Here is a 57,671-nt window from a genome sequence, read left to right on the forward strand (position 1 = left end):
AGATGAAAGCAAGCCAACCACTCATCAAAAAACAGTATTGCAGAAAAGGGGGTAACCATAGATGTAAGAGCGGAACCATAAGAAGCCGTTACCGCAGCAACGGATATGTACACAATTAGCCCAGATATACCGAGATAGACGCATCCCCTCAAAAAACGATATTTCCGATCCCCCTCAAACCCCCGCTAACCTAAAGCAACAACCACCTAAAAACCCACGGGCCAGACATGCAAAGATCCACCCTAAAACCACTCCTGATCACCCTGGCCCTGACCGCCATAACCCCAATCGCCAACGCCGCAACAACCCTCGTCTACTGCTCCGAAGCCAGCCCCGCCGGCTTCGACCCCAGCCAGTACACCAGCGGCACCGACTTCGACGCCTCCGCAGAAACCGTCTTCAACCGCCTCACCCAATTCAAACGCGGCGGCACCGAAGTCGAACCCGGCCTGGCGACCAACTGGGACGTAAGCCCGGACGGCCTCCAGTACACCTTCCACCTGCGCCAAAACGTAAAATTCCATACCACCGACTACTTCACCCCGACCCGCACCTTCAACGCCGACGACGTCCTGTTCACCTTCCAGCGCCTGCTCGACCCGGAGAACACCTTTCGCAAGGCCTACCCCGCCGAGTCCCCGTACTTCACCGACATGGACCTGAACACCACGATCAAATCCGTGGAAAAACTCGACGAAAACACCGTGCGCTTCAACCTGAACAACGTCGACGCCGCCTTCGTGCAAAACCTCGCCATGAGCTTCGCCTCGGTGCAATCAGCCGAATACGCGGCCCAACTGTTGAAGGAAGGCCACGCCGCCGACCTCAACCAGAAACCGGTCGGCACCGGCCCGTTCGTGTTCAAGCGCTACCAGAAGGACTCGCAGATCCGCTACGCGGCGAACAAGGACTACTGGAAACCCGAAGACGTGAAAATCGATAACCTGATTTTCTCGATCACCCCGGACGCCGCCGTGCGCCTGCAAAAGCTCAAGACCGGCGAATGCCAGGTCAGCGGCTACCCGCGCCCGGCCGACATCGACGTGATGGAAAAAGACCCGAACCTGCGCGTACTGAAGCAGGCCGGTTTCAACCTCGGCTTCCTCGCCTACAACACCACTCACCCACCGCTGGACCAATTAAAGGTGCGTCAGGCCCTGGACATGGCCATCGACAAACCGGCGATCATCAAGGCGGTTTACCAGAGTGCCGGGCAACTCGCGCAGAACGCCTTGCCGCCCGCGCAATGGTCCTATGACCCGAATATCAAGGACGCGCCGTACGATCCCGTGAAGGCCAAGGCGCTACTCAAGGAAGCCGGGGTTGCACCGGGTACAACCATCAACCTCTGGGCGATGACCGTGCAGCGCGCGTCCAACCCGAATGCGCGGATGTCGGCACAGATGATCCAGCAGGATTGGGAGAAGATCGGCATCAAGGCCAACATCGTCAGCTATGAATGGGGCGAGTACATCAAGCGCGCCAAGAATGGCGAACACGACGCGATGATCTATGGCTGGACAGGTGACAACGGCGACCCGGACAACTGGCTGGGTGTGCTTTACAGCTGCGCGGCAGTGAAAGGCAGCAACTACGCCAAGTGGTGCGATCCGGCCTACGACAAACTGGTGCAGCAGGCCAAGGTGTCCACCGATAAATCGCAACGGGTAAAACTGTATCAACAGGCGCAACTGATCCTTAAACAGCAGGTGCCGATCACGCCGATCGCCAACTCCACGGTGTTCCAGCCACTGCGCAAGGAAGTCACCGACTTCAAGATCAGCCCGTTCGGTCTAACCCCCTTCTATGGCGTGGGTATAAATAAGTAACACCGAGCCCCAAGGCGGCGCGCAAATCGTGACCAATGCACCGTTTTGGGGCTTCGTTTGCACCGTAAAAACCGACCGCAAACGGTCAAATGCGTCAGAAGTTATACAGATGCGACATTAAGGTACGTTCGTGCCACCGTTTGATGCCGCCGGGCGCTCTGGATCTTGCATTGGGTATGGGCCCTGCATAAGTATCCGCAGGCACGACTCACGAGGTCGTACCTCAATATTAAAAAATGACAACAAATCATGAGGCCAACATGCTTAAACACGCGGTCATTCCGTTTTTAGTCGGCGCAGGCTTGTTAGCCTCCGCACCTTTCGCTTCCGCTGCGACTAACCTGGTGTTCTGCTCCGAAGGCAGCCCGGCCGGTTTCGACCCAGGCCAATACACCACCGGAACCGACTTCGACGCCTCAGCCGAAACCATGTTCAACCGTCTGACCCAGTTCGAGCGTGGCGGCACCGCCGTGATTCCTGGGCTGGCGACCAACTGGGACATTTCGACCGATGGCCTGACTTACACCTTCCACCTGCGCGAAGGCGTCAAGTTCCACACCACCTCGTATTTCAAGCCGACTCGTGAGTTCAACGCCGACGACGTACTGTTCACCTTCAATCGCATGATTAACAAGGATGACCCGTTCCGTAAGGCGTACCCGACCGAATTCCCGTACTTCACCGACATGGGGATGGATACCAACATCACCAAGATCGATAAAGTCGACGACCACACCGTCAAGTTCACTCTGAAAGAAGTCGACGCCGCGTTCATCCAGAACATGGCCATGAGCTTCGCGTCGGTTCAGTCCGCCGAGTACGCAGCCCAACTGCTGAAAGAAGGCAAGGCTGCCGACATCAACCAGAAGCCGATCGGCACTGGTCCGTTCGTGTTCAAGAGCTACCAGAAAGACTCCAACATCCGTTACACCGGCAACAAGGACTACTGGAAGCCTGATGACGTGAAGATCGACAACCTGATCTTCGCCATCACCACCGACCCGTCGGTGCGTATCCAGAAGCTGAAGAAGAACGAGTGCCAGGTCACTCTGTTCCCGCGTCCAGCCGACCTGAAAGCGTTGAATGAAGACAAAACGCTGAAGATGCCAAACCAGGCGGGCTTCAACCTGGGCTACATCGCCTACAACGTGATGGACAAGGTCAAAGGCAGCGACGAGAAAAACCCGCTGGCTGACCTGCGTGTTCGCCAGGCGCTGGACATGGCCGTCAACAAGCCACAGATCATCGACTCGGTTTACCAGGGTGCGGGCCAACTGGCCGTCAACGCCATGCCACCGACCCAGTGGTCCTACGACACCACCATCAAGGATGCCAAGTACGATCCTGAGAAAGCCAAGCAACTGCTCAAGGAAGCCGGCGTCAAGGAAGGTACCGAGATCGTCCTGTGGGCGATGCCGGTTCAGCGTCCGTACAACCCGAACGCCAAACTGATGGCCGAAATGCTCCAGTCCGACTGGAAGAAGATCGGTCTGAACGTGAAGATCACCAGCTACGAGTGGGGCGAGTACATCAAGCGCTCCAAAGGTGGCGAGAACCAGGCCATGATCATTGGCTGGAGCGGTGACAATGGTGATCCGGACAACTGGCTCAACGTGTTGTTTGGTTGCGATTCCCTGAGTGGCAACAACTTCTCCAAATGGTGCGACAAGAAATTCGACGGCCTCGTGAAAGAAGCCAAGCGCACCACTGACCAGGCCAAGCGCACCGAACTCTACAAAGAGGCGCAACACGTCCTCAAAGATGCAGTCCCTATGACACCTATCGCTCACTCGACGGTGTATCAACCCATGCGCGCCAACGTGCAGGACTTCAAGATCAGCCCATTCGGCTTGAATTCCTTCTACGGCGTCAGCGTCAAGTAAAAAACCGGCGGCGACGTTTTCAGCGTCGCCGCTGTTTTTTTCTGCCGAATAGTTAGGAATCTGCCTACATCCATTTCCACCTGGTCTTACCAGGCTGGTCTAGGACGTGTCGCCTTTTCCTACGAGTCTTTAGGACTCAGCGCATTTACTGCCAGACCTGCGGCCCCTACCGTCAGGTTCTGACCAGTGACTGCGTGGGCTATCGGTTTGCTGTGGGTTTGAGCTCAATGCAGCCACAACTTCCCTGGAAGGGATCGCGGCGCATTGAAAAACACTGAGAAAAGAGGGAGCGTCATGCGCCACACCTTGGTTTTTTCCGCATTGCTGGGCGCCGGCCTGTTGGCCGCCACGTCCGCGAGTTTTGCCGCCAGCGACAGTCTGGTGTTCTGCTCCGAAGGCAGCCCGGCCGGTTTCGATACCGCGCAGTACACGACCGCGACCGATAACGACGCCGCCGAACCGCTGTACAACCGCCTGGCCGAGTTCGAAAAAGGCGCGACCAATGTCGTACCGGGCCTGGCAACGAGCTGGGATATTTCCGAGGATGGCCTCAAGTACACCTTTCACCTGCGTGAAGGGGTGAAATTTCATACAACGGCGTACTTCAAACCTACCCGCGATTTCAACGCCGACGACGTGCTGTTCACGTTTAACCGCATGCTCGATCCGCAACAGCCATTCCGTAAGGCTTATCCGACCGAGTTCCCGTATTTCAACGGGATGAGCCTGAACAAGAACATCGCCAAGGTCGAGAAGACCGGGCCGCTGACCGTGCAGTTCACGCTCAACAGCGTCGACGCCGCGTTCATCCAGAACATCGCCATGAGCTTCGCCGCCATTCTGTCTGCCGAATACGCCGACAAGCTGCTAGCCGAGGGCAAGCCGAGCGACATCAACCAGAAGCCGATCGGCACTGGTCCGTTCGTGTTCAAGAGCTATCAGAAAGACTCGAACATCCGCTACACCGGCAACCCGCATTACTGGGATCAGAGCCGGGTGAAGCTGAAGAACCTGATTTTCGCGATCAACACCGACGCTTCGGTCCGCGTGCAGAAGCTCAAGGCTGGCGAGTGCCAGGTCACTCTGCACCCGCGCCCGGCCGATGTGCCGGCGCTGAAGAACGACCCGAAACTGCAACTGATCGAAAAGCCGGGCTTCAACCTTGGCTACATCGCCTACAACGTGCGTCACAAACCGTTCGACCAGCTCGAAGTGCGTCAGGCGCTGGACATGGCGGTGAATAAACAAGGGATTCTCAACGCTGTTTACCAGGGTGCCGGTCAACTGGCGGTCAACGCCATGCCGCCGACCCAATGGTCCTACGACACCACGATCAAGGACGCCGCCTATAACCCGGAAAAAGCCAAGGAGTTGCTCAAGGCTGCCGGCGTCAAGGAAGGCACCGAGATCACCCTGTGGGCCATGCCGGTGCAGCGCCCCTACAACCCGAACGCCAAACTGATGGCCGAAATGCTCCAGGCTGACTGGGCCAAGATCGGTCTGAAAGTGAAGATCGTCAGCTACGAATGGGGCGAGTACATCAAGCGCACCAAGAATGGCGAACACGATATCAGCCTGATCGGCTGGACCGGTGACAACGGGGATCCGGACAACTGGCTCGGCACGCTGTACAGCTGCGACGCCATTGGCGGCAACAACTACTCCATGTGGTGCGACCCGGCTTACGACAAGCTGATCAAGGAGGCCAAGGTCGTCACCGACCGCGACCAGCGCACCGTGCTTTACAAACAGGCACAGCAGTTGCTCAAGCAGCAAGTGCCGATCACGCCTGTGGCTCACTCGACGGTCAACCAGCCGTTAAGCGCCAGGATCGAAGGATTCAAGGTCAGCCCCTTCGGTCGTAACGTGTTTTCGGGTGTCAGCATCGATTAAACAAAAAACCGACTAGCCGCAACGCTGAGGAGGCCGTCTACCTCCTCACGCAAGCGCTTTGCCGAAATTCGCCAATCAGGCCTTTTGCAAACGTTTGCGATGTGTGAATGAGTTCTAAAACCAAAAACCGGCCAACCCAAAAAAGCCGGCATAAAAAGAAAGTAAAGGAGCTTCACCCATGAAACTGAGCAGCACCGCGATACTGGCCCTGGCCATCAGCAGCATCACCGCCACGGCTTATGCCGAGGAACAGAGCCAGGCGTTCACCCCGGTTACCGTCAACGAGCAGAGCGCCCAGGCTGAAGCCACCGGCTTCCTCGAAGGCTCCAAGATCAGCGGCACGACCCGTAACTGGTACGCCAACGAGCAACTGAAACGTGGCGGCAAGTTCACCTACCGCAAAGACGGCGTCGCGACCCCGACCGATCGTCGTATCAACTGGGTGCAGGGCACCATCGTCAACTACACCTCCGGCTTCACTCAGGGCACCGTCGGTGTCAGCACTGAAGTGGCCGCGTACAACGCCGTTGCCCTGGAGCGCGATCGCAAGGATCTGGCCTCCAACAATGGTGGCGCACCAGGTTCGCGTCCAGGCGCAGGCAACAACCGTACGCTGACCAAAGAAGGCGGCGACGCTGAAGGCCAGTGGAGCAAACTGGGCCTGGCCAACGTCAAGTTCCGCGTTTCCAACACCACGCTGACCGCCGGTCGCCAGAACTTCAGCACGCCAATCGTCGACACCATCGGCAACCGTGCGCTGCCTTCGAGCTTTGAAGGTGTCAGCCTGCACAGCGAAGAGCTGAACAACCTGTCGTTCGACGCCGGCAGCTTCGACCGCGTATCGCCGCGTACCGAAGAGAGCCTGTCGAAATTCCGCTCCGAGTACACCAATAACAGCGCCGAGACCGATCGCGTGAGCATCGTCGGCCTGAACTACCAGCCGCTGAAAAGCCTGAAGACCAGCCTGTACGCTTCCAAGGTTGAAGACTTCTGGAACCAGTACTACTTCGGCGCCACCCACGAACTGGGTGACAGCAACGTCGTAAGCCTGACCACCGGCCTGAACTACTACAAGACCGTCGATACCGGCAAAAAAGAGATGGGCAACATCGACAACGACACCTACTCCCTGTCGTTCGGTCTGACCCACCAGGCCCACAGCCTGACCTTCTCGTACCAGGAAATTAACGGTAACGAGTACTTCGACTACCTGCACGAAACCAACGGCATCTACCTGGCCAACTCCCTGCTGTCCGACTTCAACGGCCCGAACGAGAAATCCTTCCAGGTCGCCTACGGTCTGAACATGGCCGAATACGGCGTGCCAGGCCTGAAGTTCAACATCTACCAGGCTCGCGGCTGGGGCATCGACGGTACTCACTACACCGGCACTGCGTATGACGTGAAAAACATGGACGGCGAGCACCACTACGAATACGGCATCGGTGCAACCTATGCCGTACAGAGCGGCCCACTCAAGGCCACCACCATCCGTGGTACCTACACCGCTCACCGCGCCAGCGAAAACCAGGCTGACGGCAGCATCAACGAGTTCCGTCTCGTGACCACCGTACCATTCAACATCCTGTAAAAACGCACGCCGACGGCTGACTCAGTGACGAGTCGGCCGTTCGGCTTTTTGTCTTCAACCGATTGCAGAGGGTTCTTGATGAAAATGCTTCCCCTACGTGCGGCCATCGCTGCCGCGTTGCTGAGTGTCGCTGTCGGCGTCTCGGCCAAACCCTTGGTGGTCTGCACCGAAGCCAGCCCGGAAGGCTTCGATATGGTCCAGTACACGACTGCAGTCACTGCCGACGCGGTGGCCGAAACCATCTTCAACCGTCTGGCCGACTTCAAGCCAGGCACCACTGAAGTGATCCCGGCGCTTGCCGAGTCCTGGGACATCAGCGACGACGGCCTGACCTACACGTTCCACCTGCGCAAAGGCGTCAAGTTCCACACCACCGAATACTTCAAGCCGACTCGCGACATGAACGCCGACGACGTGGTCTGGAGCTTCCAGCGTCAGCTGGACCCGAATCACCCGTGGCACAAGCTGTCGAGCGTGGGCTTCCCGTACTTTGAAAGCATGGGCTTCAAGGAACTGCTGAAGAGCGTCGAGAAAGTCGACGACAACACGGTCAAGTTCACCCTGACCCGCCGCGAAGCGCCGTTCCTGGCCGACATCGCCATGGCGTTCTCCTCGATCTACCCGGCCGAATACGCCGACCAGTTGCTCAAGGCCAACAAGACCGGCGACCTGAACAACAAGCCGGTCGGCACTGGCCCGTTCGTCTTCCAGCGCTACAACAAGGACGCCCAGGTTCGCTTCAAGGCCAACCCGGACTATTTCCGTGGCAAGCCGCCGGCTGATGCCCTGATTCTGGCCATCGCCACCGACAACAACGTGCGCCTGCAGAAACTCAAGGCCAACGAGTGCCAGGTCGCGCTGTATCCGAAGCCGGACGACATCCCGAGCATCAAGAAAGACAGCAACCTGAAAGTCGATGAAATGGACGCGATGACCGTCTCCTACATCGCCATGAACACCCAGCACAAATACATCAGCGACGTGCGGGTGCGTAAAGCGATCGACATCGCCTTCGACAAGGAAGCCTATGTCAACGCACTGTTCGGCAAGGGCAACGCCTCGGTCGCGGTCAACCCGTACCCGCCGACCCTGCTGGGCTACAACCACGAGCTGAAGAACCCGCCACATGACCTCGATGCAGCGCGCAAACTGCTCAAGGAAGCCGGCGTGCCGGAAGGCACCGTGTTCACCCTGTTCACCCGCAACGGCGGCGGCCCGACCAACCCTAACCCGATGCTCGGCGCGCAAATGATGCAGGCTGACCTGGCGAAAGTCGGGATCAAGATCGACATCCGCGTGATGGAATGGGGCGAAATGCTCAAACGCGCCAAGGCCGGCGAACACGACATGGTTTCGGCCGGATGGGCGGGCGACAACGGCGACCCGGATAACTTCCTGACGCCTATGCTCAGTTGCGAAGCCGCCAAGAACGGCGAAAACTACGCTCGCTGGTGCAACGAGAAATTCCAGACCCTGCTTGACGAAGCACGGGCTAAAGTAGATCCGGCCGAACGCGCCAAACTGTACGAAGAAGCCCAGGCCATCTTCAATCAGGACCAGCCGTGGATCAGCATGGCCCACACCCGGATGTTCACCGCAATGCGCAACAACGTAGAGGGTTATCACATCAGCCCTCTGACAACCAATAACTTCGCCACCACCCAGGTGAAGTAGATAAGAAACTCCCGGCCTCCCTGACCCCAGGGTCGCCGGGCACGCCTAACCGGCCGATGAGGTACCACACAAGATGTTAAGTTTTATTGCCCGCCGACTGGGGTTGTTGATCCCCACGTTTTTCGGCATCACCTTGCTGACTTTCGCGTTGATTCGCATGATCCCCGGCGATCCCGTGGAAGTGATGATGGGCGAACGTCGGGTCGATCCCGAAATGCACGCTCAGGCAATGGAACGCCTCGGTCTGAACAAGCCCCTGTATGCCCAGTACCTGGATTACATCGGCAAGCTGGCCCACGGCGACCTCGGCGAATCCCTGCGTACCCGTGAAAGCGTCTGGACCGAGTTCACGCAACTGTTCCCGGCCACCTTTGAATTGTCGATGGCTGCCCTGCTGTTCGCCGGCGTCTTCGGGCTGCTGGCCGGCGTCATTGCCGCCCTCAAGCGAGGGTCCCTGTTCGATCATGGAGTAATGGGCATATCCCTCACGGGATACTCGATGCCCATCTTCTGGTGGGGCCTGATTCTCATCATGTTTTTCTCGGTCAGCCTGGGCTGGACGCCAGTTTCCGGGCAAAACGACCTGTTGATCGACGTTGAACGCAAAACGCACTTCATGCTGATCGATACCTGGCTCAGCGATGAACCGGGCGCCCTGCTCGACTACCTGCATCACCTGATCCTGCCCGCCATTGTGCTGGGCACCATTCCGCTGGCGGTAATCGCCCGGATGACCCGTTCCTCCATGCTCGAAGTGTTGCGCGAAGACTACATCCGTACAGCCCGTGCCAAAGGCCTGTCGCCAGCACGCGTGGTGTTCGTCCACGGCCTGCGCAACGCGTTGATTCCGGTGCTGACCGTGGTCGGCCTGCAAGTCGGCACCCTGCTGGCCGGCGCCGTCCTGACCGAAACCATCTTCTCCTGGCCCGGCATCGGCAAATGGCTGATCGAAGCCATTGGCGCCCGGGACTATCCGGTCGTGCAAAACGGCATCTTGCTGATTGCCTGCATTGTGATTCTGGTCAACTTCGTGGTGGACATCCTCTACGGCTTTGCCAACCCACGCATTCGTCACCAGCGCTGAGGTCAATACCCATGAGCACTCCAACATCCTCAGTAGCCACCGCCACCTCGAACGTGGATCAAAGCCTGCTGTATCCGTCGCCGTACAAGGAGTTCTGGCAAGCATTCGCCAAGAACAAGGGCGCCGTCGCCGGTCTGGCGTTCTTCACCCTGATCGTGTTCTGCGCGATCTTTGCCCCCTGGGTCGCGCCGCACCATCCGAGCGAGCAATACCGTGACTTCCTGCTCACCCCGCCGGTGTGGCTGGAAGGCGGGCAATGGCAGTTCATCCTCGGCACCGACGAACTGGGACGCGACTTGCTGTCCCGCCTGATCCAGGGTTCGCGCCTGTCGCTGCTGATCGGTCTGTCCTCGGTGGTGATGTCGCTGATCCCGGGTATCTTCATGGGCCTGCTGGCCGGTTTCTTCCCGAAGATCCTCGGTCCGACCATCATGCGTCTGATGGACATCATGCTGGCCCTGCCGTCGCTGCTGCTGGCCGTGGCGATCGTCGCCATCCTCGGCCCTGGCCTGATCAACACCGTGATCGCCATTGCCGTGGTCTCGCTGCCGTCCTACGTACGTCTGACCCGAGCTGCGGTGATGGGCGAACTGAACCGCGACTACGTGACCGCCGCGCGCCTGGCCGGTGCCGGCCTGCCACGCCTGATGTTCATCACCGTGCTGCCGAACTGCATGGCGCCGCTGATCGTTCAGGCAACCCTGAGCTTCTCCTCGGCGATCCTCGACGCCGCCGCCCTGGGCTTCCTCGGCCTCGGCGTACAGCCGCCAACCCCTGAGTGGGGCACCATGCTGGCTTCGGCCCGCGACTACATCGAACGCGCCTGGTGGGTAGTGAGTCTGCCTGGTTTGACCATTTTGCTCAGCGTGCTGGCAATCAACTTGATGGGCGACGGTCTGCGCGATGCGCTGGACCCGAAACTCAAGAACGCCGCCTGAGGAGATTCCCATGTCACTGTTAGAAATCAAGAATCTCAACGTACGCTTCGGCGACAAGAACGCCACTCCGGTGGTCGACGGCCTCGACCTCAAGGTGGACAAGGGCGAAGTCCTGGCCATCGTGGGCGAGTCGGGTTCCGGCAAGTCCGTGACCATGATGGCGCTGATGGGCCTGATCGAGCACCCGGGGATCGTGACTGCCGACTCCCTGAGTTTCGACGGCAAGGACATGCTCAAACTGAGCAATCGCCAGCGTCGGCAGATCGTCGGCAAAGACCTGTCCATGGTGTTCCAGGACCCGATGACTGCGCTCAACCCGAGCTACACCGTCGGTTTCCAGATCGAAGAAGTGCTGCGCCTGCACCTGAAAATGTCCGGCAAGCAAGCGCGTAAACGCGCCATCGAACTGCTGGAAAAAGTGGAAATCCCGGGCGCCGCGAGCCGTATGGACGCCTATCCGCACCAACTGTCCGGCGGTATGAGCCAGCGTGTGGCGATTGCCATGGCGATTGCCGGCGAGCCGAAACTGCTGATCGCCGACGAACCGACCACCGCACTCGACGTGACGATTCAGGCGCAGATCATGGACCTGCTGCTGGCGCTGCAGAAAGAGCAGAACATGGGCCTGGTGCTGATCACCCACGACCTCGCCGTCGTGGCTGAAACCGCCCAGCGCGTCTGCGTGATGTACGCCGGTCAAGCCGTTGAAGTCGGTCAGGTGCCGCAACTGTTCGACATCCCGGCCCACCCGTACAGCGAAGCGCTGCTCAAGGCGATTCCGGAACACAGCCAGGGTGCCGAGCGTCTGGCGACCCTGCCGGGCATCGTTCCCGGCCGTTACGACCGTCCGCAAGGCTGTCTGCTGTCGCCACGCTGCCCGTACGTGCAGGACAGCTGCCGCACCCAGCGTCCGACCCTTGACCCGAAAAGCAACAGCCTCGCCCGCTGCTTCTACCCGTTGAACCAGGAGGTGGCGTAATGGCCGTCGTACTTACCGCCCGCGACCTGACCCGTCACTACGAAGTCTCCCGTGGCCTGTTCAAGGGCCATGCGACCGTACGCGCCCTCAACGGTGTGTCGTTCGAACTGGAAGCCGGCAAGACCCTCGCCGTTGTAGGTGAGTCGGGTTGTGGCAAATCCACCCTGGCCCGCGCCCTGACCCTGATCGAGGAGCCATCGTCCGGTTCCCTGAAAATCGCCGGGCAAGAAGTGGCCGGCGCCGACAAGGCCCAGCGCAAGCAACTGCGCAAAGACGTGCAGATGGTGTTCCAGAGCCCGTACGCCTCGTTGAACCCACGGCAGAAAGTCGGTGACCAGCTCGGCGAGCCGCTGCTGATCAACACCAACCTGTCGGCTGCCGAACGTCGCGAGAAAGTCCAGGCGATGATGAAGCAGGTCGGCTTGCGTCCCGAGCACTACCAGCGTTATCCGCACATGTTCTCCGGCGGTCAGCGTCAGCGTATTGCGCTGGCTCGCGCCATGATGCTGCAACCGAAAGTGCTGGTGGCGGACGAACCGACCTCGGCGCTCGACGTATCGATCCAGGCCCAGGTACTGAACCTGTTCATGGATCTGCAGCAGGAGTTCAACACTGCCTACGTGTTCATCTCGCACAACCTCGCGGTGGTGCAACACGTGGCCGATGACGTGATGGTGATGTACCTCGGTCGCCCGGTGGAAATGGGCCCGAAGAACGACATCTACGAGCGCCCGCTGCATCCGTACACCCAGGCGCTGCTGTCGGCGACCCCGACCATCCACCCGGACCCGAACAAGCCGAAAATCAAGATCGTCGGCGAGTTGCCCAACCCGCTGAACCCGCCGCCGGGCTGTGCTTTCCACAAGCGCTGCCCGTACGCGACCGAGCGTTGCAGTACTGAAGAACCGGCGTTGCGCCCCCTCGACAATCGGCAGGTGGCTTGCCACTACGCCGAGCAGTTCCTCGACGGCGCGGCCTGAAAAAACCCGCCCTGTTGCCAGGGCGGGCTGATGAGTTGACCAAACCTCTTCTTCTTCGATTGCGCATCAGTCGGGGAAGAAGGGGTTTTCTTTTGTCTGCGATCTACGTCTGGCTATCGCCATCATCCGGATCATCGGTATCCGGCTCGTCGGTGGTCGAGTCGTCATCGTCCTTGCTGCCGCCCTGATCCTGATCACCCGGTTCGGACTCGGACTTGGCGAGCATGATCACCGCTGCGTGGCCATGGGCAGCGTTAAAACCCTGCGGTGGGCCGCCAGTACTCGCCCAAGCCGCCGTGGTGCCGAGCGTCAGCATCACCAAAACCTTAAGCAACAACACTATGCGTTGAAAAATGCTCATGAGCGTTTCCATCCTTTCGTGATTGAAGCCAGAGTGCCGATCCGGCGCTGAATAAAATCTAGTTCCGATCAGCCGGGTTCACCAGATAGGACGCTAACCAATGCCCATAATTGCTGCGGGTGGACAGACCGCTTTCGAATAACTTCCATAACCGGATCAGCTAAGCGAGGCGGCCTTGCGGGTTTGCAAGGGCTGCTTGCCCGTCACCCGCAAACGGGTCGCCAGATACACCAGCGGGACGGACATCAGCGCCAGCATCGCACTGGCCACCCAGACGCTGTGACCGCCGAACTGCCCGTAAAGCTGACCGCTCAGCACCGGTGACAGCAGCGCGCTCGCACTCCAGGCCATGAAAAACAGACCGAAGTACTGACCGCTCTTTCCGGTTTGCGCATGCTGCATGACCAGCACATTCAGCGGCGGCATGAACAGCGCTTCACCAAGGGTCCAGACCACTGTCGACAGGCAGGCATAAAACAAACCGGAACCCAGCGGCAACATGCCCAGCCCGACCGCCAGCAGTATGCAGCCGGCAATCAATGGCCGGCACGAGCCCCAGCGTTCGCCCCAATGCGAGATTGGAATCTGCAGCGCCACGACAAGGACTGCGTTGATCGCGAACTGCCAGCCAATGGCCTCGGTACTCAAGCGATAGTAATCGCGCAAATAGTTGCCGAGCGTGCTGTAGACCGTGTCGAACGCCATGCCGAGCAGGACGGTCGCCGCCAGCAGCCAGAGGAATGGCTTGTCGCGATACGGCAGGCCGGAGCCAATCTGCGCCGCAGGTGTTTCATGCGGGACAAGAACCGGTCGCCGCCAGGTCGTGCGGACAAACCAGAGCAACGCCACCAGCGTCAGCGCCGCACTGATGAAGAACACCCAGCGAAAATCCGTCTGCGCCAGCACACCGCCCGCGATACCGGCGGCGGCCATCCCGAGGTTTCGCGCGATACGGCTCAAGGCCTGCGCCCGTGGGCGTTGCGCAACCTCGCAATATTCCATGATCAAGCGTTGATGCAGCGTGCGGATCGCGCCGTCGATCGTACCGCTGAGCAACAGCAGCCCGGCCAGCAACGGCACTTGCGTGACCAGCCCGAGCCCGAGCAGCACCCACGCTGAAACGAAGAACAGCGCCGCCGTCAGCCGAGCGGTGCGGATATGGTCACTGAGCAAGCCGCCCAGCATCGAACCGATCAACAGCCCGCCGCCGTACACTGCCAACAGCCAGCCAACGGTCTCGATGGCGAAGCCCAGTTCCTGACGCAGGTACAGCGCCATGAACAGCTTGACCATGCTGCTCAGCCGATTGATGAACAACAGCGCCGCCAGCACCCAGGCCATGGTGCTGAAGTAACCGTCGAGTCGCAGCAGATGAATCAACCGACCGGTCATTACCTTGATCCCTCCTTGATCATTCTTCGCCGCAGGTTCGCACCCGGATCAAATGGACCCGCCCATACTCAATCAACAGGCAAAAAAAAGCCCACTGTTTTATCAGTGGGCTTTCGGGCGTCACCGGTCAGCGCTTAGTGGTGCTCACGCGTCGCACGGAATTTCACGTCCGGCCAGCGCTCTTCCATCAGGGCCAGGTTGACACGGGTCGGAGCGAGGTAGGTCAGGTGACCGCCGCCGTCCAGCGCCAGGTTTTCCACAGCCTTGTTGGAGAATTCCTCCAGCTTCTTCTTGTCGCCGCATTCGATCCAGCGCGCGGAGTACACGGTGATCGGCTCGTAGGAGCACTCGACCTTGTATTCCTCTTTCAGGCGGCTGGCGACCACATCGAACTGCAGCACACCGACGGCGCCGAGGATGATGTCGTTGCTGCGTTCCGGGAAGAACACCTGAGTCGCGCCTTCTTCGGCCAGCTGTTGCAGGCCCTGGCGCAGTTGCTTGGATTTCAGCGGATCGCGCAGGCGTACGCGGCGGAACAGTTCCGGGGCGAAGTGCGGGATACCGGTGAAGCCCAGGCTTTCGCCTTCGCTGAAGGTGTCGCCGATCTGGATCGTGCCGTGGTTGTGCAGACCGATGATGTCGCCGGCGTACGCCTCTTCCAGTTGCTCACGCTCGGAAGAGAAGAACGTCAGGGCGTCGCCGATGCGCACGTCCTTGCCGGTACGCACGTGGCGCATCTTCATGCCTTTTTCGTACTTGCCGGAGCAGATACGCATGAAGGCGATGCGGTCGCGGTGTTTCGGGTCCATGTTCGCCTGGATCTTGAAGATGAAGCCCGAGAACTTCTCTTCCACCGGCTCCACAGTACGCTCGTTGGCCACACGGGCCAGCGGGCGCGGCGCCCAGTCGACCACGGCGTCGAGCACGTGATCGACACCGAAGTTGCCCAGTGCCGTACCGAAGAACACCGGGGTCAGCTGACCGTCGAGGAACTCCTGCTGGTTGAACTCGTGGCAGGCGCCCTGCACCAGTTCCAGCTGTTCGAGGAAACGATCGTACTCGTCGCCCAGGTGTGCGCGGGCTTCGTCGGAGTCGAGCTTCTCGATGATCTTGGTTTCGGTGCGTTCGTGACCGTGACCGGCGGTGTAGACAATGATGTAGTCGTCGGCCAGGTGGTACACGCCCTTGAAGTCGCGGTAGCAACCGATCGGCCAGGTGATCGGCGCAGCCTTGATCTTCAGGACGGCTTCGATCTCGTCGAGCAGTTCGATCGGGTCGCGGATGTCACGGTCGAGTTTGTTGATGAAGCTGACAATCGGCGTGTCACGCAGACGGCAGACGTCCATCAGCGCGATGGTACGTGGCTCTACACCCTTACCGCCGTCGAGGACCATCAAGGCCGAGTCCACCGCCGTCAGGGTGCGGTAAGTATCTTCGGAGAAGTCTTCGTGGCCCGGGGTGTCGAGCAGGTTGATCATGTGTTCGCGATACGGGAACTGCATGACCGACGTGGTAATCGAGATGCCCCGCTGCTTTTCCATCTCCATCCAGTCGGATGTCGCGTGGCGGTCGGATTTACGGGATTTCACCGTACCGGCCACCGCAATCGCCTTGCCCATCAGCAAGAGCTTTTCGGTGATGGTGGTTTTACCGGCATCGGGGTGGGAAATAATGGCGAAAGTGCGGCGTTTCGCGACTTCGGCGGCCTGGTTGGTCATAGGAAATCGCCTGGCGGTGATTCAAAAAAGGGCCGCGATTATAGCCCAAGTCAACGCAATAACCGAACCGTTGAGCACATTAAGGGTGGCCAAATGCTGCCGTGGATGGGAACCTTTTAAAGCACGGAGACGTCCATCCCCTGTTACGACTTTTCGTCAGGGGCTGAAAAATCAGCAAGTTAGCCTGACGAGGCTGCGCTCATGGCTCGCTTTCAGACCGCTGTTGCCGGTGCTGGGGGAGCTGCTTCTCGCGAACGTTATTTTCCCGGCAGCCAGGCATGGCATGCCACTCGGGACGGCGTTCGCCGACTATAAAAAAGGAGTCCGCCTGTGGCTATCCGCTATGGCAAAGGGCTGATGGGAGGTGCGGTGGTGATCGCGCTCCTGGCCCTGCTGGTCCACTGGATCGGCATCAACACGATCGAACACTACCGCGACGATTTGTTGTTTTACCTGCAAGCTCATCTGATTCTCGTCCTCGCTTCAATGCTGGCCGCCCTTGTCGTGGGCATCCCCGCCGGTATCTTCCTGAGCCGCCCGACCATGGTCGGCCGCGCCGAACGCTTCATGCAGATCTTCAATATCGGCAACACCGTGCCACCGCTGGCCGTGCTCGCGATTGCCCTGGGGATTCTCGGCATTGGCAGCGGCCCGGCGATCTTCGCCCTGTTCCTCGCCTCGCTTTTGCCGATTGTGCGCAACACCTACGAAGGCCTGAAAAACGTCCAGGGCTCACTCAAAGAAGCCGCCGTCGGCATCGGCATGACCCCGCGCCAGGTGCTGTGGCAAGTCGAGTTGCCCAACGCCGTGCCGATCATTGTCGGCGGTGTGCGCGTGGCGCTGGCGATCAATGTCGGTACTGCGCCGCTGGCCTTCCTGATCGGCGCCAACAGCCTCGGCAGCCTGATTTTCCCCGGCATCGCCCTGAACAATCAGCCGCAACTGCTGCTCGGCGCCGCGTGCACCGCGCTGCTGGCCCTGCTGCTCGATGGCGTGGTCACCCTCGCCAGCCGTCTCTGGCTGGAGCGCGGTTTGCGCCCGTCTTAAGGCTTCGGCAAAGGAATATTCATGAAACGACTTAGTTTGATTCTGAGCTGTGCCCTGCTGTTCGCAGGATTTGCCCAGGCGGCGGACAAGCCGCTCATTCGCCTCGGCGCCCGGGTATTCACCGAGCAGACCCTGCTCGCGGAAATCACCGCGCAATACCTGCGCAGCAAAGGCTACGACGCGCAGATCACCGGTGGTCTGGGCAGCAACCTGGCCCGCAGCGCCCACGAAAGCGGGCAACTGGACATGCTCTGGGAATACACCGGCGTATCGCTGGTGGCCTACAACCATGTCACCGAAAAACTCGACAGCGAACAGTCCTACGCCCGGGTGAAAGAACTCGACGCGAAAAAAGGCCTGGTCTGGCTGACACCATCGAAATTCAGCAACACCTACGCCCTCGCCCTGCCGAAAAACATCGCCGAGGAATACCCGCAGATCAGCAACATCAGTCAGTTGAACGACGTGCTGCGTAACGAAGCCAAGCGCAATCACCTGGTCGCGCTGGACACCGAGTTCGCCAACCGTTCGGACGGTCTGGACGGCATGGTCAAGCTCTACGACATGAACCTGACCCGCCAGAACATCCGGCAGATGGACGCGGGGCTGGTCTACACCGCACTGCGCAACGGGCAAGTGTTTGCCGGTCTGGTCTACACCACTGACGGTCGCCTCAACGCGTTCGGCCTGAAGCTGCTCGAAGACGACAAGCATTACTTCCCGGACTACACCGCTGCGCCAGTCGTGCGTCAGGCCTACCTCGACGCCCACCCGCAACTGGCGGAACAACTCAAGCCGCTGGCCGAACTGTTCGACGACGAAACCATGCGCCAGCTCAATGCGCGGGTCGATGTCGATCACGAGAGCCCGTCGAAAGTTGCTGCCGATTTCCTGCGCCAGCATCCACTGAACTAAAGGAGGAAAAGTCATGGAATTCCTGAACGCCTTTTCCCACCTCGACTGGCAGCAGGTGATGCACCTGACCTGGCAACACATCACCCTGGTCGGCATCGCCGTCAGCCTGGCGATCCTCATCGGCGTGCCGCTAGGCATCCTGATGACGCGTTTCCCGAGCCTCGCGGGCCCGTTGCAAGCCAGCGCCACGGTGCTGCTGACCGTGCCGTCGATTGCCCTGTTCGGCCTGCTGCTGCCGTTCTACTCGAAATTCGGCCAGGGCCTCGGCCCGATGCCGGCGATCACCGCCGTGTTCCTTTATTCACTGCTGCCGATCATGCGCAACACCTACCTCGCCCTGACCGGTGTCGAGCCGGGCATCCGCGAAGCCGCACGCGGCATCGGCATGACCTTCGGCCAGCGCCTGCGCATGGTCGAGTTGCCGATTGCGGTGCCGGTGATCCTCGCCGGCGTGCGCACCGCCGTGGTGATGAACATCGGCGTGATGACCATCGCCGCGACCATCGGTGCCGGCGGCCTCGGCGTGCTGATCCTCGCCTCCATCAGCCGCAGTGACATGTCGATGCTCATCGTCGGCGCGCTGCTGGTCAGTCTTCTGGCGATCTTCGCCGACCTGTTTTTGCAGTGGCTGCAACGCTCTTTGACTCCAAAAGGATTACTCAAATGATCGAACTTCAAAACCTCAGCAAGACCTTCCAAAGCAACGGCAAAGATGTGAAAGCCGTGGACTCGGTGAGCCTGACCGTCAATGAAGGCGAAATCTGCGTATTCCTCGGGCCATCGGGCTGCGGCAAAAGCACCACGCTGAAAATGATCAACCGCCTGATCAAACCGACCTCGGGCAAGATCCTGATCAACGGCGAAGACACCACCGACCTCGACGAAGTGACCCTGCGTCGCAACATCGGCTACGTGATCCAGCAGATCGGTCTGTTCCCGAACATGACCATCGAAGAAAACATCGTGGTGGTGCCGAAACTGCTCGGCTGGGACAAACAGAAATGCCACGACCGCGCCCGCGAACTGATGAGCATGATCAAGCTTGAGCCCAAACAGTATCTGCATCGCTATCCGCGTGAATTGTCCGGCGGTCAGCAGCAACGGATCGGCGTGATCCGCGCACTGGCGGCGGATGCACCGCTGTTGCTGATGGACGAGCCGTTCGGCGCGGTCGATCCGATCAACCGCGAAATGATCCAGAACGAGTTCTTCGAAATGCAGCGCGCGCTGAACAAGACCGTGATCATGGTCAGCCACGACATCGACGAAGCGATCAAGCTCGGCGACAAGATCGCCATCTTCCGCGCCGGCAAGCTGTTGCAGATCGATCACCCGGACACCCTGCTCGCTCATCCGGCGGACGACTTCGTCAGCAATTTCGTCGGCCAGGACAGCACGCTCAAACGCCTGCTGCTGGTGAAAGCCGAAGACGCGGCGGACAACGCGCCATCGGTTAGCCCGGGAACTCCGGTGGCCGATGCGCTGGAGTTGATGGACGAGCATGACCGCCGCTATGTCGTGGTCACCTGCTCCGAGAACAAAGCACTGGGGTATGTACGACGTCGCGACTTGCACCGTCAGACCGGGACCTGTGCGCAGTTCCTGCGGGAGTTCAACGCCACCGCGGCGTACGACGAGCATTTGCGCATCCTTCTGTCGCGGATGTACGAGTTCAATCGGGCATGGTTGCCAGTGATGGATGCCGAGCGAGTGTTCCTCGGGGAGGTCACTCAGGAGTCGATTGCGGCGTACCTGAGCTCGGGTCGATCGCGCGGAATGAAGACCAATATTGTGTCACCGGCCGAGGCAGTGGCCTGATCAAAAACAAAAGGGCTGTTCGACAGCCCTTTTTTTCGACCGCCGGATCCTCAACGCCGGGATTTTTTTGCCAACGATGAGCCGGCAAGAAATATCAACACATCAGAGGGCCGAACCCGGCCGACTTTATCAGTCTCAACCAGCAACTTCCCCCTCATCTGCCCTTCTCGCCGCCAACGTCGCCGATGTTGAAGTGATCACACTTATCCATGACTTGGCACACATCAGCATCGAACGTGCAGGTATTTTTAACACCTGAAAATTATTGCGGAACATCTGACCGTCATCTCGGTCGGCTACAAAGAGTGATATCCGCGACGCACGTCAGAAGCGTGCAAAAACGCGACATTTTTAGTTGATCTCAGGCCCCTCACGCCCTAAAGTTCGCGCCGAACGTCCATGCTGGAAACGATCCATCCGGCTCAAGTACTGACGACGAGACAGCAAGGCCAAGGGCAGCGACCCATGGCCTTTTTGCTTTCGGCGACATGCCTTGGGAAGTAGGCGAACCAAAGTGGGGATACGGAGGGCGTTCATTTGCACCCATTGTTTTTACGAGTTTGCCCATAGGAGCTCCCAGCATGTCGATCCAGGTCGAAGACTATTTCGCGCGCGCCACTTTTGACAAAATGAAGGCGTTCGCCGACAAACAGGAAACCCCGTTCGTGGTGATCGACACCGCGATGATCGCCCAGGCCTACGATGACCTGCGCGCCGGTTTCGAATTCGCCAAGGTCTACTACGCGGTCAAGGCCAACCCGGCCGTCGAGATCATCGACCTGCTCAAAGAGAAAGGGTCGAGCTTCGACATCGCCTCGATCTATGAGCTTGACAAAGTGCTGGGCCGTGGCGTCAGCCCGGACCGCATCAGCTACGGCAACACCATCAAGAAATCCAAGGACATCCGCTACTTCTACGAGAAGGGCGTGCGTCTGTTCTCCACCGACTCCGAAGCCGACCTGCGCAACATCGCCAAGGCTGCGCCGGGCTCGAAAATCTACGTGCGCATCCTGACCGAAGGCTCGACCACGGCTGACTGGCCACTGTCGCGCAAATTCGGCTGCCAGACTGACATGGCCATGGACCTGCTGATCCTCGCCCGCGACCTGGGCCTGGTGCCTTACGGCATCTCGTTCCACGTCGGTTCGCAACAGCGCGACATCAGCGTCTGGGACGCGGCGATCGCCAAGGTCAAAGTGATCTTCGAGCGCCTGAAAGAAGAAGACGGCATCCACCTGAAGCTGATCAACATGGGCGGTGGCTTCCCGGCCAACTACATCACCCGCACCAACAGCCTGGAAACCTATGCCGAAGAAATCATCCGTTTCCTGAAGGAAGACTTCGGTGATGACCTGCCGGAAATCATTCTGGAACCGGGCCGTTCGCTGATCGCCAACGCCGGTATCCTGGTCAGCGAAGTGGTGCTGGTCGCGCGTAAATCCCGTACCGCCGTCGAGCGTTGGGTTTATACCGATGTGGGCAAGTTCTCCGGCCTGATCGAAACCATGGACGAAGCGATCAAGTTCCCGATCTGGACCGAGAAGAAAGGCGAGATGGAAGAAGTCGTGATCGCCGGCCCGACCTGCGACAGCGCCGACATCATGTACGAAAACTACAAGTACGGCCTGCCGCTGAACCTGGCGATCGGTGATCGCCTGTACTGGCTGTCGACCGGTGCGTACACCACCAGTTACAGCGCCGTAGAGTTCAATGGCTTCCCGCCGCTGAAGTCGTTCTACGTGTAAGCGTTGCTGCCGTAATGCAAAAAGCCCATGACGTGTCATGGGCTTTTTTGTGGCTGCGATTCAGGTGCTCTGTAACTCGGCGCAACGGTGAGCGTATGCCTGCGCCAGTGCCTGGATTCTCGGATCGGTTGCGCTCGCCAGCGTCTGGCTCGCCACTCGCAGGAAATTCAGGTTGCCGCCGGCCAGCGCTTTCTCCAGCCAGGCCAACGCATCATCAACGCGCCCCTCAGCCGCCAGTACCGCTGCATAACTGAACTGCCCGCGAAAGTCCCCGCCCTCGGCAGAGCGTCGATACCAGTCACGGGCCGCTGCGGGATTCGCCGGGCACACTTGCCCCTCTTCCAGATAACGTCCGAGCAGGTTCATCGACTTGGCATGACCGGCCTCGGCCGCGCGTTGATAAAACGCCATGGCCTGTAGATGATCGACAACGACACCGCGCCCGGTCGCGAGCAGATTGGCGAGGTTGTACATCGCCCAATCCAGCCCGGCATCCGCTGCAACGCGATAATGCCTGGCGGCAACCGCCGCGTCGGCCACACAACCCCATCCGTGTTCATGACAGCGACCGAGCATGTTGCGCGCCATCAAATGACCTTGCCCTGCGGCGATTTCAAACCAGCGCAATGCCAGCGGTTGATCCTGAGCAATCCCATGACCATCAAGCAGAATCTGCCCGAGCAGCGCCTGCGCTTCGAGCACGCCCTCACCTGCCGCCATCAGAATCGCCTGAGCCGCACGGGCCGGACTTTCTTCAAGCATGGCGGTGAGGCGCTCGCCGTCGAGGACTTCCTCGCGGCGCAAACGAAAGTCCGCCACTTATACCTCGACCCAGCGACGCAACAGGTTGTGATAGGTGCCGGTGAGGCGGATCAGCGAAGGGTGATCGGGCATGTCCTGCGTCAGCTGCTGGATCGCGCCGTCCATCTCGAACAGCAACGCGCGCTGACTGTCTTCGCGCACCAGACTTTGGGTCCAGAAGAACGAGGCATACCGAGCGCCACGAGTCACCGCGTTGACTTTATGCAGGCTGGTGCCGGGGTAAAGCACCATGTCGCCGGCGGGCAGTTTCACGCGCTGGGTGCCGAAGGTGTCCTGGATTTCCAGCTCGCCGCCGTCGTAGTCCTCGGGTTCGCTGAAAAACAGCGTGGCCGACAGATCGGTGCGTACCCGCTCGATGCTGCCCTTGGGCTGGCGCACGGCGTTGTCGATGTGGAAATCGAAACTGCCACCCGCCGTGTAGCAGTTGAGTAACGGCGGAAATACCTTGTGCGGCAGCGCGGCGGACATGAACAGCGGATTTTTCCACAGGCGCTCAAGCATCGCGGCGCCGATTTCCTTGGCCAGCGGATGGCCTTCGGGCAGTTGCAGATTGTGCTTGGCCTTGGCCGATTGATAGCCGGCGGTGATCTTGCCATCGGCCCAGTCGGCCTGTTCCAGAGCCTCGCGGATGCGCCGCACTTCGTCTTTCTCGAACAGAGCGGGGATGTGCAGCAGCATGTCGAAGTCACCTGATGGCAAAGAGGCGGCAATGGTATTGATTCTTATTGGCTGTGTAAAACCCGCTAGACGAATGAACTGGCAAAAACCGTAAGGTTAAATTGTAAAGAATGTAAATTCAGTGCGGATAGCAATGTTTCGCAATTGATACGAATACCTGTTTACCCTATATTCCGCCGCCTCAAATCCTTGGGGAGGGGAATAAAAATGGCACGTCAACAAGCACAATTACCGGTCAGTTCACCACGTCTGCTCGCTTCCGCCATCGGTGTGGCAATCACCGCTGGCTCCGCTGGCCACATGGTGTTCGCCGCTGAAAAGACCGACAGCAAAGCCTCCGGCAATGCCATCGCCCTGGACGCCACCGCCATCACCGGCGAAGCCCAGGACTCGACGTCCTACCAGGTCGAGAAAGCCTCCTCGCCCAAGTACACCGCGCCGCTGGTCGATACGCCGCGCTCGGTCACCGTTATTCCGCAACAAGTCCTGAAGGACACCGGCGCCCTGAACATGCAGGACGCGCTGCGCACCGTACCGGGCATCACCTTCGGTGCCGGTGAAGGCGGCAACCCGCAGGGCGACCGTCCGTTCATCCGTGGTTTCGACGCCCAGGGCGACACTTACCTCGACGGCGTGCGCGACACCGGTTCGCAGAGCCGCGAGATCTTCGCCGTAGAAAACATCGAAGTCAGCAAGGGTCCGAACTCCGCCATCGGCGGTCGCGGCGCGGCGGGCGGCAGCATCAACCTGGTGAGCAAGAAAGCGCACCTGGGCAACTCGTTCGACGGTGGTTTCACCTGGGGTTCCGACCAGACCCAGCGTTACACAATGGATGGCAACTACCAGTTCAGCGACACCGCTGCCGGCCGTCTGAACCTGATGAGCCACGAGAGCAACGTCGCTGGTCGCGACAGCGTCGACTACGACCGCTGGGGCATCGCGCCATCCCTGGCCTTCGGCCTGGGCACCGATACTCGCGTCAACCTCGACTACTACCATCTCGAAAGCAACGACACGCCGGACTCGGGCATCCCGTACACCATCCCGGCTGCCGGCTCGGCTGCACGTACCAAGTCCAACCCGGACAAGCCGTACTCCGGTGGCGATCACAGCAACTTCTACGGTCTGGACGGTCGCGACTTCCGCAAGGGCCGCACCGACACCGCGACGTTCGCCATCGAGCATGACCTGAATGACTCGCTGACCATCAAGAACACCCTGCGTCACGGCACCAGCATGCAGGATTACATCCTGACCCAGCCGGACGACAGCAAGGGCAACGTCAACAACGGCAGCGTCTGGCGTCGTGCGAACACTCGCGTGAGCAACACCGAGACCACCACCAACCAGACTGACCTGTTCGGTAACTTCTACGTTGCAGGCTTCAAGAACAGCTTCTCCACCGGTGTCGAATACACCCGTGAGGAAAGCCGGAAGTCCTCGTACAACGTCAACACCGATACTACGCCGCGCACCACCAATGTGCCGTCCAGCACCAACTGCACCCCGTCGATGATCGGCGCGTCGAGCGGCTACAACTGCACCTCGCTGTCGAACCCGAACCCGAACGATCCGTGGAACGGCGCCATTTCGCGCAACTACGCCGGCACCGACACCCAGTCCGATACTTACGCGCTGTATGTGTTCGACACCCTGGAACTGTCCCAGCAATGGCTGGTGAATATGGGCCTGCGTTACGACCACTTCGAGACCGGCTACCACACTTACAACAACGCTGGCACCACCACCGCCAAAGGTGCGGACACCAGCGAGTTCGTCACCGGTCAGTTCGGCATCGTCTACAAACCGGCAGAGAACGGCAGCATTTACGCGTCCTACGCCACCTCCGCCACGCCACCGGGCAACACCCTGGGCGAAGGCATGGACGGCAACCCGCTGGGCGGCACGCCGGATCGCAATGGCAACCTGCTCAAGAGCGACATGGAGCCGGAAACCACCAAGAACTACGAAATCGGCACCAAGTGGGATCTGTTGAACGATCGCCTGTCGCTGACCGCCGACATCTTCCGCACCGAGAAAGAAAACGCTCGTGTCCAGGTTGATACCACGTCGTACGAAAACGCCGGCAAGACTCGTGTACAAGGTATCGAACTGTCGGCCAGCGGCAAGATCACCGACAAGTGGCAAGTGTTCGCCGGTTACGCCTACATGGACAGCGAACAGGTTGACGGTGGTGACCTGCCGGCCAACAAAGCCAACAACGGTAATGAACTGCCAAACACGCCGAAAAACAGCGCCAGCCTGTGGACCACTTACCAGGTCACGCCGAAGCTGACCATCGGTGGCGGTGCGTTCTACGTGGATGACGTGTTCGGCAGCGTGGCCAACACCACCATGGTCGATTCCTACGTTCGCTACGACGCGATGGCTGCGTACAAGCTGACCAAGAACGTCGACCTGCAACTGAACGTGCAGAACCTGACCAACGAAACCTACTACGACAAGGCCTTCTCGACTCACTTCGCCAACCAGGCGGCGGGCCGTACGGCATTGCTGAGCACCAACTTCCACTTCTGATAGAAGCCGGAAGCCTCGGGCCCCGTTCATTCACTTGAACGGGGCTTTTGTGCGTAATAAAGAACGTTTCTCGATAAGCCACGGCATAATGCACGCCGTGAACACAATTTCCGAACGGACAAGGCAAGCGACGTGTTGAAGAAAACCCTGTTCCAGTTGCACTGGTTTTTTGGCATCACTGCCGGGCTGGTGCTGGCCCTGATGGGCATCACCGGCGCTGCCTATTCGTTTCAGGACGAGATCCTGAAAGCCCTCAACCCCTCCGTGTTGCAGGTGGAGAAGCAGGTGGCCGGCGTCCTGCCGCCCGCCGACCTGGTGGCGCAGATCGAAGCAGCCTCGGGCAAGAAAGTCTCGATGCTCTCCGTCGAGACCGAGAGTGGCAGCGCCGGGCGCGTCTGGTTCACCCCGCCGAAAGGTGAGCGCCGTGGCGAGATGCGCTACTTCGATCCCTACACCGCCGAGTTCAAGGGCGAGGCCACCGGCCAGGACTTCTTCGGCCTGATGCTGCAGCTGCACCGGTTCCTCGCCATGGGCGACACTGGTCGCAACATCACCGGCGCCTGCACCCTGATGCTGCTGTTCTTCTGCCTGTCCGGCCTGTACCTGCGCTGGCCACGCCAGTGGAACAGCTGGCGCGTATGGCTGACCCTCGACTGGAAGAAAAAGGGCCGCAGCTTCAACTGGGATTTGCACTCGGTGTTCGGCACCTGGTGCATGCTGGTTTACCTGCTGCTGGCGCTGACCGGTCTGTCCTGGTCCTACGAGTGGTACAACAAAGGCCTGACCAGACTGCTTTCCGATGCGCCGCAGAACGAACGCGTGCGCGGCGGACGCGGCCCGGCACCTGAAGGCCCGGCGCCGACCGCCGATTACGCCGCCATGTGGGTCAGCATCTACAGCTCCGCAGGTCCAGGCCTCGCCTCCTACAACATCCGCATGCCGCCAGTGGCCGGCCAACCGGCGACCGTGTTCTATCTGCTCGACAGCTCGCCCCACGAGCGGGCGCTGAACCAGATCACCCTCGACCCGGCCACCGGCGTCGTCAAACGCGTCGACCGCTACGCCGACAAGAGCTTCAAGGCGCAGTTGCTGACCAGCATTTACGCGCTGCACGTCGGCAGCTATTTCGGTCTGGTCGGGCGAATCATCGTGACCGTCGCAGCGGTGTTGATGCCGCTGTTCTTCATTACCGGCTGGCTGTTGTACCTGGATCGCCGACGCAAGAAAAAGCAGATCAAGGATGCCCGCCAAGGCCTCGAGCAACCGGCCAGCGACACCCCGGCGTGGCTGATCGGCTTCGCCAGCCAGAGCGGTTTTGCCGAGCAACTGGCGTGGCAGACCGCCGGCCAGTTGCAGGCAGCAGGATTGCCGGTGAAGGTGCAGCCGCTGGCCAATGTCAGCGAGCAGGATCTGCAGGAGTCGAACAACGCGCTGTTCGTGGTCAGCACCTTCGGCGACGGCGAAGCGCCGGACAGCGCACGCGGCTTCGAACGCAAAGTGCTGAACAACGCCTCGACCCTCGACAGCCTCAACTACGCCGTGCTCGGTCTCGGCGACCGTCAGTATCAGCACTTCTGCGGTTTCGCTCGACGCCTGCATCAATGGCTGGGCGAGCATGGCGGCAAGACGCTGTTCGCTCCGGTGGAGGTCGACAATGGTGATCCTTACGCACTGCGTCACTGGCAGACCCAGCTCGGCCTGATCACCGGGCAAGCACCGGTCGACACCTGGCAGGCACCGAGCTACAGCAACTGGACGCTGGAACGCCGCGAACTGATGAACCCTGACAGCAGCGGTTCACCGGTTTTCCTGCTGGGTCTCTCGGCGCCAGACACCAGCAGCTGGCTCGCTGGCGATCTGGTGGAAGTGTTACCACGCAACTGCCCGTGGGCCATCGAACATTTCCTCGACGGCCTCGGCATTCGTGGCGAAACCAGCGTGAAGGTCAACGGCCTGGAAGAATCGCTGGAAGTGGCCCTCGCTACCCGCCAGTTGCCCGAGCACCGCGCCCATCTGGTGGGCCTGCATGCCCAGGCGCTGGTCGATGCGATGGTGCCGCTGGCGATGCGCGAATACTCGATCGCCTCGATTGCCGCCGACGGCGTGCTGGAATTGATCGTGCGTCAGGAACAACACAGCGACGGCACCCTCGGCATCGGCTCCGGCTGGCTGACCGAGCATGCTAACGTGGGTGGCAGCATCAGCCTGCGGGTACGCCGCAACAGCGGCTTCCATCTGCCGAACCAGCCGGTGCCAATGATCTTGCTGGGCAACGGCACCGGGCTTGCCGGCTTGCGCAGTTTGCTCAAGGCGCGGATTGCCGACGGGCAGCAACGCCACTGGCTGCTGTTCGGTGAGCGCAATCGCGAGCACGATTTCCTCTGTCGCGCAGAACTGGAAGAGTGGTTGATCAACGGCGATCTGGCCCGACTGGACCTGGCGTTCTCGCGTGATCAGGCGCAAAAAATCTATGTGCAGGATCGCTTGCGCGAATCGGCCGCCGAGCTGAAGAAATGGCTGGCGGACGGGGCCGTGATCTACATCTGCGGCAGCCTTCAAGGCATGGCATCCGGTGTCGACCAGGTGCTTAATGAAGTGCTGGGGGCCGTCGAAGTTGAACGCCTGATCGAGCAAGGTCGCTATCGTCGCGACGTTTACTGACCCGTCTGAAGGAGCCGGCTTGCCGGCTCCTTCAGTATTGTGTGATCAGACCGGCTGCAGCTTCTGCTCAAACACCGCCACCCCATCCAGATCCCGCAAAACCACACTCAACTCCCCGCTCTGCCCTTCAATGTTCACCTCGCCAAAAAACTGAAACCCGGCAAACGGTGAAGCGTTTTGCGTCGGCGGTGCTTTCTGGAACACCACTTCCGGGCCGAAGGTCTTGTCCAGCGGATTGGGCCCGAAACTCCCGGCGTTCAGAGGCCCTGCGACAAACTCCCAGAACGGTTCGAAATCCTGGAACGCTGCGCGATCCGGGTGATAGTGATGCGCCGCGCAGTAGTGCACGTCCGCCGTCAGGAACACGAAATTGCGCACCTGCTGCGCCCGCAGAAAGCCCAGCAATTCGGCGATTTCCAGTTCACGTCCCTGAGCCGGGCCGGGGTCGCCGTTGGCCACGGCTTCCCAACGCGGCACACCGGGGCTGACTTCGCCGTCCGGCACGCCAAGGCCGATCGGCATGTCGGCAGCAATGACTTTCCACTGGGCTTTCGATGCCTTCAATCCGCGCTTGAGCCAGTTCAATTGTTCGCGCCCGAGGAACGGTTTTTCCGCCCCGAGGTTGTCGTCGTTGGCGCCGCGATAGCTGCGCATGTCGAGCACGAACACATCGAGCATCGGCCCGTAGCTCAGCTTGCGATAGATCCGCCCGCCGCCATCGGCGGCCTGCAAACGCATCGGCGAATATTCGAGCCAGGCCTTGCGCGCACGCCCGACCAGGGTGTGGATATCTTTCTCCTGATAACGCTCGTCGAGTTGTTTGCCCGGCGACCAGTTGTTGACCACTTCATGGTCATCCCACTGCCAGATCTGCGGCACTTCGGCGTTGAAGCGGCGGATGTTTTCGTCCATCAGGTTGTAGCGGTAATTGCCGCGATAATCGTCGAGGGTCTGGGCGACCTTGCTCTTGGCTTCGGTGGTGAGGTTGCGCCAGATCCGGCCACCCTCAGTGGTCAGTTGCGCCGGCACCGGGCCGTCGGCGTAGATGGTGTCGCCGCTGTGGATAAAGAAGTCCGGCAAGCGCATGCGCATGGATTCGTAGATGCGCATGCCGCCGATATCGGGGTTGATGCCGAAGCCCTGGCCGACGGTGTCGCCGCTCCAGACGAAGCGAATATTGCGCCGTGCGGTCGGTGCACTGCGCAAGTGGCCGAGCCACGGTTCGCTGGCAACACCAGTCTGGGCGTCCTTGAAATACACGCGGTAGAAAATCGCCTGATCAGCGGGCAACCCGGTGAGTTCGACGCGGGCGGTGAAATCGCTGCGCGCGTCGGCCAAAGCGGAGATGACGCGTCGCGGATGGCGGAACTGACTGCGGGTGTCCCACTCCACCACCATCCGCGCCGGACGATCGCTGCGGCTCCAGATCATCGCCCGATCGCCCTGCAAATCGCCGGACTGCACGCCGTCGGTGAGTTGCGGTCGATCCTTGACCGATGCGATCACGGCCGGCGCCAGCCCTGGCATCAGCAAACCGGCGCCGACCACTTGCATCACGCGCCGGCGACCGAGGTTGAAATCGCTCATGCTGTTCTCCCTGAAAAAAGGAAAACTTAACCATCACCAGATGAAGCGGGTATGACACCTCAGGCGTTGGCGGGCTCCAGCGCCAGTTCGACCGCTTCCGGCCGCTTGACCAGCGCATACACCACCGCCGTCAGCAGGCTGCCCGCGACGATTGCCAGCAGATACAGCAGCGCATGGTTGATCGCATTCGGGATTGCCAGCACAAACAGGCCACCGTGCGGCGCCATCAGCTTGCAGCCGAAGTACATCGACAGCGCACCAGTCAGCGCACCGCCGGCAATGCTCGCCGGGATCACCCGCAACGGGTCTTTCGCGGCAAACGGAATTGCCCCTTCGGAAATGAAGCACAACCCCAGCACCAGCGCTGCCTTACCCGCCTCGCGTTCGGTCTGGGCGAACTTGCGCCGGGCGATGAAGGTGGCAATGCCGAGACCAATCGGCGGCACCATGCCGGCGGCCATGGTCGCGGCCATCGGCGCGTAACTCTGCGAGGCCAGCAGCCCCACCGAGAACGCATAGGCGGCCTTGTTGATCGGCCCGCCGAGGTCGACGCACATCATGCCGCCCAGCAGCACACCGAGCAGGATCGCGTTGGTGGTGCCCATGCTGTCGAGGAAATGCGTGAGCGCCGCGAGCATCCCGGCCACCGGTTTGCCGACCACGTAAATCATCACCAGCCCGGTGATCAGACTGGCGAACAGCGGAATGATCAGAATCGGCTTCAGCGCTTCCAGACTTTGCGGCAACGCCACATAACGACTGATCAGCTTCGCCGCATAACCGGCAATGAAACCGGCGACGATCCCGCCGATGAATCCGGCGCCCAGGGTGCTCGCCAGCAAACCGCCGATCATCCCCGGTGCCAGACCCGGACGGTCGGCAATCGAGTAGGCGATGTAACCGGCCAGCAACGGCACCATCAATTTGAACGCGGTCTCGCCGCCGATCTGCATCAGTGCCGCCGCCAGCGTGCCTTCTTCCTTGAACGCAGTGATGCCGAACACGAACGACAACGCGATCATCAAGCCGCCCGCCACCACCATCGGCAGCATGAACGACACACCGGTCAGCAGGTGTTTGTAGACGCCGGTTTTCTCTTGTTTGGCCGGGGCCTTGCCGTCGCTCGCGGCGCTTTCCTGCTTGCCTTCGGCCAGGGCCTTTTTCAGTGTGGCTTCGGATTGCTTCAACGCAATACCGGTGCCGCAGCGGTAGATTTTCTTGCCGGCGAAACGCTCGGTGGCGACTTCGATATCCGCCGCCAGCAGCACCACGTCGGCCTCGGCAATTGCCGTCGCGCTCAGGGGATTTTTGGCCCCGACCGAACCCTGGGTTTCTACCTGAAACTCGTAACCCAGACGCTTGGCCGTCTGCTGCAAAGCTTCGGCGGCCATGAAGGTGTGCGCAACTCCGGTCGGGCACGCGGTGACGGCGACGATGCGCGGCGCGCGTGGCGCAGCGGCAGTCGGCGCAACTTCGCGGGCGACATGAATTTCGGCCTCTTCGGCGCCACGACGCAGCACCGCTTCGACATCCTGCAACGCTTGCGCCGGAGCAATCTGAAAGACCCGTTTGCCGACGAATCGGGTCATGTCGACCGCCCCCGTGGTCACCAGCAACACCCACTCCGCCGCCTCGATCGTCGCCGCCGACAATTCGCGTTCCGGATGCGCCGCATCCACCACTTCGACGCTGGTGCTCCAGCCCTGACGCTGGGCCGCGGCATCCAGCAGCCGGGCGCACAGCACACTGGTGACCATGCCGTTCGGGCAGGCCGTGACAATGGCTAACTTCATGACAAACCCTCTTATTGTTCTGCCAGGGGACGCACGCGCACGCCCTGTTCGAGCTGCGTCAGTTGCGCAGCATCGTGAATACCGGATCCGATCTGGGTCACCGCCTGCGCCGCAATCGCGGTGGCTGTGCGCAGGGTTTGCTCCGGCGTATCGGCGCTGAGCAGACCGTGGAGCATGCCGGCCAGCAACGAATCGCCGGCACCGACCGTGCTGGCGACGCTGACCTTCGGCGGCGTGGCGTGCAACGCCGAGCCGACACTGAACCAGTTCACACCTTCGGCACCGTGGGAAATCACCACATGCTCGATGCCTTGAGCGTGCAGCCGATTGGCTGCTTCGGCTTGAGACGCGTGCGAAACCACTTCACAGCCCAGCGCATCAGCCAGCTCTTCGGTGTTCGGTTTGATCAGCCACGGGCCGGCCTTGAGTGCCGTGCGCAGCGCTTCACCGCTGGTGTCCAGCGCGACTTTCAGGCCCAGACCCTTCAGGCGCTCGATCAACTCACGCAACCACTTCGCACTGACACCGCGCGGCAGACTGCCGGCGACCACCACTGCGTCATGCCCCGGTGCAATCTGCACCAGACGATCCAGCAACGCCTGTTGCGCCACCACGCCGACCACCGGGCCCGGACCGTTGATATCGGTGATCCGTCCGTCCTGTTCCGCGACCTTGATGTTGCTGCGGGTCTCGCCGGGCACACGGATAAAGGCATCAGTGAAACCGCGCTTGGCGAACAGGGTTTCGAACGCCTGCAGATTGTCTTCACCGAGAAAGCCGCTGACCGTTAGTTGATGCCCCAGATCGGCCAGCACCTGCGCGACGTTGACGCCCTTGCCGGCGGCGTGGGTGTGCATCTCGTCGCTGCGATTGACCTGACCAGGTTCCAGACGTGGCAACTGCACCGTAAGGTCCAGCGCCGGGTTGAGGGTCAGGGTGAGAATTTTGGCCATTACAGGGCCTCCACTAATGCGCGCACTTCATTGGCGCTGCCCACGGCCAGGGCTTGTTGAGCAAGGTTTTGCGTTTGCGTCAGGCTGAGTTCGCGGATGCGCGCCTTGACCTCGGCGATGCTGCGCCCGGACACGCTCAGCTCATCCACACCAAGGCCGACCAGCACCGGCACCGCCAGCGGGTCCGCCGCCAGTTCGCCGCACACGCCGACCCATTTGCCGTGGGCATGGGCCGCGCGCACGGTGATGTCGATCAGTTGCAGTACCGCCGGGTGCAGGCCGTCCGCCTGGGCGGACAGGGTCGGATGACCACGGTCGATGGCCAGGGTGTATTGGGTCAGGTCGTTGGTGCCGACGCTGAAGAAATCGACTTCTTTGGCCAGCACTGGCGCCAGCAACGCAGCGGACGGCACTTCGACCATGATCCCCAGTTGCAGGTCGGCGACCGGGATTTCCAGGCGCAGGCGTTCGGTCATGTCGCGGGCCTGACGCCATTCGTCGACGCTGCCGACCATCGGGAACATGATCCGCAGCGGGCGGTTGTCCGCCGAGCGCAGCAAGGCGCGCAACTGCGCTTCCATGATCTGCGGACGCTGCAAGGTCAGCCGAATCCCGCGTACGCCGAGGAACGGATTTTCTTCCTTGGCAATCGGCCAATACGGCAGCGGTTTATCGCCGCCGACATCGAGGGTGCGCACCACCAGCGGTCGACCGGCGAGGCCGTCGAGGACGCGGCGGTATTCGGCTTCCTGAGTCGCCTCGTCCGGCGCCTGGGGATGGGCCATGAAAATCAGTTCGGTGCGCAACAGACCGATGCCTTCGGCGCCCTGCTCCACCGCGCTGGTGACACCGGCGCTTTCGCCGATGTTGGCGAACACTTCCACGGCGTGGCCGTCGGTGGTGTGCGCCGGTTGATGGCGTTGTTCGGCGGCGGCCTTCAGGCGTTGTTCGCGGGTGTCGCGTTCTTCGCTGGCGCGTTGCAGGGCCGCGGCATCGGCATCGACATGCAGGCGACCGCGCTGGCCATCGAGCAGCAACGGCGTGCCCGGTTTCAGCAGCAATACCGCAGCGCCCGCACCGACCAGCGCCGGGATTCCCAAGGCGCGAGCGACGATGGCGCTGTGAGCGGTAGCGCCACCACGGGCAGTGAGAATCCCCGCGACCCGCGCCGGATCCAGACGCGCGACGTCGGACGGGCCGATCTCATCCATCACCAGAATGTACGGCTGCTCAGGCTCGGCGGGCGTCTGCACGCCGCACAGTTGCGCCAGCACTCGACGACCGATGTCGCGCAGATCGGCGGCACGTTCTGCGAGCAACGCATCCTGCAACGACTCCTGTTGTTTTGCTGCAGCTTCGATCACCGCCATCCACGCCGCTTCAGCGCTTTCGCCCTGCTTGAGGCGGGTGTCGACTTCGTCGGTGAGTTCCGGGTCGTCGAGCATTTCCTGATGGGTGATGAAAATCTCGCGGATCGCCTTGGCCTTGCTGCGCTCGATCAGGCCCTGAATGTCCTGACGCACGTCGGCCAGCGCTTGCTTGAGACGCTCGCGCTCGATGGCGGCGGACTCGCCGCGCAACGGGTAATCGATGGTTTGCTGGACCTGAATGTGCGCCGGGCCGATGGCAATACCGGGCGCTGCAGGAATGGCTTGCAGCAGGCTGCCGGGGGGCGGGGCGCTCAGCACTTCGGCGATGTCGGCAATGACTTCGCGCTGCTGACTCACGGCCGGCAACGGTTCGACTTCTTCGCCGAGGCCTTCTTCAATCGCCGCCAGCAAGGCCGGCAACGCGTCGGCGGCGATACTCGGTTCGGCGATGATTTCCAGCACCTGACCGCGACGGGCGCCGAGGCTCAGCAGTTTGCTCAGGCTCTTCACCGATACGGCGCTGTCCTGACCGTCGACGATACGGACACGAATTTCACCGTCAAAACTCTTCGCCAGTTGGGCGAGGATCTTCGCCGGCCGCGCATGCAGGCCATGGGCGTTGGCCAGCGCAATCCGCGCACTCGGCCAGTCGGCCGGCAACTCGCCGCCGAGCACTTCGAGGACTTTGCGGCTGCTGGTGGCGCGACCCAGTTCATGGCCGCGACCTTCAATCAGCAACGCGCACAAACGCTCGAGCAACGCCTGATGCGCTTCGCCGAGGCTGGCCAGACAAAACAGACCGCTGAGCGGCTGACCGAGGTAACGCATCGGCTTGTCCGGAGTGACGAAGGCCAGGCCCGGACGCTTCACGGTCTGCTCGCTGTGCAGCCACCACAGGCCATCGCCCAGCGGCAGTGCTTCGACTTGCTGCAACACACCGGCAAAACCGTTGCTCACACAATCGGCCTGACGCAGCAGACGTGCACCGCGCCAGACCAGTTCTTCGAAGTCGTCAGCGGAGACCCCAAGGCCGATCATCTGCGCATCCAGCGCCAGTTCCTGTGGCGCGCCTTGCAGCAGTTTCAGCAGCGCCTCGGGCGAACTCGCGCGGCGTAGGGCCTGGCCCAGATCGGTTTCGCCGAGGGCGCGGGTGAGCAATTGCAGCAGGCGCAGGTGTTCGTCGGATTTGGCCGCGATACCGATGGCCAGATAGACGATCTGGCCGTCGCCCCAGTCCACGCCGTCGGGAAACTGCATCAGCCGCACGCCGGTGGCGAACACTTGATCGCGGGTTTCGGGCGTGCCATGCGGGATCGCAATGCCTTGGCCGAGGAAGGTCGAGCCCTGGGCTTCCCGCGCCTGCAATCCGGCAAGGTAGCCGTCGGCGACCAGACCATCGGCCACCAGATGATCGGCCAGCAATTGCAGGGCAGCGGGTTTATCCACAGCCGATTGGCCCATGGATATCTGCTCTATAGTGAGCTCGAGCATGCGTTCTCCTTTTTGGCGTCAGGTGGCGCCAGGTATTGTTTTGAATGATTCCAGCTTAGGCGCTTGTAGGCTTCCCTTTCAGGAGGCAGTTTTGGCGGTTTCACGGCAGCACCGGCCAAAGGCGTCTAAAACGTAGAAAATACGCTTGCTGAAACGTTTAATCTAGATTGATCGGCACGTTACTCGATAATGTCTCATCCTTGAAGTCCAACTTGTCGGATGCGCTGCGACAATGGTCGTCTGCCTGAATCGGGTAGGATTGGCGAAAATGTGGCGGCAAGCTCGAAAAAACAAGGAAATCCCGGGTTGAAACTCAGTGATATCGCGCGGTTGGCCGGAGTGTCCGTGACCACCGCCAGCTACGTCATCAACGGCAAGGCCGAACAGCAACGCATCAGCACCGCAACCGTCGAGCGGGTGCGAGCGGTGGTCGATCAGCACGGCTTTACCCCCAATCCACAGGCGGCCGGGCTGCGCAGTCGGCACACCCGGACCCTGGGTTTTATCCTGCCGGACCTGGAAAACCCCAGTTACGCGCGGATCGCCAAGCTGCTGGAACAAGGCGCCCGGGCGCGGGGCTATCAGTTGCTGATCGCCAGCTCCGACGATGCACCGGACAGCGAACGGCAATTGCTGCAACTGTTCCGCGCCCGACGCTGCGATGCATTGATCGTCGCCAGTTGCCTGCCGGCCGGTGACGACAGCTACCGCCAGTTGCAGGCCAAGGGTTTGCCGGTCATCGCCATCGACCGAGTGATGGACCCCGAGCACTTCTGCTCGGTGGTCAGCGACGACCGCGAGGCCAGCCTGCACCTCACCGAAAGCCTGCTCGACCCGCAGCCAAAACAGATCGTGCTGCTGGGCGCCCGCCCGGAACTGAGCATCAGCCAGGAACGCGCCGCTGGTTTCAAACAGGCTCTCACGGGCTTCAAAGGCGAAGTGCTGATCGAGCACGCCGAGTCCTTCAGCCGCGAGTGCGGCAAGCAATTGATGGAAGAACTCCTGCAACGCCTCGGGCATTTGCCGGACGCGCTGGTGACCACGTCCTACGTGCTGTTGCAGGGTGTGTTCGATGCGCTGCATGACTTCCCGCTGAAAAACCGCCCGCTGCGCCTCGGCACGTTTGGTGACACTCAGTTACTGGACTTCCTGCCGCTGCCGGTCAACGCCATGGCCCAGCAGCACCAGTTGATTGCCGACAAGGCGCTGGCACTGGCGCTGGCAGCGGTCGAGCAATCGGATTACCAGCCTGGCGTGCAGGCCATCGCCCGTACCTTCAAGCAGCGTATTCACCGGGACTGAGCCGTGGATCTGATCGACAGCCACACCCACCTGGACTTCCCCGACTTCGACGCCGACCGTACGGCGTTGCTGGCTGAAAGCCGTGCCCTCGGGGTACGGCGGATGGTGGTGCTGGGGGTGTATGAGGGCAACTGGCAGCGGGTGTGGGATCTGGTGCAAAGCGATCCCGACCTGTACGCGGCTTTCGGCTTGCACCCGGTCTATCTCGATCAGCATCGACCAGAAGATTTGCTTGCACTGGGCGATTGGCTGACACGGCTGCGCGGTCATCGGCAACTGTGCGCCGTCGGCGAAATCGGACTGGATTATTTTATCGAAACCCTCGACCGCGAACGCCAGCAAGCGCTGTTCGACGCGCAACTGCAACTGGCAGCGGATTTCGAGTTGCCGGCGTTGATTCATGTGCGGCGCAGTCATGCGGCAGTGATTGCCACGCTCAAGCGCTTCAAGCTCAAGCGCGGGGGCATCATCCATGCCTTCGCCGGCAGTCGTGAAGAAGCGCGGGAATACATCAAGTTGGGGTTCAAACTCGGCCTCGGTGGCGCACCCACCTGGCCCCAGGCCTTGCGTATGCATCGGGTGCTGGCCGACTTGCCACTGGATTCGGTGGTGCTGGAAACCGACTCACCGGACATGGCGCCCGCCATGTACCCCGGCGTTCGCAATACACCGGCGCATTTGCCGGCCATCTGCACGGCACTTGCCGGGTTGATGAACGTCAGTGCAGAACAACTCGCCGAGGCCAGCACTGCCAACGGTTGCGAAGTGTTCAGCTGGTAGTCAGTCGCCGAGGGCCCTGGCGGCATCGAGCGTGAGGGTCATGTGTTGGCGGTGGTGAACCAGGCGCATCAGTGCGAAGTACACGAAAATCACGATCAATGAGGCATTCAACTGTTCAGTCACGTTGAGCAGCCCGATCCACTCCATCACCAGCGCCACCAGCAACGCGGTGCACACCGTCAACGATGCACTGAAGCGCAACCAGCCCAGCGAATCGAGGGATCTGAAGCGTCTGATCTGTTTCGGGCAGCGCAGCTCCAGGCTTTTCTGGCAGTGGGCACAGGTGAACGGTTCATTGATCGCGATGGCATTCAGTTGCCAGGGTTTGAGCAGCAGCGTGGTCTGACAATGGGCACAGCGGCCCTGGACTCCCAGGGTTGCAACAGACATGTGTGGCCTCCTCCAAACGGTCAGTTGATGTGATCTTGATCCATTGAAGACGAAAAATCAGAGCACGGAGGAAATCAGGAAATTGCTTACAAACGTAAGCAAAGAAGTACTACAAATTATTCCGACAAACCTGCCTCCCGAGAGGCAGGCTGCTTAAACCCGGAAGGCGCTGATCAACTGCTTCAACTCAACCACCTGCGCCGACAGGGCCCGACTCGCGTTTTCAGTCTGATAGGCACCTTCGGCCGTGCGCTCACCGGCGCGGTTGATCTCGACGATGTTCTGGTCGATGTCATGGGCGACAGCAGTCTGCTGCTCCACGGCAGCCGCGATCTGCTGGTTCTGATCGACGATCATGCCTACCGCACCGAGGATGTTTTCCAGCGCCTGCTGGACCTTTTCCGACTGATCGACCGTACCGTTAGCCATTGAATGACTGACGCCCATGGCCTTCACCGCTGCACCGACCCCGCCGTGCAACTTGGCGATCATCTGCTCGATTTCTTCGGTCGATTGCTGAGTGCGTTTGGCCAGGGTCCGAACCTCGTCCGCCACCACCGCAAAACCTCGTCCCTGCTCACCGGCCCGCGCCGCTTCGATCGCCGCGTTGAGCGCCAGCAGATTGGTCTGCTCGGCGATACTCTTGATCACCTCCAGCACCCGGCTGATCGACTGGCTGTCACTGGCCAACTGGTTGATCACCAGCACTGACTGATCAATCTCGCTGGCCAGTGCCGCGATGCTGCCCTGCTGCGACTCCACCAGGCCACGTCCGCTGATGGTTTCATCGTTGACGCTGTGAGCGCTGCTCACCGCAGCCGCCGCACTGCGGGCGACCTCCTGCGAGGTGGCCGACATCTGGTTCATGGCCGTGGCTACCTGCTCGATCTGGGTGCGCTGACCGGCCACGGCCTGGTTGCTTTGCGCCGAGACATTTTCCACTTGCCCGGCCTGACGCTCGACTTCGCCGACCGTATGGCCGACCCGCTCGATCAGGTCGTGGATCTTGCGCACCGTGCCATTGAACACCTCGCCCAATTCGCCCAGTTCATCGCGGCTATGGGCCACGAAGTTGACCGTCATGTCGCCGGCCGCGACTTTGTCCATCATCGCGCCAAGACGTTTGAGCGTGTTACGGGTCGAGGCGTAGAAGCCGCCATAGAGGTAGAAAATCAACACGAACACCACCGACAGCGCCACGGCCTGCAACACCATGTGTGTGCGGTTCTGCGCCAAACGCTGCTGCAATTGGGTATCGAGGAACTTCAGGGTGGCTTCGTTGAGCTGGTATGTCCGGTCCATCAGTGCGGTGACCTGATCATAAAAAGCCTGCCACGGCGCATCGAGGGTCTCGGCCACCACCACTTGCTCTTCGAATATTTCGCTGGCCTGCTTCAGCGAGGCCTTGCTGGCGTCGGCCACGGCACTCAGCGAGTCCCGTGCGGCCTTGCTTGAGCCCAGCGCATCCTGCAGTTTCAGCCCGTACTCGCCTTGAAGTTTTTCGATCTGTGCCAGCAGCTCATCGAACCGGGTGCTGGAGGAACTGTTGAGAAACCCCTGCCCCAACGAGAAAGAGCCCATGGCCCGGCCTTCGCCGAGGGTCTGGGTGATGGCTGGCGTGATTGCAGTGACCAGTTCGCTGAGTTGGCGGATATCGCTCTGGGTGTCGCGACTCAGACCGGCCTGGCTGGCGATGATCTGGCTGAAAATCTGTGCGCTGCCGAGCAGCTTGCCGATCAGCGCACTTTTGCTTTGCAGGGAGTTTTCCGCTTGCTGGGCCTTGAACGCGGTAATCATCTCATCGCGCTTGGCATCGAAGACCTTGATCTGCTCCGGGTCCTCGGTCATGGCCGTCAGCCCTTGCAGGCGCGCCAGTACGTTTTGCTCAAGGCCGGTGATTTGCGCTTCGACATTGCCGGCCTTGCCCGACTGGCCGAGGGTGACGTTGATCTGCACCAGGTTGTTGAGGGTTTCCAGATCCCGACGCAGGGTCAGGCTGCTGCCCAGCAGGTCGAGGCTTTGCAACTCCACCCGGGTGCCCTGGAATTCGCGATAGGAATCGCGCACCAGATAGAAGTTGGTCACCAGCATCGGTACCAGGAACAGCACGCTGATCAGGCTGAACTTCATGCCGAAGCTCAAGCGGTTCATCAGCGAGACGGCGGGATAGAGCAAGCTCTTCACTGGAAGTCTCCCTTGGTTTTTTCTTGTTTTTATTGGCAGGCGCGGGGCGACAGCAGATAGCCACTATCGGGCGCTATCTCTGTATAGCTCAAATCGAAGGGAGGTTTTGTAACTTAAGGTTAACGAGGGGGATTGCCCCCCTCGCCACGCGGATGGGCGATAAAACTGCTAGTGCAGCACCGTCCACAGCGCAAATCCGGCATACCACAACACGGCGGCACGCAGCAGCAATTCCCACAGGCAATCGAGGGTGTTGATGCCTTCCGGGCCGACGGCGGCGGGCGGGATTTCCCCGGCAGCCAGGCCGACCTTGTTGATCAATTGCGCGGCGCTGATGTTCCAGTTCAACAGCTCGTGCAACATGACCCGGCTGACCGCAACAAAGTTGCCGACCAGGGCGAAACTCGCCGCCAGCAGGCGCACCGGCACCCAGTCGAACGCGTGCCGCAGTTGCCCTGCCCGCTCGGCCAGTGCCGGGTTCTGCGCGTTTTCTTCAGCCAGCGCCAGCAGGCGATAGCTCAACGCGGCAACCGGACCGAGCAGGAAGTACCAGAAAATCACTGCAAAGAAGCTCTGGTAGGCCTGCCACAACAGATGGCGCTGCACTTGCTCCAGCAATTGCTCGCCACTTTCGGCACAGATATCCAGATCGCGCTTGGCCACATGGGCGGCGGCTTGCAAGTCTTCCCGGCGCCAGGCATCGCGGAACGGACCGAGGCCGCCGAGCAGATCGCCGCGACCCAGACTGTAAATCACCACCAGCAGATGCACCGGCAGGGCCAGCAAGCCGTAGGCGAACGGATCCAGCACCACCAGCAGTAACCCCAGCAACGCCACCGGCAGGAGCACCAGAATGACCAGCACCAGCCACGGCCGCTTTGCCAATTGGCCACTTTCAAGCTTGTGCAGTTCGCGGATCCATCCGCCATCGCGTTGAACCCGATGGCGCAGGGCCGAGAACTTCTCGATCCAGACCGCCAGCAGTAACACCAGAAAACTCATTGTCCTTCCTCTTGTGCCAGGGCTGCGCGGTAGCGTGCCCAGTCGAATGCGGGTCCAGGGTCGGTCTTGCGTCCGGGTGCGATGTCGCTGTGCCCGCAGATGCGTTCGACAGTGATCGCCGGAAACGCTTTTTGCAAATGGCGGGTCAGCACGATCAACGCCTGATACTGCGCATCGGTGAACGGCAGATCATCAGTACCTTCGAGTTCGATGCCCACGGAAAAATCGTTACAGGTTTCCCGCCCTTCGAACACCGAAACGCCGGCATGCCAGGCACGCTCAAGACAGGAGACAAACTGGGTGACCTTGCCGTCACGTTCGATCAGGAAATGCGCGGAGACGCGCAGGTCGGCGATCCCTGCAAAATAGGGATGCTCCGTGACATCCAGACGATTCTGGAAAAATTCCTGCACCTTGCCGGTGGCGAACTGCGCCGGCGGCAGGCTGATGTTGTGGATGACCAACAGGGACACTTCGCCCGCCGGGCGTTCATTGAAGTTGGGCGAGGGGCAGACCTGTACCCCGTGACACCACCCGCTTGCGGGATCCAACTGCATACCGATTCCTTCAACGCCGACTGTGTTGGCGCCCAGTATGCCGTGATCGGCCCCTGGCGCGCGATCACTTGCCGCGATTGAGCCGTCGCAAGTTACCGAGCACCGACTCCAGCGCGCGGTCGAACAGCAAGGTGTCATCCAGCGCCCGCACCGTCCCGCGACGGAACTCCATGGCCAGGGCGATGCGATTGCGCTCCTGCACTTTCATCCCGGTACGGTCGACAAACACATACTTGCCGGTCGCCTCGATGATTGCCGCCAGTTTGCAGCGCAACGTGTGTTCTTCATCCTCTTCAAACGCCACCCAACTGCCCAGACGCAATTGATCGACCTGGCGCAGGCTCGCCTCATCGGCCGGCAAACGCCCCGCGCCCAAGGTCAGATTGCCTTCATCGGCGGTCTGCAGAACGATGGCCTGCGACACCTGGATCATCGGCGGCGATTCAACCTGATCCGGCTCGACGGAGGGCTGTAGCAAACGAACGTGCAATGCTTCCAGCGCACTGAAAAACTCGCTGGTGGCGAACGGGTCGAAGGCGGAACTGCTCAGCCCGTCACGCAGCGACTTGAGCAAGCCCGGCACCAGCGACAGCAGACGCAGGCCTGACTCGGCATCCTCGTGACGCTGCACACTCCAGATCAACTGCTCCATGGTCTGCACGTCGGCTTGCCATTCGGCGGACTGATCGCCGTGCTTGAGGCACGTCAGCAGCAACACCTTGCCCCATGCCGTCTGGACGAAGGTCACCACCGACGGTGGCAGGACTTTGCCCAGCATCGCCTGGTTCAAGGCCTGTTCGACACGCAGACGGGCCAGTTCGGTTTTCGCGCGGCCCTCTTCGGCATCGCGCAGACGCTGTTCAAGCAATTCACTGCGGCGGCGCTCGTCGCTGGTGAAGGTGAGAAAATCCGCCAGCAGCTCGGAGAAAATCGCCGGGTCATCGACGAAGTCCGTCAGCAGACGCTGCACCACTTGTTCGATGCGCAGATAAAGGCTGTCGCGCGCGTCGCCGTCGCACTCGCCCCAGCCCATGGCCGCTTCGGCGATTTCGTTGAGCAGGCGTCGCGCCGGATGGCTGCTACGGCTGAAAAAGCTCTTGTCGATCACCGCGACTTTCAACATCGGAATCTGCAACCGGGCGATCAGCGCCTTGAGCGAATCCGGCAGGTTGCGGTCATCCAGAATGCAGTCGAAAACCATGGCAACCAGGTTGATCACATCCTCGTCGGCGCCACCGACGATCCGTGATTTACCGCTTTTCACGCTGACCCGGGTCAGCAATTGCTCAAGCTGATTGCGCAGATCGAAGTCTTCCTGCCCCGCCAGCGCCGGCACGTACTGCTGTAAATGCGAGAGCAGGCGCAGCAGGTCGCGGGTGGAAATCGGCTGAGTCGCCGCGCTCGGCTCAAGGGTCGGCGCGACGCTGCCGCGCACGTGCATCAACAGCTCCTGGAGTGCGGCGAAAACCTCCTGCACTCCCGCGTCCGCCGGGGATTGATCGAGATCGTCGAACTCGCTGTGTGCACTGGCTGAAGCATGATCCCTGGCGCGACGGGCCGGTGCCGGCTTCAGCTCGGGCAGCACGCCCGTAGCGACCAACAGTTGATTGGCTTCCGCGAAGAGTTGATCGGTATCGGCCAACACGTAGCGCTCGAACAGTTTGAGCAGGATCAGTTTGACCTTGATCTCCACGCCCAGATTGCGCCCGGCCTGCAGGAAATACTCACACAGCATCGCCGGGCCCAGCGGGTTGTGTTGATCATCAAGGGATTTGCCCAGCAGCGCGCTGAACCGCGCGGTCAATTGATCGAGGGCGAAACCGTCGCGATTCAGCACACGGCCGACCATGGTCTCGATCGCTACGCTGCGCTCCATGTCGTCGGTGCGCGCCGTGGTGTCTTCGTACTGCAATGCATGAGACACGACATTCTGGGCGGGATCATATTGAGTGAGGCCGACAAAGGCCTCGAAGAATTGCTCGAGAAAGCCACGCTCGATGTTCTTGCGCTTGAGGCGCAGGTCGCGCATGGCTTCGAAAAAGATGTTCTGTTCGACGTCGTTGCGCGCCCGGTCGGCCATTTCGAACAGCGTGTCGTCGGCGTTATCGAACAGCTCCTGCAAACCGTTGCGCAGGCGCTGTGCAGCCTTGTCGCGAACCTGAAGCAGAATCACAGGCAGGCGGGCGAGCGGCGAGTGAGTCGCCTGATCGGTAGCAGCCTTGTGCAAAGGCACTACATTCCCGTCGTTGTGCATCCAAGCCTCCTGAAACGGTGATTTGCCGACGTCAAAGCTATGGCGTCAAATGCAAGGCGGATTATCTTGCAAAAGTTGTCTCCGGCGCCAGAGGCGTCAGGGTTTCCCCTAGACGCCGACACCTTCCAGTGACCACGACAGAATCGGGTTTGCTCAAAGAAAATCGACCGGATGCAGCGCTGCGTAGCCGTTCTCGCCTTGGGTTGGCCGACGCCATGCCCCTATAATCGGGCCACTTAGTTTGTGGAGCCCGTTATGCCGAATCTACGTCTCGCCGATTTGACCGCCGAAATCGAAGCCAACGTGCGCCGTGCGTTGCTCGAAGACATCGGCAGCGGCGACATCACCGCGCAACTGATCCCGGCCGAACGCCTGGCCAAAGCCACCATCATCACCCGTGACGCAGCCGTCATCTGCGGCACAGCCTGGGTCGATACGGTGTTCCGTCAGCTCGATCCTCGGGTCGCGGTGCACTGGCAGGTACGCGATGGCGAACGGGTTTCACCGAACCAGCCGTTGTTTCACCTGGAAGGCCCGGCCCGTTCGCTGTTGACCGGCGAACGCAGCGCACTGAACTTCCTGCAGTTGCTGTCCGGCGTGGCCACCCGCGCGCAATACCTTGCGGACTTCGTCGGAGAAACCGACGTGAAACTGCTCGACACCCGCAAGACCCTGCCGGGCCTGCGTCTGGCGCAGAAGTACGCAGTCACCTGCGGCGGTTGCCATAACCATCGCATCGGCCTGTACGACGCGTTTCTGATCAAGGAAAACCACATCGCCGCCAGCGGTGGAATCCCGCAGGCCATTGCCGCCGCGCACAAGATCGCGCCGGGCAAACCGGTGGAAATCGAAGTGGAAAGCCTGGATGAACTGAAGGAAGCGCTGGCGGCCGGCGCCGACATCATCATGCTCGACGAACTGAGCCTCGATGACATGCGCGAAGCCGTGCGCCTGAACGGCGGCAAGGCGAAACTGGAAGCCAGCGGCGGCATCAACGAAAGCACGTTGCTGCCGATTGCACAGACCGGGGTGGATTACATCTCGATCGGTGCGATGACCAAGGATGTGAAGGCCGTGGACCTGTCGATGCGCCTGAGTCTCTGAATCGAACGCGCAATAAAAAACGCCAGCCCTTTCGAGGCTGGCGTTTTTGTTTCAGACCACCAGGTTGTTCATCTCGCAGTACTCTTCCCACTCGACGCCCAACACTTCAGCCGCCTCCTTGTGCAGCTCCAGGCGCTTGGCCTCGAACTCTTCAGGGGTGCTGGTGTATTTGAGCGTCAGTTCCCACGGCTGCAATCCCTGGGCTTCGGCTTCGTCTTCGAACGCCCATTGGATCTGGTCTTTCTGCTCATCGGGACTCAAATCCTTGATCTCGTCCATCAGCTCCGACGCATCAAGTTTGTACTTTTCCAGCGCCTGTTCGTGCCTTTGCTCTTGGGTCAATTCTTTCACAGTCATGTCGTTCTCGCTGATCATGGGAATGGAAGATGGATCTGGATCATCAAGGATCTCTCTGACGCGGATTGTCCGGCCTTCGGAACCATTCGGGATCATCTGAAAACTGCTGGGCGATGCTCATGCAGACAACGAATATAGGACGTTTGGAGAGTGAATTACATGGGTCTTTACATCTATCCCACAAAAAGTTGACCTGGGGAACATAAACCGGAATTCCAAGTCATAGCGATGTGCCATGTCGGCACTTACCTTCGCTGTTCACAAGGAAACCCAGTGATGCGCAGCTTTTCGAAGATTGCTTCTGTTGTGTCCGCCACCGCTCTGACCGCCCTGCTGGGCACCCTGGCCCTGCCGGCCAGCGCAATGGCAGTTGAACTGAGTAGCAGCAGCCCTTCCTATGGCGACCAGATCTCCGCCATTCACAACGATTTCGGCAAAGACGTAGTGATCAAGAGCGGCATCGGTGTCGAGGAACTGAAAAAGATGCGCGACACCGTTAACGAGCAGTCGCGTCAGATCGAAGAGTTCAAGCGCAGCAGCGGTTCCAGCTCAAGCTCCAGCGGCAGAGAAATCGACGATCTGAAGAACAAGGTCAAGGAACAGGACCGTCAGCTCGATACGCTGAGCCGTCAGGTCGAAGACCTCAAGCGCAACAGCGGCTCCAGCTCCAGTTCGAGCAACAGCGAGATCTCCAGCCTCAAACAGAAGCTCAACGATCAGGATCGCGCGATGGATCAGCTCAAACGTACCGTCGAGGAGTTGAGCCGCAAGGTGAAATAAGAGAAGTGGTGCCCGTATCAATTGAACCGTCCTGACAAGAAGCCAGAAGGTGTAAACCTTATTCAGGACGAGACACAAGATACAAAAAAGCCCGCGCGATGCGGGCTTTTCATTGAACGGGTTTCGGCGTCAGGCGGCAACCGCCTCCGGCTTCAACTCGACCGTGGCTGGCGCTTTCTTCGTCTTGTACATCCGAATGAAAGGATATTCCACCAGCAATGAAACCAGATATGACAAGAACACACAGACGGAGATCAGCACCACGGATCGACCGTGATGGGTGAAGGCCTCAAGCATCCACTTCAGAATTCCAACGTGACTATAACGATTCGTCATCTCAAGGAAGAAGATATGAACCAGGTACAGCGGGTAGGAAAGTCGAGCAAGCAGAACGATCGGCTTCGCTTGCAGCGGCATCCAATAAATCCCCAGTACCAGACAGGCACCAATTGCGCCGAGCAGAGTCGGCAACCAGATGGTGTCCCGCGTCATCAGAAAAGGTTTTGCCAGGAACTCGGGCTTTCCAAAGATATACATCAGGAAAAGGAAGGTCAGGGTCAACGCCGCAGTAATCCACCAGGCGGACTGAGCCTTCACATCGCGGGCGAATCGAAGGTAGGCAGCAGCCAGAACGCCGATGACCAGCTCATCGTAACGAGAGTGGAACTGAATAAAACTTGCAAAGTGCCAACTTGAATCATCCGGCATGAAGCCGGAGGTCATCGCGATTCTGGTAGCGATACCCGATATAAACGCAACCACCAGTGCGGCAATCATTAACCACAGTCTTTTACCGGAAAGATACGAGACAAGGACAATTGCCAATGGCGCTACCAGATAGAACATTTCTTCGATTACGAGACTCCATGAACCGCCTGGAATGTAAGCGTCATTAACAGTAAAGAAACCTGGAAAGAAATAGGGACCGGTAGTTTGCAGAAACAACATACCAGAGAGAATACTTTTAACCCCTACGAAATCAAACACACCACCGGCCTTAAACAGAAAGCACAGCAGCATGATGAAATAATAAATTGGCAGGATGCGCAGAGCGCGTTTTTTGTAGAATTCGACGAAGTCAAAACTTCCTGACTTGACCTTGTCGAGAATGATACCTCCGATCAAAAAACCACTGATCACGAAAAAGATATCCACCCCTACCCACCCCATCGGAAGCATCTGGAAGTGGTAGACGGCCACCAGCATGACTGCCAGCGCCCTAAGAAAATCAATCCCTGGATAACTGCCTGCACCGGTCAAATACTCCCAGTGCTCCTTTATATACACCGTCACCCGCAAATCCTCTGAACACAGCAAATTTTTCAGAAATTGTACATTCAGGATGGCCGGCAAGCGATAAAAACAATGCCAGCCCATAAGATCTTCAAGAGTGAAGGCTTCTACTTTTCGGCGTGATGCTGTCGCATCCCTGAATAAGCATGCCATTCGAGAACTCATCCGTCAGATCGCCTTTGGCAAAAACAAACATGGCATCGAAAGAGATGCTGCTTGTCAGATTCCACTGAGGGGCGCCACGATCCAGAACGTTGCTGTACTGGTTCCCGGTTGAGTGGACGATCTTTCAAATGCTGGCGAAAGTGAACCTGGTGCCCGAGACAGGAATCGAACCTGCGACCTTCGCGTTACGAGTGCGCTGCTCTACCGGCTGAGCTACACGGGCGGTGGGCTAAACCTAGCACTGGTCTTGAAGGTCGGCAACTTCGCCGAATGTCTCGATATTTCGCAGACAAAAAAATGCCCCGCCGTTTTCACGGCGGGGCATTTTTATTGCGCTAAAGCGACGGGGTGATTAAACGCCCGAAGCCTTGGCCGCTGCCACGTCTTTGATGGACAGTTTGATACGGCCGCGGTTGTCCACGTCCAGTACCAGTACTTCCACTTCCTGGCCTTCTTTCAGGATGTCGGTCACTTTCTCTACGCGAGCGTCGCTCAGCATCGAGATGTGAACCAGACCGTCCTTGCCCGGCAGGATGTTGACGAACGCGCCGAAGTCGACGATGCGCTCAACCTTGCCGACGTAGATCTTGCCGATCTCGGCCTCTGCGGTGATACCCAGAACGCGCTGACGTGCTGCTTCAGCCGCTTCCTTGGTTTCGCCGAAGATCTTGATCGAACCGTCGTCTTCGATGTCGATCGAAGCCTTGGTTTCTTCGCAGATCGCACGGATGGTCGCGCCACCTTTACCGATAACATCACGGATCTTGTCGGTATCGATCTTCATCGCGATCATGGTCGGAGCGTTGGCCGACAGTTCGGTACGCGACTGGCCGATGATCTGGTTCATCTGGCCGAGGATGTTCAGGCGCGCTTCCAGGGCTTGGCCCAGAGCGATTTCCATGATCTCTTCGGTGATGCCCTTGATCTTGATGTCCATCTGCAGCGCGGTAACACCTTTGGCGGTACCGGCTACTTTGAAGTCCATGTCGCCCAGGTGGTCTTCGTCACCCAGGATGTCGGTCAGAACAGCGAATTTCTCGCCTTCTTTAACCAGACCCATGGCGATACCGGCAACCGGTGCCTTCATCGGAACACCAGCGTCCATCAGGGCCAGGGAAGCGCCGCAAACGGAAGCCATCGAGCTCGAACCGTTGGATTCGGTGATTTCCGAAACCACACGGATGGTGTACGGGAACACGTCAGCGGCAGGCAGCATCGCCGAAACCGAACGACGGGCCAGACGGCCGTGACCGATTTCGCGACGACCAGCGCCACCCATGCGACCACACTCGCCCACCGAGAACGGAGGGAAGTTGTAGTGCAGCATGAACGGGTCTTTTTTCTCGCCTTCCAGGGTGTCCAGCAGCTGTGCGTCACGGGCGGTGCCCAGCGTCGCGACGACCAGAGCCTGTGTTTCGCCACGGGTGAACAGCGCCGAACCGTGGGTCTTCGGCAGAACGCCGACTTCGATGTTCAGCGGACGCACGGTGCGAGTGTCGCGACCGTCGATACGTGGCTTGCCGTTTACGATGTTTTCGCGAACGGTGCGGTATTCGATTTCGCCGAAAGCGGCTTTAACGTCGGAAGCCGAAGGCTGGCCTTCTTCGCCGGACAGCTTGGCAACAACCTGATCCTTCAACTCACCCAGGCGAGCGTAACGGTCGGCCTTGATGGTGATGGTGTAAGCCTGGGAGATCGCTTCGCCGAACTCGGCACGGATAGCGCCCAGCAGTTCGGTGGCTTCTGGAGCAGGTGCCCAGGTCCAGGTTGGCTTGGCAGCTTCAGCGGCCAGTTCTTTAACGGCGTTGATAACAACCTGGAACTCGTCGTGAGCGAACAGTACCGCGCCCAGCATCTGGTCTTCGGTCAGCTCTTTGGCTTCCGATTCAACCATCAGCACGGCGTCCGAAGTACCGGCAACGACCATGTCCAGGCTCGAAGCAGCTTGCTGCTCGTAAGTCGGGTTCAGCAGGTAGCCGGTGCTTTCGTGGAAAGCAACGCGAGCGGCGCCGATCGGGCCGTCGAACGGAATGCCCGAAATAGCCAGGGCAGCCGAGGTACCGATCATCGCAGCGATGTCCGGATCGGTCTTCTTGCTGGTGGAAACGACGGTGCAGACAACCTGCACTTCGTTCATGAAGCCTTCTGGGAACAGCGGACGGATCGGACGGTCGATCAGTCGGGAAGTCAGGGTTTCTTTCTCGGAAGGACGGCCTTCACGCTTGAAGAAACCGCCAGGGATCTTACCGGCAGCGTAAGTCTTTTCCTGGTAGTGAACGGACAGAGGGAAGAAACCCTTGCCCGGATCGGCTTGTTTTGCACCGACTACAGTCACCAATACGCTGACGTCATCGTCAACGGTGACCAATACTGCGCCGGAGGCCTGACGGGCGATACGGCCAGTCTCGAGGGTAACGGTCGACTGACCGAACTGGAATTTTTTGATTACCGGGTTCACGGTGTCCTACCTTCTTTGTGGCTCTTGGGGGAACTGGTTTCTTGCGAAATTCTTGGGCAATGCCGGGAATCGGCCCGACGTCTGTCCGGGGTAAAACGTGTATCCAGATAAAACTTGAGGCTGGGAGCCTGCCATGCGCCAGCGGGAATCCCACTGACGCACGACAGACAACCAACCTCTAGCGCAATCGCTGATTAGCGACGCAGACCCAGGCGAGCGATCAGAGCGCTGTAACGGCTCACGTCCTTGCCTTTCAGGTAGTCCAGCAGCTTGCGACGCTGGTTTACCATGCGGATCAGACCACGACGGGAGTGGTGGTCTTTACCGTTGGCCTTGAAGTGACCTTGCAGTTTGTTGATGTTGGCGGTCAGCAGTGCAACTTGCACTTCTGGCGAACCAGTGTCACCAACAGCTTGCTGGTAGTCAGCTACGATTTGAGCTTTTTCTTGAACGTCGAGAGCCATGAGGCAATCCTTTTATCAGGAAACTGTTTCAAAAACAGTTTCAACAGGCCAGGGACAAATCCCTGTATCTATAAATGAGTAGTGACCGTGCCTGTTAACAGCCACACTCGCCAGCCTGCTGTTACACAGGCTGGTTTCCGGTCATTCTGACCGAATCAGTCGACGCGGCGCGATACGCCCGTCTTCGCTCACTTCACCGATACCGATGAAGCGACCGTTGTGATCCTGTACCCGCACCATGCCGAACTTCGGAGCATCCGGGGCACGTACCGGCTGGCCGTTGAGCCAGTAGAACGAGCTCGCTTCCGAGAACTGCAGCAGTGGCCAATCCTGCAGGCCGCTGTCCGATGGCATCAGGAAGCGGTCGACTGCTTCGTTGCCGCCTTCGGCATGTACCGCTTCAAGCTCTTCGAGGGTCACGGTCTGCGCCAGGGTGAAAGGCCCGGCCTGGGTACGGCGCAATTCAGCGACGTACGCACCACAACCGAGTTGCTCACCGATATCCTCCACCAGGGTACGAATATAGGTGCCCTTGCTGCAATCCACCGCAAGACGCGCAGTATCGCCTTCGAAGGCCAGCAATTCCAAGCGCGCAATAGTAACAGAACGCGGTTCACGCTCCACTACTTCGCCTGCACGGGCCAACTTGTACAGCGGCTGGCCATCACGCTTGAGGGCCGAGTACATCGGCGGTATCTGACTGATTTGCCCGCGAAATTTCGGCAGGACTGCCTCAATGTCGGCCTGACCAACGGTCACCGGACGCTCCTGCAAAACCTCGCCTTCGGCGTCTGCCGTGGTGGTGGTCTTGCCAAGTTGCGCCAGAGTTTCGTAACCCTTGTCGGAATCGAGCAGGTATTGCGAGAACTTGGTCGCCTCGCCAAAGCACAGCGGCAGCACGCCGGTGGCCAGTGGGTCGAGACTGCCGGTGTGCCCGGCCTTCTCGGCATTGAGCAGCCAGCGAACCTTCTGCAACGCGGCGTTGGAGGTGAACCCCAGCGGCTTGTCGAGCAGGATGATGCCGCTGACGTTACGACGGATACGTTTGACCTGAGCCACCGAGTTACTCCTTGGTGTCTTCGGGTTCTGCCGCAACCACGTGCTGATTGTCCTCAGCCACGGCGCGCTCGATCAGGGCCGACAGGTGCGCGCCACGCACGACGCTTTCGTCGTAGTGGAAGTGCAATTGCGGCACGCTGCGCAGCTTCATTTCACGGGCCAACTGCATGCGCAGGAAACCGGCGGCAGCGTTGAGCACCTTGATGCTTTGCGCGATGTCTTCAGCGTTGTCCTGCCCCATCACCGTGATGAAAATCTTGGCGTGACCGACGTCACGGCTGACTTCAACAGCGGTAATGGTGACCAGGCCGACGCGCGGGTCTTTGACTTCACGACGGATCAGTTGGGCCAGCTCACGCTGCATCTGATCGCCGATACGTTGGGTACGGCTGTATTCTTTTGCCATGATTTGTTACCTGTTACTGCCCAGCGGTGAAACCCGCAAGGTCTGAAAGCGGCAAACGCCCGGCCTGACAAAAGCCAGACCGGGCGTTGCGTTTAGAGTCCTGACGCCGTGCCGCGCATTTTCATGCAACGGCCCGACGTGGCCCTTGAAGTGCGCGAGTCAGAGGCTGCGAGCAACCTGAACCTTCTCGAAGACTTCGATCTTGTCACCGACTTTGACGTCGTTGTAGCTCTTCACGCCGATACCGCATTCCATGCCGGCACGCACTTCGGAAGCGTCATCCTTGAAGCGGCGCAGGGATTCCAGCTCGCCTTCGAAGATCACGATGTCTTCACGCAGTACGCGGATCGGACGGTTACGGTGAACAGTACCCTCGATCACCATGCAGCCGGCGATAGCGCCGAACTTAGGCGAACGGAACACGTCACGTACTTCGGCCACACCGAGGATGTTCTCGCGAACATCGCTGCCAAGCATACCGGTCAGGGCTTTCTTGACGTCTTCGATGATGTCGTAGATTACGTTGTAGTAACGCATGTCCAGACCTTCCTGCTCGACGATCTTCCGTGCGCCGGCATCGGCACGCACGTTGAAGCCGAACAGTACAGCGTTGGAAGCCAGTGCCAGGTTGGCGTCGGATTCGGTGATACCACCGACACCGCCACCGACCACGCGCACTTGCACTTCGTCGTTGCCCAGGCCGTTCAGAGCGCCCTGCAATGCTTCCAGCGAACCACGGACGTCGGATTTGAGGACGATGTTGAGCGTCTTCTTCTCTTCCTGACCCATGCTTTCGAAGATGTTTTCCAGCTTGCCGGCGTGAGCGCGAGCCAGTTTGACTTCGCGGAACTTGCCTTGACGGAACAGAGCCACTTCACGGGCTTTCTTCTCGTCGGCAACCACGCTCATCTCGTCGCCAGCATCAGGCGTACCGTCCAGGCCGAGGATCTCGACCGGAATGGCCGGACCTGCTTCCTTGATCGGCTTGCCGTTCTCGTCGAGCATGGCGCGCACGCGGCCGTAGTTCGAGCCGACCAGCACCATGTCGCCTTGACGCAGCGTACCGTCCTGAACCAGAACAGTCGCCACCGGGCCACGGCCCTTGTCCAGACGCGATTCAACCACGACACCACGGCCAGGAGCCGATGGGGTTGCAGTCAGTTCGAGAACTTCGGCTTGCAGCAATACAGCTTCAAGCAGTTCGTCGACGCCGGTACCCATCTTCGCGGAGACCGGAACGAATGGAGTGTCGCCACCCCACTCTTCGGAGGTCACGCCGTGGGCCGATAGTTCGCTACGGATGCGATCGAGATCAGCGCCCGGTTTGTCGATCTTGTTCACCGCAACTACCAGCGGAACGCCAGCAGCAACAGCGTGCTGAACGGCTTCGATGGTTTGCGGCATCACGCCGTCGTCCGCCGCAACCACCAGGATCACGATGTCGGTCGCCTTGGCACCACGGGCACGCATTGCGGTAAACGCGGCGTGACCAGGGGTGTCGAGGAACGTCACCATGCCACGGTCGGTTTCAACGTGGTACGCACCGATGTGCTGGGTGATGCCGCCGGCTTCGCCTGCAGCTACCTTGGCACGACGGATGTAGTCGAGCAGGGAAGTTTTACCGTGGTCAACGTGGCCCATTACGGTCACGACTGGAGCACGGGAAACGGCTTCGCCTTCAAACTTCAGGGACTCGGCCAGGGAATCTTCCAGGGCGGTGTCGCTGACCAGGGTCACTTTGTGGCCCAGTTCTTCGGCTACCAGCTGAGCAGTTTCCTGATCAAGCACCTGGTTGATGGTCGCTGGAGTACCCAGTTTGAACATGAACTTGATGATTTCAGCAGCCTTCACCGACATCTGTTGAGCGAGATCGCCAACAGTGATGGTTTCGCCGATCTTCACTTCACGCACGACAGGACCGGTAGGGTTCTGGAAACCGTGGGCGTTGCGTTTCTTCAGCTTGGCCTTGCCGCGACCGCCGCGACGGAAGCCATCGCTTTCTTCGTCGGTAGTGCGTGGCGCCACACGTGGAGCCGGTGCCTTTTCCTTGACCGAAGCGCGATGCGGAGCGTTTTTGCGCTCGCCATCGCCACTGCCGCGACGGTTGTTGTCGTCGGCACGTGGCTTGTCCGGACGGCGCTGTTCGTCACGCTTGCGAGCGTCGGCAGCTGGCGCTGCAGCCACAACCGGCGCAGCTTCGCGCACAGGTTCAGCGGCTGGCGCAGGTGCTGCAACAGGCTCGGAAGTGGCGGTCGAGGCAGCAGGCTGGCGACGCGCTTCTTCTTCGGCGCGAACACGGGCTTCTTCTTCAGCCTTTTGACGGGCAGCATTTTCTACTGCGCGACGCTCATCCAGTTCACGCTTGCGCTCGGCTTCGATTTCTTCCGGGCTACGCTGTACGAAAACTTTCTTCTTGCGGACTTCAACGCTGATGCTTTTGCTGCCAGCCACACGCAGGGTGCTGGTGGTTTTACGCTGCAGCGTGATCTTGCGTGGCTCTTCCACTTTCGCCTTGTGGCTGCTCTTCAAGTGAGTCAGCAGGGATTGCTTCTCACTGTCAGTCACATGTTCTTCGGCGGCGGTGTGCGGCAGACCTGCCTCACGCATCTGCTGCAACAGGCGCTCTACCGGTGTTTTGACCTCATCGGCCAGTTGTTTCACCGTGACTTGCGTCATGCATTTCTCTCCTCAGGCCGCGCCTAATTACTCGAACCAGTGGGCTCGGGCGGCCATGATCAACTTGCCGGCACGATCATCGTCAATGCCGTCGATGTCGAGCAGGTCGTCAATAGACTGCTCGGCCAGGTCTTCGCGGGTAATTACGCCGCGCACCGCCAGTTCCATCGCCAAATCCTTGTCCATACCCTCAAGCGAGAGCAGGTCTTCGGCCGGATGGGCGTCTGCCAGCTTTTCCTCAGTAGCGATGGCTTTGGTCAACAAGCGATCCTTGGCACGAGCACGAAGCTCGTTGACGATGTCTTCGTCAAAGCCGTCGATGTTGAGCATTTCTTCCAACGGTACGTAGGCAATCTCTTCCAGGCTGGTGAAGCCTTCGTCAACCAGCACCTGAGCCAGTTCTTCGTCGACTTCCAGCTCGTCGATGAAGTTGCGCAGGATGTCGCCGGTTTCCGCTTGTTGCTTAGCCTGGATGTCCGATTCGGTCATCACGTTCAGGGTCCAGCCAGTCAGCTGGCTCGCCAGACGCACGTTCTGACCACCACGACCGATGGCCTGAGCCAGATTGTCTGCGCCAACGGCGATGTCCATGGCGTGGGCATCTTCGTCAACGATGATGGCCGCCACTTCTGCCGGCGACATGGCATTGATCACGAACTGCGCCGGGTTGTCGTCCCACAGGACGATATCGACACGCTCGCCACCCAACTCGCCCGACACGGCCTGGACGCGCGAACCGCGCATACCGATGCACGCGCCCTGCGGGTCGATGCGTTTGTCCTTGGAGCGGACAGCGATCTTGGCGCGCGAACCCGGATCACGGGAAGCGGCCATGACTTCGATGAGGCCTTCAGCGATTTCCGGCACTTCGATACGGAACAGCTCGATCAGCATTTCCGGCGCGGTACGCGACAGGATCAGCTGAGGGCCACGGTTCTCGGTGCGGATTTCCTTGAGCAGCGCACGCAGACGCACGCCAACACGGAAGGTTTCGCGAGAGATGATGTCTTCACGGGCCAGCAACGCTTCAGCGTTATTACCCAGGTCGACGATCACGTTGTCGCGGGTCACTTTTTTCACGGTGCCAGAGATGATTTCTCCCAGGCGCTCGCGATAAGCGTCAACCACTTGAGCGCGCTCGGCTTCGCGCACTTTCTGCACGATGACCTGCTTGGCGGTCTGCGCAGCAATGCGGCCGAATTCGATGGATTCGATCTTTTCTTCGACGACGTCACCAACCTTGGCGCCAGGATGCGTTTCAGCAACCTTGCTTGGCCAGGTTTCGATGGCCGGATCATCGAGATCATTCTCTTCGACGACCGTCCAGCGACGGAAAGTTTCGTAAGAACCGGTGTGGCGGTTGATTTCCACACGCAGATCAACTTCGTCTTCAAAACGCTTTTTGGTAGCAGTGGCCAGAGCCAGCTCCAGCGCTTCAAAAATTACGCTTGCCGGTACGCCCTTTTCATTGGATACCGACTCAACAACCAGCAGTACTTCTTTGCTCATCGTACGCCTCGCCTTTCGCAAGCCATTGGATCCGCGGGATCCGCGTCTCAGTCAAAACTGGGAATAATGTTGGCCTTGTCGATCATATCGATCGGCAACAGGAATTCATGGTCATCTACCTGCACCACGACATCCTGTTCTTCTACACCGCGCAGAAGGCCCTGAAAGTTGCGTCGTCCTTCAAAAGGCGAGCGCAGCTTGATCTTCACTTGTTCACCGACATATTTGGCAAACTGCTCAAGAGTGAACAGTGGGCGTTCCATGCCTGGCGAGGAAACTTCAAGGGTGTATTCAACGGATATCGGATCTTCAACATCCAGCACACCGCTGATCTGACGGCTGACGATGGCGCAATCGTCCACCAGTACGCCGCCTTCCTTATCGATATAAACGCGCAACATTGAGTGGCGACCTTGAGCCGAAAACTCAATACCCCAGCATTCATAGCCTAGGGCCACGACCACCGGGGCCAGCAAGGCCTGCAACTCTTCTAGCTTGCTCGACACCTGAACCCCCTCGTGCATGTATGTGCATGCTATGCAAAATAAAAAAATGGGCGAAACGCCCATCCTTGAAACGCCGTCGAACAGCGGCGTTGAAAGTGTCCAGCTAACAAAAAGCCCCTTAAAAGGGGCTCCTTAAACTGGTTGCGGGGGCCGGATTTGAACCGACGACCTTCGGGTTATGAGCCCGACGAGCTACCAGACTGCTCCACCCCGCGACAAAGCTGGGGCGGAAGTATACGACCGATCCCCAGTAGGGTCAATGTAACCTTCCACCTGCAAGAAAGCCCGCAACAGCGGGCTCTCCTGACTAATTGGTACCGAGAAGGGGACTCGAACCCCTACACCCTATGGGCACAACCACCTCAAGGTTGCGTGTCTACCAATTCCACCACCTCGGCAATACTACGTTTGAAACCCTTCTTACTTCTGCTCTTGAGCTGGAGGCACGTCAGTCGCTGGAGTAGCCGACTTTTGCTCTTGAAGCACCGGGACATCATCAGAAGCCGGTTGTTGCTTTGGAACTTCCAACACTGCCGGGTTTGGCAAACCTGCTTGAGTCAGCTGATGAGCCTTCTCTTTAGCAAAGTATCCTAACCCCAAGCTGGTTATGAAGAAACCGGCGGCAAGTATAGCAGTAAACTTACTAAGAAAGGTAGAGGAACCTTGGCTTCCGAACACAGTATTT

General features: G+C 59.9%; 44 protein-coding genes and 3 tRNA genes (1 of these 47 running past the window's edge). 20 read left to right on the forward strand and 27 right to left on the reverse strand.

Annotation, left to right across the window (positions count from 1 at the left end):
- Window positions 1–227: 227 nt before the first annotated feature.
- The 9 genes from AC07VV_RS28950 to AC07VV_RS28990 all read left to right on the forward strand — a co-directional run bounded on the left by AC07VV_RS28950 (window position 228) and on the right by AC07VV_RS28990 (window position 12,851).
- Window positions 228–1,829 carry an ABC transporter substrate-binding protein gene (locus AC07VV_RS28950; protein WP_495038189.1) on the forward strand — a complete coding sequence of 534 codons (1,602 nt, stop codon included), beginning with the start codon at window positions 228–230 and terminating at the stop codon, window positions 1,827–1,829.
- Between the two features lie 260 nt (window positions 1,830–2,089).
- Window positions 2,090–3,712: an ABC transporter substrate-binding protein gene (locus tag AC07VV_RS28955; protein ID WP_495038190.1), complete on the forward strand. Its 1,623-nt coding sequence runs from the start codon at window positions 2,090–2,092 to the stop codon at window positions 3,710–3,712.
- A 294-nt stretch (window positions 3,713–4,006) separates the two neighbouring features.
- On the forward strand, window positions 4,007–5,605 hold the full coding sequence (locus AC07VV_RS28960) for an ABC transporter substrate-binding protein (RefSeq protein WP_096818901.1): 1,599 nt from the start codon (window positions 4,007–4,009) through the stop codon (window positions 5,603–5,605).
- Between the two features lie 178 nt (window positions 5,606–5,783).
- The gene (locus AC07VV_RS28965) at window positions 5,784–7,196 is read left to right on the forward strand and encodes an OprD family porin (RefSeq protein WP_495038191.1); all 1,413 of its coding nucleotides are present in this window, start codon (window positions 5,784–5,786) and stop codon (window positions 7,194–7,196) included.
- Window positions 7,197–7,274: 78 nt separating this feature from the next.
- Window positions 7,275–8,870 carry an ABC transporter substrate-binding protein gene (locus AC07VV_RS28970; protein ID WP_495038192.1) on the forward strand — a complete coding sequence of 532 codons (1,596 nt, stop codon included), beginning with the start codon at window positions 7,275–7,277 and terminating at the stop codon, window positions 8,868–8,870.
- A gap of 73 nt (window positions 8,871–8,943) precedes the next feature.
- Window positions 8,944–9,954: an ABC transporter permease subunit gene (locus AC07VV_RS28975; protein ID WP_096818896.1), complete on the forward strand. Its 1,011-nt coding sequence runs from the start codon at window positions 8,944–8,946 to the stop codon at window positions 9,952–9,954.
- 11 nt (window positions 9,955–9,965) lie between these two features.
- Window positions 9,966–10,892: an ABC transporter permease subunit gene (locus tag AC07VV_RS28980; protein ID WP_495038193.1), complete on the forward strand. Its 927-nt coding sequence runs from the start codon at window positions 9,966–9,968 to the stop codon at window positions 10,890–10,892.
- Window positions 10,893–10,902: 10 nt separating this feature from the next.
- Window positions 10,903–11,871, forward strand: a complete 969-nt coding sequence (locus AC07VV_RS28985; RefSeq protein WP_192559769.1) for an ABC transporter ATP-binding protein — start codon at window positions 10,903–10,905, stop codon at window positions 11,869–11,871.
- Window positions 11,871–12,851: a peptide ABC transporter ATP-binding protein gene (locus AC07VV_RS28990; RefSeq protein ID WP_053117064.1), complete on the forward strand. Its 981-nt coding sequence runs from the start codon at window positions 11,871–11,873 to the stop codon at window positions 12,849–12,851. Before AC07VV_RS28985 ends, AC07VV_RS28990 begins: the two co-directional genes overlap by 1 nt.
- Window positions 12,852–12,954: 103 nt before the next feature.
- On the opposite strand, the gene AC07VV_RS28995 is transcribed toward AC07VV_RS28990, so the two are convergent.
- The 3 genes from AC07VV_RS28995 to AC07VV_RS29005 form a co-directional block, all read right to left on the reverse strand.
- Window positions 12,955–13,212, reverse strand: coding sequence for a hypothetical protein (locus tag AC07VV_RS28995; protein ID WP_495038194.1), 258 nt, complete (start codon window positions 13,210–13,212; stop codon window positions 12,955–12,957).
- Between the two features lie 156 nt (window positions 13,213–13,368).
- Window positions 13,369–14,604: an MFS transporter gene (locus AC07VV_RS29000; protein ID WP_495038195.1), complete on the reverse strand. Its 1,236-nt coding sequence runs from the start codon at window positions 14,602–14,604 to the stop codon at window positions 13,369–13,371.
- A 134-nt stretch (window positions 14,605–14,738) separates the two neighbouring features.
- Window positions 14,739–16,322 (reverse strand): peptide chain release factor 3, encoded by a 1,584-nt coding sequence (locus AC07VV_RS29005; protein ID WP_096818886.1) that lies wholly within the window; start codon window positions 16,320–16,322, stop codon window positions 14,739–14,741.
- Between the two features lie 357 nt (window positions 16,323–16,679).
- On the opposite strand from AC07VV_RS29005, the gene AC07VV_RS29010 reads away from it, so the two are divergent.
- The 5 genes from AC07VV_RS29010 to AC07VV_RS29030 all read left to right on the forward strand — a co-directional run bounded on the left by AC07VV_RS29010 (window position 16,680) and on the right by AC07VV_RS29030 (window position 21,847).
- Window positions 16,680–17,369: an ABC transporter permease gene (locus AC07VV_RS29010; RefSeq protein ID WP_169432591.1), complete on the forward strand. Its 690-nt coding sequence runs from the start codon at window positions 16,680–16,682 to the stop codon at window positions 17,367–17,369.
- A 21-nt stretch (window positions 17,370–17,390) separates the two neighbouring features.
- Complete coding sequence (locus tag AC07VV_RS29015; protein WP_495038196.1) at window positions 17,391–18,284, forward strand: glycine betaine ABC transporter substrate-binding protein; 894 nt, start codon at window positions 17,391–17,393, stop codon at window positions 18,282–18,284.
- Between the two features lie 13 nt (window positions 18,285–18,297).
- Window positions 18,298–18,951, forward strand: coding sequence for an ABC transporter permease (locus tag AC07VV_RS29020; RefSeq protein WP_085729571.1), 654 nt, complete (start codon window positions 18,298–18,300; stop codon window positions 18,949–18,951).
- On the forward strand, window positions 18,948–20,102 hold the full coding sequence (locus AC07VV_RS29025; RefSeq protein WP_495038197.1) for an osmoprotectant ABC transporter ATP-binding protein OsmV: 1,155 nt from the start codon (window positions 18,948–18,950) through the stop codon (window positions 20,100–20,102). The genes AC07VV_RS29020 and AC07VV_RS29025 overlap by 4 nt, the downstream gene beginning before the upstream one ends.
- A gap of 581 nt (window positions 20,103–20,683) precedes the next feature.
- Complete coding sequence (locus AC07VV_RS29030) at window positions 20,684–21,847, forward strand: type III PLP-dependent enzyme (protein WP_102619415.1); 1,164 nt, start codon at window positions 20,684–20,686, stop codon at window positions 21,845–21,847.
- Window positions 21,848–21,907: 60 nt separating this feature from the next.
- Here the strand turns inward: AC07VV_RS29030 and AC07VV_RS29035 are convergent, their stop codons facing one another.
- Together AC07VV_RS29035 and AC07VV_RS29040 are read right to left on the reverse strand one after the other, a co-directional pair.
- The gene (locus tag AC07VV_RS29035) at window positions 21,908–22,666 is read right to left on the reverse strand and encodes a tetratricopeptide repeat protein (RefSeq protein WP_495038198.1); all 759 of its coding nucleotides are present in this window, start codon (window positions 22,664–22,666) and stop codon (window positions 21,908–21,910) included.
- Window positions 22,667–23,347 (reverse strand): Fe2+-dependent dioxygenase, encoded by a 681-nt coding sequence (locus tag AC07VV_RS29040; protein ID WP_085698411.1) that lies wholly within the window; start codon window positions 23,345–23,347, stop codon window positions 22,667–22,669. It lies immediately after the preceding gene.
- 207 nt (window positions 23,348–23,554) lie between these two features.
- Between AC07VV_RS29040 and AC07VV_RS29045 the strand changes: the two genes are divergently transcribed.
- Window positions 23,555–25,885: a TonB-dependent receptor gene (locus AC07VV_RS29045; RefSeq protein WP_495038199.1), complete on the forward strand. Its 2,331-nt coding sequence runs from the start codon at window positions 23,555–23,557 to the stop codon at window positions 25,883–25,885.
- A gap of 132 nt (window positions 25,886–26,017) precedes the next feature.
- Window positions 26,018–28,546 (forward strand): PepSY domain-containing protein, encoded by a 2,529-nt coding sequence (locus AC07VV_RS29050; RefSeq protein ID WP_495038200.1) that lies wholly within the window; start codon window positions 26,018–26,020, stop codon window positions 28,544–28,546.
- A 45-nt stretch (window positions 28,547–28,591) separates the two neighbouring features.
- Here the strand turns inward: AC07VV_RS29050 and AC07VV_RS29055 are convergent, their stop codons facing one another.
- Genes AC07VV_RS29055 through ptsP form a run of 4 tightly spaced genes read right to left on the reverse strand, consistent with a single transcriptional unit; the run spans window position 28,592 to window position 35,740 of the window.
- Complete coding sequence (locus AC07VV_RS29055) at window positions 28,592–30,133, reverse strand: alkaline phosphatase D family protein (protein WP_495038201.1); 1,542 nt, start codon at window positions 30,131–30,133, stop codon at window positions 28,592–28,594.
- 59 nt (window positions 30,134–30,192) lie between these two features.
- Complete coding sequence (locus AC07VV_RS29060; RefSeq protein ID WP_495038202.1) at window positions 30,193–31,926, reverse strand: PTS fructose-like transporter subunit IIB; 1,734 nt, start codon at window positions 31,924–31,926, stop codon at window positions 30,193–30,195.
- Between the two features lie 11 nt (window positions 31,927–31,937).
- Window positions 31,938–32,879, reverse strand: coding sequence for a 1-phosphofructokinase (pfkB, locus tag AC07VV_RS29065; protein ID WP_495038203.1), 942 nt, complete (start codon window positions 32,877–32,879; stop codon window positions 31,938–31,940).
- The gene (ptsP, locus tag AC07VV_RS29070) at window positions 32,879–35,740 is read right to left on the reverse strand and encodes a phosphoenolpyruvate--protein phosphotransferase (RefSeq protein ID WP_495038204.1); all 2,862 of its coding nucleotides are present in this window, start codon (window positions 35,738–35,740) and stop codon (window positions 32,879–32,881) included. Before ptsP ends, pfkB begins: the two co-directional genes overlap by 1 nt.
- Window positions 35,741–36,046: 306 nt before the next feature.
- Here ptsP and cra point away from each other — a divergent pair, with 306 nt between their 5' ends.
- Both cra and AC07VV_RS29080 read left to right on the forward strand, forming a co-directional pair.
- Entirely contained in the window at window positions 36,047–37,042 is a 996-nt protein-coding gene (gene cra / locus AC07VV_RS29075) for a catabolite repressor/activator (protein ID WP_096818861.1), read from the forward strand.
- 3 nt (window positions 37,043–37,045) lie between these two features.
- Window positions 37,046–37,822 (forward strand): TatD family hydrolase, encoded by a 777-nt coding sequence (locus AC07VV_RS29080; protein WP_495038205.1) that lies wholly within the window; start codon window positions 37,046–37,048, stop codon window positions 37,820–37,822.
- Here the strand turns inward: AC07VV_RS29080 and AC07VV_RS29085 are convergent, their stop codons facing one another.
- The 5 genes from AC07VV_RS29085 to AC07VV_RS29105 form a co-directional block, all read right to left on the reverse strand.
- Window positions 37,823–38,212: a hypothetical protein gene (locus tag AC07VV_RS29085; protein ID WP_495038206.1), complete on the reverse strand. Its 390-nt coding sequence runs from the start codon at window positions 38,210–38,212 to the stop codon at window positions 37,823–37,825.
- A 153-nt stretch (window positions 38,213–38,365) separates the two neighbouring features.
- Window positions 38,366–40,396 carry a methyl-accepting chemotaxis protein gene (locus tag AC07VV_RS29090; protein ID WP_495038207.1) on the reverse strand — a complete coding sequence of 677 codons (2,031 nt, stop codon included), beginning with the start codon at window positions 40,394–40,396 and terminating at the stop codon, window positions 38,366–38,368.
- A 168-nt stretch (window positions 40,397–40,564) separates the two neighbouring features.
- Window positions 40,565–41,398 (reverse strand): regulatory signaling modulator protein AmpE, encoded by an 834-nt coding sequence (ampE, locus tag AC07VV_RS29095; RefSeq protein WP_495038208.1) that lies wholly within the window; start codon window positions 41,396–41,398, stop codon window positions 40,565–40,567.
- Window positions 41,395–41,955 carry a 1,6-anhydro-N-acetylmuramyl-L-alanine amidase AmpD gene (ampD, locus tag AC07VV_RS29100; protein ID WP_096818851.1) on the reverse strand — a complete coding sequence of 187 codons (561 nt, stop codon included), beginning with the start codon at window positions 41,953–41,955 and terminating at the stop codon, window positions 41,395–41,397. The genes ampE and ampD overlap by 4 nt, the downstream gene beginning before the upstream one ends.
- A 64-nt stretch (window positions 41,956–42,019) precedes the next feature.
- Window positions 42,020–44,209 (reverse strand): DUF1631 domain-containing protein, encoded by a 2,190-nt coding sequence (locus AC07VV_RS29105; protein ID WP_495038209.1) that lies wholly within the window; start codon window positions 44,207–44,209, stop codon window positions 42,020–42,022.
- Window positions 44,210–44,464: 255 nt separating this feature from the next.
- Between AC07VV_RS29105 and nadC the strand changes: the two genes are divergently transcribed.
- On the forward strand, window positions 44,465–45,313 hold the full coding sequence (gene nadC / locus AC07VV_RS29110; RefSeq protein WP_493065256.1) for a carboxylating nicotinate-nucleotide diphosphorylase: 849 nt from the start codon (window positions 44,465–44,467) through the stop codon (window positions 45,311–45,313).
- 51 nt (window positions 45,314–45,364) lie between these two features.
- On the opposite strand, the gene AC07VV_RS29115 is transcribed toward nadC, so the two are convergent.
- On the reverse strand, window positions 45,365–45,670 hold the full coding sequence (locus AC07VV_RS29115; RefSeq protein ID WP_096819324.1) for a DUF6388 family protein: 306 nt from the start codon (window positions 45,668–45,670) through the stop codon (window positions 45,365–45,367).
- A gap of 276 nt (window positions 45,671–45,946) precedes the next feature.
- Here AC07VV_RS29115 and AC07VV_RS29120 point away from each other — a divergent pair, with 276 nt between their 5' ends.
- Complete coding sequence (locus AC07VV_RS29120; protein ID WP_493065255.1) at window positions 45,947–46,450, forward strand: hypothetical protein; 504 nt, start codon at window positions 45,947–45,949, stop codon at window positions 46,448–46,450.
- Window positions 46,451–46,579: 129 nt separating this feature from the next.
- On the opposite strand, the gene AC07VV_RS29125 is transcribed toward AC07VV_RS29120, so the two are convergent.
- The 12 genes from AC07VV_RS29125 to secG all read right to left on the reverse strand — a co-directional run.
- A complete protein-coding gene (locus tag AC07VV_RS29125; protein WP_495038210.1) occupies window positions 46,580–47,896 on the reverse strand; it encodes an acyltransferase family protein in 1,317 nt (438 codons plus the stop codon).
- 159 nt (window positions 47,897–48,055) lie between these two features.
- A tRNA-Thr gene (locus AC07VV_RS29130) sits at window positions 48,056–48,131 on the reverse strand.
- 129 nt (window positions 48,132–48,260) lie between these two features.
- Complete coding sequence (gene pnp, locus AC07VV_RS29135; RefSeq protein ID WP_096818846.1) at window positions 48,261–50,366, reverse strand: polyribonucleotide nucleotidyltransferase; 2,106 nt, start codon at window positions 50,364–50,366, stop codon at window positions 48,261–48,263.
- Between the two features lie 194 nt (window positions 50,367–50,560).
- Window positions 50,561–50,830, reverse strand: coding sequence for a 30S ribosomal protein S15 (gene rpsO, locus AC07VV_RS29140; protein ID WP_011332409.1), 270 nt, complete (start codon window positions 50,828–50,830; stop codon window positions 50,561–50,563).
- A 141-nt stretch (window positions 50,831–50,971) separates the two neighbouring features.
- Window positions 50,972–51,889: a tRNA pseudouridine(55) synthase TruB gene (truB, locus tag AC07VV_RS29145; RefSeq protein WP_495038211.1), complete on the reverse strand. Its 918-nt coding sequence runs from the start codon at window positions 51,887–51,889 to the stop codon at window positions 50,972–50,974.
- A 4-nt stretch (window positions 51,890–51,893) separates the two neighbouring features.
- Window positions 51,894–52,295 (reverse strand): 30S ribosome-binding factor RbfA, encoded by a 402-nt coding sequence (gene rbfA, locus AC07VV_RS29150; RefSeq protein WP_096818842.1) that lies wholly within the window; start codon window positions 52,293–52,295, stop codon window positions 51,894–51,896.
- Window positions 52,296–52,454: 159 nt separating this feature from the next.
- On the reverse strand, window positions 52,455–54,971 hold the full coding sequence (infB, locus tag AC07VV_RS29155) for a translation initiation factor IF-2 (RefSeq protein WP_495038212.1): 2,517 nt from the start codon (window positions 54,969–54,971) through the stop codon (window positions 52,455–52,457).
- A 27-nt stretch (window positions 54,972–54,998) separates the two neighbouring features.
- Entirely contained in the window at window positions 54,999–56,480 is a 1,482-nt protein-coding gene (gene nusA, locus AC07VV_RS29160; protein ID WP_003221546.1) for a transcription termination factor NusA, read from the reverse strand.
- Window positions 56,481–56,527: 47 nt separating this feature from the next.
- The gene (rimP, locus tag AC07VV_RS29165) at window positions 56,528–56,986 is read right to left on the reverse strand and encodes a ribosome maturation factor RimP (protein WP_039769696.1); all 459 of its coding nucleotides are present in this window, start codon (window positions 56,984–56,986) and stop codon (window positions 56,528–56,530) included.
- Between the two features lie 138 nt (window positions 56,987–57,124).
- Window positions 57,125–57,201 (reverse strand) — tRNA-Met (locus AC07VV_RS29170).
- Window positions 57,202–57,298: 97 nt separating this feature from the next.
- Window positions 57,299–57,384 (reverse strand) — tRNA-Leu (locus tag AC07VV_RS29175).
- 22 nt (window positions 57,385–57,406) lie between these two features.
- A protein-coding gene (secG, locus tag AC07VV_RS29180; RefSeq protein ID WP_011332406.1) for a preprotein translocase subunit SecG crosses the window boundary here: on the reverse strand, window positions 57,407–57,671 show its 3' portion. The gene runs 119 nt beyond the window's last position; only the last 265 of its 384 coding nucleotides appear in the window; its start codon lies off the right edge, out of view — the gene reads right to left on this strand; it ends in the stop codon at window positions 57,407–57,409.

Source organism: Pseudomonas sp. GW821-FHT02C04, from assembly GCF_059421845.1.

Excerpts from the sequence above, each read along its gene's own strand:
- rbfA (WP_096818842.1), bottom strand. The coding sequence starts at position 52,295 with ATGGCAAAAGAATACAGCCGTACCCAACGTATCGGCGATCAGATGCAG.
- AC07VV_RS29085 (WP_495038206.1), bottom strand. The coding sequence starts at position 38,212 with ATGTCTGTTGCAACCCTGGGAGTCCAGGGCCGCTGTGCCCATTGTCAG.
- AC07VV_RS28970 (WP_495038192.1), top strand. The coding sequence starts at position 7,275 with ATGAAAATGCTTCCCCTACGTGCGGCCATCGCTGCCGCGTTGCTGAGT.
- AC07VV_RS29040 (WP_085698411.1), bottom strand. The coding sequence starts at position 23,347 with ATGCTGCTGCACATCCCCGCTCTGTTCGAGAAAGACGAAGTGCGGCGC.
- AC07VV_RS28955 (WP_495038190.1), top strand. The coding sequence starts at position 2,090 with ATGCTTAAACACGCGGTCATTCCGTTTTTAGTCGGCGCAGGCTTGTTA.
- AC07VV_RS29025 (WP_495038197.1), top strand. The coding sequence starts at position 18,948 with ATGATCGAACTTCAAAACCTCAGCAAGACCTTCCAAAGCAACGGCAAA.
- ampD (WP_096818851.1), bottom strand. The coding sequence starts at position 41,955 with ATGCAGTTGGATCCCGCAAGCGGGTGGTGTCACGGGGTACAGGTCTGC.
- AC07VV_RS28965 (WP_495038191.1), top strand. The coding sequence starts at position 5,784 with ATGAAACTGAGCAGCACCGCGATACTGGCCCTGGCCATCAGCAGCATC.
- AC07VV_RS28950 (WP_495038189.1), top strand. The coding sequence starts at position 228 with ATGCAAAGATCCACCCTAAAACCACTCCTGATCACCCTGGCCCTGACC.
- AC07VV_RS29020 (WP_085729571.1), top strand. The coding sequence starts at position 18,298 with ATGGAATTCCTGAACGCCTTTTCCCACCTCGACTGGCAGCAGGTGATG.
- AC07VV_RS29060 (WP_495038202.1), bottom strand. The coding sequence starts at position 31,926 with ATGAAGTTAGCCATTGTCACGGCCTGCCCGAACGGCATGGTCACCAGT.
- ampE (WP_495038208.1), bottom strand. The coding sequence starts at position 41,398 with ATGAGTTTTCTGGTGTTACTGCTGGCGGTCTGGATCGAGAAGTTCTCG.
- nadC (WP_493065256.1), top strand. The coding sequence starts at position 44,465 with ATGCCGAATCTACGTCTCGCCGATTTGACCGCCGAAATCGAAGCCAAC.
- AC07VV_RS29015 (WP_495038196.1), top strand. The coding sequence starts at position 17,391 with ATGAAACGACTTAGTTTGATTCTGAGCTGTGCCCTGCTGTTCGCAGGA.
- AC07VV_RS29000 (WP_495038195.1), bottom strand. The coding sequence starts at position 14,604 with ATGACCGGTCGGTTGATTCATCTGCTGCGACTCGACGGTTACTTCAGC.
- AC07VV_RS28980 (WP_495038193.1), top strand. The coding sequence starts at position 9,966 with ATGAGCACTCCAACATCCTCAGTAGCCACCGCCACCTCGAACGTGGAT.
- pfkB (WP_495038203.1), bottom strand. The coding sequence starts at position 32,879 with ATGGCCAAAATTCTCACCCTGACCCTCAACCCGGCGCTGGACCTTACG.
- rpsO (WP_011332409.1), bottom strand. The coding sequence starts at position 50,830 with ATGGCTCTCGACGTTCAAGAAAAAGCTCAAATCGTAGCTGACTACCAG.
- AC07VV_RS29115 (WP_096819324.1), bottom strand. The coding sequence starts at position 45,670 with ATGACTGTGAAAGAATTGACCCAAGAGCAAAGGCACGAACAGGCGCTG.
- AC07VV_RS29105 (WP_495038209.1), bottom strand. The coding sequence starts at position 44,209 with ATGCACAACGACGGGAATGTAGTGCCTTTGCACAAGGCTGCTACCGAT.
- AC07VV_RS28985 (WP_192559769.1), top strand. The coding sequence starts at position 10,903 with ATGTCACTGTTAGAAATCAAGAATCTCAACGTACGCTTCGGCGACAAG.
- AC07VV_RS29045 (WP_495038199.1), top strand. The coding sequence starts at position 23,555 with ATGGCACGTCAACAAGCACAATTACCGGTCAGTTCACCACGTCTGCTC.
- AC07VV_RS29055 (WP_495038201.1), bottom strand. The coding sequence starts at position 30,133 with ATGAGCGATTTCAACCTCGGTCGCCGGCGCGTGATGCAAGTGGTCGGC.
- AC07VV_RS29010 (WP_169432591.1), top strand. The coding sequence starts at position 16,680 with ATGGGAGGTGCGGTGGTGATCGCGCTCCTGGCCCTGCTGGTCCACTGG.
- AC07VV_RS29005 (WP_096818886.1), bottom strand. The coding sequence starts at position 16,322 with ATGACCAACCAGGCCGCCGAAGTCGCGAAACGCCGCACTTTCGCCATT.
- AC07VV_RS28975 (WP_096818896.1), top strand. The coding sequence starts at position 8,944 with ATGTTAAGTTTTATTGCCCGCCGACTGGGGTTGTTGATCCCCACGTTT.
- AC07VV_RS29030 (WP_102619415.1), top strand. The coding sequence starts at position 20,684 with ATGTCGATCCAGGTCGAAGACTATTTCGCGCGCGCCACTTTTGACAAA.
- infB (WP_495038212.1), bottom strand. The coding sequence starts at position 54,971 with ATGACGCAAGTCACGGTGAAACAACTGGCCGATGAGGTCAAAACACCG.
- AC07VV_RS28995 (WP_495038194.1), bottom strand. The coding sequence starts at position 13,212 with ATGAGCATTTTTCAACGCATAGTGTTGTTGCTTAAGGTTTTGGTGATG.
- AC07VV_RS29120 (WP_493065255.1), top strand. The coding sequence starts at position 45,947 with ATGCGCAGCTTTTCGAAGATTGCTTCTGTTGTGTCCGCCACCGCTCTG.
- AC07VV_RS28960 (WP_096818901.1), top strand. The coding sequence starts at position 4,007 with ATGCGCCACACCTTGGTTTTTTCCGCATTGCTGGGCGCCGGCCTGTTG.
- AC07VV_RS29125 (WP_495038210.1), bottom strand. The coding sequence starts at position 47,896 with ATGGCATGCTTATTCAGGGATGCGACAGCATCACGCCGAAAAGTAGAA.
- nusA (WP_003221546.1), bottom strand. The coding sequence starts at position 56,480 with ATGAGCAAAGAAGTACTGCTGGTTGTTGAGTCGGTATCCAATGAAAAG.
- ptsP (WP_495038204.1), bottom strand. The coding sequence starts at position 35,740 with ATGCTCGAGCTCACTATAGAGCAGATATCCATGGGCCAATCGGCTGTG.
- AC07VV_RS28990 (WP_053117064.1), top strand. The coding sequence starts at position 11,871 with ATGGCCGTCGTACTTACCGCCCGCGACCTGACCCGTCACTACGAAGTC.